The organism is Actinacidiphila glaucinigra, assembly GCF_900188405.1.
Taxonomy (GTDB): Bacteria; Actinomycetota; Actinomycetes; order Streptomycetales; family Streptomycetaceae; genus Actinacidiphila; species Actinacidiphila glaucinigra.
The window spans coordinates 1-56,420 of record NZ_FZOF01000028.1 but is presented as its reverse complement, the minus strand read 5'-3'; the positions used below and the strand labels follow the sequence as shown (position 1 = coordinate 56,420).

Annotated in this window: 48 protein-coding genes (1 of these 48 running past the window's edge); 13 read left to right on the top strand and 35 right to left on the bottom strand. The window is 73.9% G+C overall.

Features of this window, described 5'->3' with window-relative positions:
- Positions 1–157: the end of an SAM-dependent methyltransferase gene (locus CHF15_RS35675; protein WP_089228070.1), read on the top strand. The gene continues 767 nt to the left of window position 1, outside the view; only the last 157 of its 924 coding nucleotides appear in the window; its start codon lies beyond the left edge, outside the window; its stop codon occupies positions 155–157.
- A 46-nt stretch (positions 158–203) separates the two neighbouring features.
- Here the strand turns inward: CHF15_RS35675 and CHF15_RS35670 are convergent, their stop codons facing one another.
- Positions 204–1,919, bottom strand: a complete 1,716-nt coding sequence (locus CHF15_RS35670; protein ID WP_089228069.1) for a phospholipid carrier-dependent glycosyltransferase — start codon at positions 1,917–1,919, stop codon at positions 204–206.
- A gap of 156 nt (positions 1,920–2,075) precedes the next feature.
- Between CHF15_RS35670 and hemC the strand changes: the two genes are divergently transcribed.
- Together hemC and CHF15_RS35660 are read left to right on the top strand one after the other, a co-directional pair.
- On the top strand, positions 2,076–3,011 hold the full coding sequence (hemC, locus tag CHF15_RS35665) for a hydroxymethylbilane synthase (RefSeq protein ID WP_089228068.1): 936 nt from the start codon (positions 2,076–2,078) through the stop codon (positions 3,009–3,011).
- Positions 3,012–3,120: 109 nt separating this feature from the next.
- A complete protein-coding gene (locus tag CHF15_RS35660; RefSeq protein ID WP_089228067.1) occupies positions 3,121–3,795 on the top strand; it encodes a ThuA domain-containing protein in 675 nt (224 codons plus the stop codon).
- Between the two features lie 21 nt (positions 3,796–3,816).
- Here CHF15_RS35660 and lexA read toward each other — a convergent pair whose 3' ends face one another.
- Entirely contained in the window at positions 3,817–4,515 is a 699-nt protein-coding gene (gene lexA / locus CHF15_RS35655) for a transcriptional repressor LexA (protein WP_245939214.1), read from the bottom strand.
- Positions 4,516–4,951: 436 nt separating this feature from the next.
- Between lexA and CHF15_RS35650 the strand changes: the two genes are divergently transcribed.
- Positions 4,952–5,875: an RNA polymerase sigma-70 factor gene (locus tag CHF15_RS35650; protein ID WP_089228065.1), complete on the top strand. Its 924-nt coding sequence runs from the start codon at positions 4,952–4,954 to the stop codon at positions 5,873–5,875.
- A gap of 43 nt (positions 5,876–5,918) precedes the next feature.
- Here CHF15_RS35650 and CHF15_RS35645 read toward each other — a convergent pair whose 3' ends face one another.
- Complete coding sequence (locus CHF15_RS35645) at positions 5,919–6,689, bottom strand: hypothetical protein (protein WP_089228064.1); 771 nt, start codon at positions 6,687–6,689, stop codon at positions 5,919–5,921.
- A gap of 173 nt (positions 6,690–6,862) precedes the next feature.
- Between CHF15_RS35645 and CHF15_RS35640 the strand changes: the two genes are divergently transcribed.
- On the top strand, positions 6,863–7,528 hold the full coding sequence (locus CHF15_RS35640; protein ID WP_089228063.1) for a hypothetical protein: 666 nt from the start codon (positions 6,863–6,865) through the stop codon (positions 7,526–7,528).
- A 78-nt stretch (positions 7,529–7,606) separates the two neighbouring features.
- Here CHF15_RS35640 and CHF15_RS35635 read toward each other — a convergent pair whose 3' ends face one another.
- The 11 genes from CHF15_RS35635 to CHF15_RS35585 all read right to left on the bottom strand — a co-directional run bounded on the left by CHF15_RS35635 (position 7,607) and on the right by CHF15_RS35585 (position 16,933).
- On the bottom strand, positions 7,607–9,010 hold the full coding sequence (locus CHF15_RS35635) for an aldehyde dehydrogenase family protein (RefSeq protein ID WP_089228062.1): 1,404 nt from the start codon (positions 9,008–9,010) through the stop codon (positions 7,607–7,609).
- A 99-nt stretch (positions 9,011–9,109) separates the two neighbouring features.
- Positions 9,110–10,573: an aldehyde dehydrogenase gene (locus CHF15_RS35630; RefSeq protein ID WP_089228061.1), complete on the bottom strand. Its 1,464-nt coding sequence runs from the start codon at positions 10,571–10,573 to the stop codon at positions 9,110–9,112.
- A 314-nt stretch (positions 10,574–10,887) separates the two neighbouring features.
- Complete coding sequence (locus tag CHF15_RS45535; protein WP_220093369.1) at positions 10,888–11,298, bottom strand: hypothetical protein; 411 nt, start codon at positions 11,296–11,298, stop codon at positions 10,888–10,890.
- A 252-nt stretch (positions 11,299–11,550) separates the two neighbouring features.
- The gene (locus CHF15_RS35620) at positions 11,551–11,910 is read right to left on the bottom strand and encodes a hypothetical protein (protein WP_089228060.1); all 360 of its coding nucleotides are present in this window, start codon (positions 11,908–11,910) and stop codon (positions 11,551–11,553) included.
- Positions 11,911–11,937: 27 nt separating this feature from the next.
- On the bottom strand, positions 11,938–12,558 hold the full coding sequence (locus tag CHF15_RS35615; RefSeq protein WP_089228059.1) for a DUF1349 domain-containing protein: 621 nt from the start codon (positions 12,556–12,558) through the stop codon (positions 11,938–11,940).
- Positions 12,559–12,688: 130 nt separating this feature from the next.
- Positions 12,689–13,918 (bottom strand): PP2C family protein-serine/threonine phosphatase, encoded by a 1,230-nt coding sequence (locus tag CHF15_RS35610; RefSeq protein ID WP_089228058.1) that lies wholly within the window; start codon positions 13,916–13,918, stop codon positions 12,689–12,691.
- A gap of 9 nt (positions 13,919–13,927) precedes the next feature.
- Positions 13,928–14,779 carry a PP2C family protein-serine/threonine phosphatase gene (locus tag CHF15_RS35605; RefSeq protein WP_245939213.1) on the bottom strand — a complete coding sequence of 284 codons (852 nt, stop codon included), beginning with the start codon at positions 14,777–14,779 and terminating at the stop codon, positions 13,928–13,930.
- A 55-nt stretch (positions 14,780–14,834) separates the two neighbouring features.
- Positions 14,835–15,401, bottom strand: coding sequence for an NADPH-dependent FMN reductase (locus CHF15_RS35600; RefSeq protein ID WP_089228056.1), 567 nt, complete (start codon positions 15,399–15,401; stop codon positions 14,835–14,837).
- A 153-nt stretch (positions 15,402–15,554) separates the two neighbouring features.
- Complete coding sequence (locus CHF15_RS35595) at positions 15,555–16,013, bottom strand: ATP-binding protein (protein ID WP_089228055.1); 459 nt, start codon at positions 16,011–16,013, stop codon at positions 15,555–15,557.
- Between the two features lie 105 nt (positions 16,014–16,118).
- On the bottom strand, positions 16,119–16,550 hold the full coding sequence (locus tag CHF15_RS35590) for a response regulator (RefSeq protein ID WP_037731260.1): 432 nt from the start codon (positions 16,548–16,550) through the stop codon (positions 16,119–16,121).
- Positions 16,550–16,933 (bottom strand): hypothetical protein, encoded by a 384-nt coding sequence (locus tag CHF15_RS35585; RefSeq protein ID WP_089228054.1) that lies wholly within the window; start codon positions 16,931–16,933, stop codon positions 16,550–16,552. The genes CHF15_RS35590 and CHF15_RS35585 overlap by 1 nt, the downstream gene beginning before the upstream one ends.
- A gap of 137 nt (positions 16,934–17,070) precedes the next feature.
- Between CHF15_RS35585 and CHF15_RS35580 the strand changes: the two genes are divergently transcribed.
- The gene (locus CHF15_RS35580; protein WP_089228132.1) at positions 17,071–18,741 is read left to right on the top strand and encodes a sensor histidine kinase; all 1,671 of its coding nucleotides are present in this window, start codon (positions 17,071–17,073) and stop codon (positions 18,739–18,741) included.
- Positions 18,738–19,967 carry a PP2C family protein-serine/threonine phosphatase gene (locus CHF15_RS35575; protein ID WP_089228053.1) on the top strand — a complete coding sequence of 410 codons (1,230 nt, stop codon included), beginning with the start codon at positions 18,738–18,740 and terminating at the stop codon, positions 19,965–19,967. The genes CHF15_RS35580 and CHF15_RS35575 overlap by 4 nt, the downstream gene beginning before the upstream one ends.
- Here the strand turns inward: CHF15_RS35575 and CHF15_RS35570 are convergent.
- Both CHF15_RS35570 and CHF15_RS35565 read right to left on the bottom strand, forming a co-directional pair.
- The gene (locus CHF15_RS35570; protein WP_245939212.1) at positions 19,949–20,917 is read right to left on the bottom strand and encodes a Ppx/GppA phosphatase family protein; all 969 of its coding nucleotides are present in this window, start codon (positions 20,915–20,917) and stop codon (positions 19,949–19,951) included. The genes CHF15_RS35575 and CHF15_RS35570 overlap by 19 nt on opposite strands.
- Positions 20,918–21,144: 227 nt before the next feature.
- Positions 21,145–22,452, bottom strand: a complete 1,308-nt coding sequence (locus CHF15_RS35565) for an amidohydrolase (protein ID WP_089228051.1) — start codon at positions 22,450–22,452, stop codon at positions 21,145–21,147.
- 221 nt (positions 22,453–22,673) lie between these two features.
- Between CHF15_RS35565 and CHF15_RS35560 the strand changes: the two genes are divergently transcribed.
- Positions 22,674–22,847, top strand: coding sequence for a thiazolylpeptide-type bacteriocin (locus CHF15_RS35560; protein WP_089228050.1), 174 nt, complete (start codon positions 22,674–22,676; stop codon positions 22,845–22,847).
- 88 nt (positions 22,848–22,935) lie between these two features.
- Here CHF15_RS35560 and CHF15_RS35555 read toward each other — a convergent pair whose 3' ends face one another.
- From CHF15_RS35555 to CHF15_RS35515, 9 genes are all read right to left on the bottom strand, one after another.
- Positions 22,936–24,858, bottom strand: coding sequence for a TOMM precursor leader peptide-binding protein (locus CHF15_RS35555; RefSeq protein WP_089228049.1), 1,923 nt, complete (start codon positions 24,856–24,858; stop codon positions 22,936–22,938).
- Positions 24,855–25,616 (bottom strand): ABC transporter permease, encoded by a 762-nt coding sequence (locus CHF15_RS35550; RefSeq protein ID WP_089228048.1) that lies wholly within the window; start codon positions 25,614–25,616, stop codon positions 24,855–24,857. Before CHF15_RS35550 ends, CHF15_RS35555 begins: the two co-directional genes overlap by 4 nt.
- Before the next feature lie 2 nt (positions 25,617–25,618).
- Positions 25,619–26,533 carry an ABC transporter ATP-binding protein gene (locus CHF15_RS35545; RefSeq protein WP_089228131.1) on the bottom strand — a complete coding sequence of 305 codons (915 nt, stop codon included), beginning with the start codon at positions 26,531–26,533 and terminating at the stop codon, positions 25,619–25,621.
- 1,370 nt (positions 26,534–27,903) lie between these two features.
- Complete coding sequence (locus tag CHF15_RS35540) at positions 27,904–28,998, bottom strand: lantibiotic dehydratase C-terminal domain-containing protein (protein WP_089228047.1); 1,095 nt, start codon at positions 28,996–28,998, stop codon at positions 27,904–27,906.
- Complete coding sequence (locus CHF15_RS35535; protein ID WP_245939211.1) at positions 28,995–31,763, bottom strand: lantibiotic dehydratase; 2,769 nt, start codon at positions 31,761–31,763, stop codon at positions 28,995–28,997. Before CHF15_RS35535 ends, CHF15_RS35540 begins: the two co-directional genes overlap by 4 nt.
- Positions 31,760–33,412: a SagB family peptide dehydrogenase gene (locus tag CHF15_RS35530; RefSeq protein ID WP_089228046.1), complete on the bottom strand. Its 1,653-nt coding sequence runs from the start codon at positions 33,410–33,412 to the stop codon at positions 31,760–31,762. Before CHF15_RS35530 ends, CHF15_RS35535 begins: the two co-directional genes overlap by 4 nt.
- 51 nt (positions 33,413–33,463) lie before the next feature.
- Entirely contained in the window at positions 33,464–35,389 is a 1,926-nt protein-coding gene (locus CHF15_RS35525) for a TOMM precursor leader peptide-binding protein (RefSeq protein ID WP_245939210.1), read from the bottom strand.
- The gene (locus tag CHF15_RS35520) at positions 35,379–37,649 is read right to left on the bottom strand and encodes a TOMM precursor leader peptide-binding protein (RefSeq protein WP_089228044.1); all 2,271 of its coding nucleotides are present in this window, start codon (positions 37,647–37,649) and stop codon (positions 35,379–35,381) included. The genes CHF15_RS35525 and CHF15_RS35520 overlap by 11 nt, the downstream gene beginning before the upstream one ends.
- 77 nt (positions 37,650–37,726) lie before the next feature.
- The gene (locus CHF15_RS35515; protein ID WP_410169679.1) at positions 37,727–38,731 is read right to left on the bottom strand and encodes an AfsR/SARP family transcriptional regulator; all 1,005 of its coding nucleotides are present in this window, start codon (positions 38,729–38,731) and stop codon (positions 37,727–37,729) included.
- 590 nt (positions 38,732–39,321) lie between these two features.
- Here CHF15_RS35515 and CHF15_RS35510 point away from each other — a divergent pair.
- Together CHF15_RS35510 and CHF15_RS35505 are read left to right on the top strand one after the other, a co-directional pair.
- Positions 39,322–39,525, top strand: coding sequence for a cold-shock protein (locus tag CHF15_RS35510; RefSeq protein ID WP_018557881.1), 204 nt, complete (start codon positions 39,322–39,324; stop codon positions 39,523–39,525).
- 152 nt (positions 39,526–39,677) lie between these two features.
- Positions 39,678–40,439 (top strand): MBL fold metallo-hydrolase, encoded by a 762-nt coding sequence (locus tag CHF15_RS35505; RefSeq protein ID WP_089228043.1) that lies wholly within the window; start codon positions 39,678–39,680, stop codon positions 40,437–40,439.
- Between the two features lie 60 nt (positions 40,440–40,499).
- Here CHF15_RS35505 and CHF15_RS35500 read toward each other — a convergent pair whose 3' ends face one another.
- The gene (locus CHF15_RS35500) at positions 40,500–40,940 is read right to left on the bottom strand and encodes a GNAT family N-acetyltransferase (RefSeq protein ID WP_089228042.1); all 441 of its coding nucleotides are present in this window, start codon (positions 40,938–40,940) and stop codon (positions 40,500–40,502) included.
- A gap of 148 nt (positions 40,941–41,088) precedes the next feature.
- Here CHF15_RS35500 and CHF15_RS35495 point away from each other — a divergent pair, with 148 nt between their 5' ends.
- Together CHF15_RS35495 and CHF15_RS35490 are read left to right on the top strand one after the other, a co-directional pair.
- Positions 41,089–41,967, top strand: coding sequence for a DMT family transporter (locus CHF15_RS35495; RefSeq protein WP_089228041.1), 879 nt, complete (start codon positions 41,089–41,091; stop codon positions 41,965–41,967).
- An 85-nt stretch (positions 41,968–42,052) separates the two neighbouring features.
- The gene (locus CHF15_RS35490; RefSeq protein ID WP_089228040.1) at positions 42,053–43,285 is read left to right on the top strand and encodes a CehA/McbA family metallohydrolase; all 1,233 of its coding nucleotides are present in this window, start codon (positions 42,053–42,055) and stop codon (positions 43,283–43,285) included.
- A gap of 51 nt (positions 43,286–43,336) precedes the next feature.
- Here the strand turns inward: CHF15_RS35490 and poxB are convergent, their stop codons facing one another.
- The 8 genes from poxB to lepB form a co-directional block, all read right to left on the bottom strand.
- Entirely contained in the window at positions 43,337–45,076 is a 1,740-nt protein-coding gene (gene poxB, locus CHF15_RS35485; protein ID WP_089228039.1) for a ubiquinone-dependent pyruvate dehydrogenase, read from the bottom strand.
- Between the two features lie 96 nt (positions 45,077–45,172).
- Entirely contained in the window at positions 45,173–46,504 is a 1,332-nt protein-coding gene (locus tag CHF15_RS35480; RefSeq protein ID WP_245939209.1) for a DUF4419 domain-containing protein, read from the bottom strand.
- Positions 46,505–46,569: 65 nt separating this feature from the next.
- Complete coding sequence (locus CHF15_RS35475) at positions 46,570–47,565, bottom strand: helix-turn-helix transcriptional regulator (protein ID WP_089228038.1); 996 nt, start codon at positions 47,563–47,565, stop codon at positions 46,570–46,572.
- Between the two features lie 122 nt (positions 47,566–47,687).
- Positions 47,688–47,951, bottom strand: coding sequence for a hypothetical protein (locus tag CHF15_RS44555; protein ID WP_089228037.1), 264 nt, complete (start codon positions 47,949–47,951; stop codon positions 47,688–47,690).
- Positions 47,952–48,238: 287 nt separating this feature from the next.
- Positions 48,239–49,786 (bottom strand): ATP-binding SpoIIE family protein phosphatase, encoded by a 1,548-nt coding sequence (locus tag CHF15_RS35465; protein ID WP_245939208.1) that lies wholly within the window; start codon positions 49,784–49,786, stop codon positions 48,239–48,241.
- On the bottom strand, positions 49,783–50,892 hold the full coding sequence (locus CHF15_RS35460; protein WP_089228036.1) for a PP2C family protein-serine/threonine phosphatase: 1,110 nt from the start codon (positions 50,890–50,892) through the stop codon (positions 49,783–49,785). Before CHF15_RS35460 ends, CHF15_RS35465 begins: the two co-directional genes overlap by 4 nt.
- Before the next feature lie 740 nt (positions 50,893–51,632).
- Positions 51,633–52,421, bottom strand: a complete 789-nt coding sequence (locus CHF15_RS35455; RefSeq protein WP_089228035.1) for an IclR family transcriptional regulator — start codon at positions 52,419–52,421, stop codon at positions 51,633–51,635.
- Between the two features lie 133 nt (positions 52,422–52,554).
- Positions 52,555–53,301: a signal peptidase I gene (gene lepB, locus CHF15_RS35450; RefSeq protein WP_089228034.1), complete on the bottom strand. Its 747-nt coding sequence runs from the start codon at positions 53,299–53,301 to the stop codon at positions 52,555–52,557.
- A 150-nt stretch (positions 53,302–53,451) separates the two neighbouring features.
- Between lepB and CHF15_RS35445 the strand changes: the two genes are divergently transcribed.
- The gene (locus CHF15_RS35445; protein WP_089228033.1) at positions 53,452–54,378 is read left to right on the top strand and encodes a hypothetical protein; all 927 of its coding nucleotides are present in this window, start codon (positions 53,452–53,454) and stop codon (positions 54,376–54,378) included.
- Positions 54,379–54,431: 53 nt separating this feature from the next.
- On the opposite strand, the gene CHF15_RS35440 is transcribed toward CHF15_RS35445, so the two are convergent.
- On the bottom strand, positions 54,432–56,420 hold a 1,989-nt coding region (locus tag CHF15_RS35440), incomplete at its 5' end, for a M4 family metallopeptidase (RefSeq protein ID WP_089228032.1).

Genomic DNA, 56,420 nt, shown 5'->3' with positions numbered 1-56,420 from the left:
CCCGGACAACGCCGACGACACCCTCGCCGCCCACGCCGACGCCTCCCCGGAGTTCGTCGAGGGTCTCGAGGACATCGACAAGATCCGCTACCGGAGCATCACCGACGTCACCGACGCGGACATCAACGTCTACGCCGTGGTGGCGCGCAAGCCCTGACACCGCGCCGCCGGCGCCGCCCTCCCGGACGGGGGCGGCGCGGGCGTCAGTCGCGGCGGTAGATCGTGATCGAGTGCCCCACCTCGTCGATCGGCGTGCTGCCGGCGATGAGTTCCGCCAGCCGGCCCTCCGCCTTGGCGACCGCCGAGTCCGAGACCACGAGCAGCCCGTGGACCCGGTCTTCGGGGACCTTGCGCGGGTCGGCGGCGTGGATGCCGTAGTGGGCGGGGACCCCGCTGCCCTTGTAGACCAGCCACACCGGCTCCCCGGGGTGCTTCTCGTGGAGCCGGTCGGCGAGACGGCCCAGGTCCTGGCCCCAGTCGACGTTGGAGTCGTGCAGGCGCAGATGGGTCTTCGACGTTCCGCCGAAGGCCTCGTTGGAGTACTGCAGGTAGTACGGGAAGGTCCGCAGCGAACTGACGGCGACGAAGGCGACGAGCGCCGCCGCCGCCACGTCCGCCCACCGCCGTCGCAGGGCGGTGACACAGGCCGCCGCGACCGCCCCGAACATCGGCAGGAAGACCACGTAGCGGACGCCGAAGTCCCGCGAGCCGGTCATCGCGGCCGCCGTCAGCACGGCCGCGGGGACGAGCAGGTACGGGGCGGCGGGGCGCAGCCGGGGGACGGCGAGCAGCACGGCCGTGCCGGCGAGCCACAGGACGAGCATGCCGAGCGGCGCCTTCACCAGCACCGCGGCGGGCAGGTAGTACCAGAGCGCCCCGCTGTAGTGGCGGCCGAAGAGGAAGCCCTCGAAGGTCGAGTCCTCGAAACCGAACTGGACCGCCATCCCGTCCCGGTACGCCTGGGGAAGCGGGAGCGCGTCCACGGCCAGGGCCCGCAGGCCGTGCAGGTCCGGCAGGGTGTCCGGCGCCGTCCAGCGCAGCCGCGGGTCGACGGCCAGATAGGCCGCCCACACCACCGCGACGGCGACGAGCCCGACGCCGCCCGCGGCGACGGCGGCGCGCCGCAGCGACCGGGCGGTGGGGGGCCACCGCTCGCCCCGCCCGTCCGCGTGCCACACCGACAGCGCGGCCAGGAGCAGCAGGACCGGCACCGCGGGGAGCGCGCTCATCCGTGTGGCGAGCGCCGCGCCCAACGCCGCACCGGCGAGCGGCAGATGGAGCCGGGGACGCTCGCGGGCCCGCCACAGCGCCCACACCGACGTCAGCAGGAAGCCCGCAGCCGGGACGTCGAGGGTGGCGAGGGAGCCGTGCGCGATCACATCCGGCGAGAACGCGTACAGGGCGAGCGCGAGCAGCGCCCCGGCGGGCCCGGTGAGATCGCGCGCGAAGGCGAGCACCACCAGTCCGAACAGCAGCGTCAGCGCGATCATCGGCAGCCGGGCGGCCAGCATCAGGTGCCAGGGATCGTTGCCGGACTCGTAGAGCACACTGCGCCCGAGCTCCGTCTGGTCGCCCTCGAAGGCCGGGTCGAGGCGCGGGTGGGCGAAGGCCAGACCACCGGCGATGACCAGCTTGCCGAGTGGCGGGTGCTCGGGGTTGAAGCGCAGGCTGTGCTCCCGCAGATAGACCGTCGCGGCGCCCACGTACACCGGCTCGTCGATGGTGGGCGTCTGCCGGACGGCCGTCGTGACCATCGCGAACGCCATCTGCGCGAGGAGCGCCAGCACGGCCAGGGCGTACAGCGTGCGGCGGTGCCGCAGCGGCGGAGCCGGGAAGCGGCGCACCGGCGCCGTGACGACGGCGGCGGGCGTCGCCGGATCGGGGGACACCGCGGCGGGCGAGGGCCGTTCCTGCGTCATGGTGCGCTTACCCCGTCGCGTGTCCCTGTGGCGCCACGTCCCCGCGCCGGCGCCCTCCCGGTGGGCGCCGCGGGACAGACTAGCCCCGCCGTCCGCTGCGCGCGTGGGGTTGGGGCTGTTGCGCGGGACGTGTGCGGGACGCCGTACCGTGGGCTCATGGCAGTCCCCGAGCTGATCCGCATCGTCTCCCGCTCCTCCCCGATGGCACTGGCCCAGGTCGAGCGCGTCCGCGCGGAACTGGCCGCGCTCCACCCCGGCATCCGGACGGAGGTCGTGCCCGTCACCACGTCCGGTGACCGCTGGATGGGCGACCTCGCCCGCCTCGGCGGCAAGGGCGCGTTCACCAAGGAGGTCGATGCCGCACTCCTGGAGGGCCGGGCCGACCTGGCCGTCCACTGCGTGAAGGACGTCCCCGCCGACCGGCCGCTGCCCGCGGGTACGGTCTTCGCCGCGTTCCTGAAGCGGGACGACATCCGTGACGCCCTGGTGCACCCCGGCGGTCTGACCCTCGACCGGCTCCCGCCCGGCACGCGCATCGGCACGTCCTCCGTGCGCCGCATCGCACAGATCATGGCCTCGCACCCGCACCTGACCTGCGTCCCCATGCGCGGCAACGCCAACCGGCGGCTGGAGAAGCTCGCCGCGGGCGACGCGGACGCGCTGCTCCTGGCTGTCTCGGGGCTGGAGCGCATCGGCAGGACCGACGTCATCAGCGAGGTGCTGCCGGTGGAGACGATGATCCCGCCGATCGGTGCCGGCGTCCTGGCCCTGCAGTGCCGGGAGGGCGACGCCGAGACGATCGACGTCGTGAGCGACCTCGGCGACCCGGCCGCGCACCGGGAGACCACGGCCGAGCGGATGTTCCTGCACGTCCTGCAGGGCCACTGCAACAGCCCGATCGCCGGCTACGCCCACGCCGAACGCGACGGCAGGCTCTCGCTGCGGGCCCGGGTCTTCTCACCGGACGGCAAGACCGTCCTCGACGCCCACGAGTGGGCCGGCCCCCTGGACCCCGCCACCCTCGGGACGTCGGTCGCGGTGGCACTGCTGCGGCAGGGTGCCCGCGAGCTGATCGACAGCATCGGGCACTGACGGGAGCCCGGCCGCCGTCGACCCCGCGGCGGCGCCGGGGAGACTGGTGGGCGCCGCCGGCCGTCAGCCGCCGGCCGCCCGCCGTCCGTCACCGTCCTGGGAGAGCCGATTGTCCCGCCGCGACCCCCGTGTGCTCGTCTACACCCGCACCACCGCCTACCGGCACGACTCGATCCCCGACGGGGTCAGGGCCCTCACCGAACTGGGGGAGCAGCACGGCTTCCGGGTGGACGCCACCGAACGGCCCGAGGACTTCGAGGGGGCCCGTCTGCGCCCGTACGACGCCGTGGTGTTCCTCTCCACCAGCGGGGAGGTGCTCGGTGACACCGGCCGGGCCGCCCTCGCGGCGCACCACGCGGACGGCGCCGGGTTCATGGGCGTGCACGCGGCGGCCTGCACGGAGTACGACTGGCCGTACTACGGGGAGCTGCTGGGCGCGCGCTTCACCGGGCATCCGCCCCTGCAGAAGGGCACGGTCCTGGTCGAGGACACCGCCCATCCGGCCACCGCGCACCTGGGCGGGGCCTGGAAGGTCACCGACGAGTGGTATGACTTCGACCGCAGCCCCCGCCCCGGCGTGCGGGTCCTGGCCTCCGCCGACGAGTCCTCGTACACCGGAGGCTCGATGGGCGCGGACCATCCGCTGGTCTGGTGCCACGAGTACGGCGGAGGGCCCGTCTTCTACACGGCGCTGGGGCACTCCGCGGAGGCCTACCAGGACGCCGCCTTCCGGGCCCATCTGCTGGGCGGGCTCCGGTCGGTGCTGCCCGGGGCGGCGGACTGAGCGGGGCCTTCGCGCCCGCTCTCAGAGGCGCCGCAGCACGGCGACCACCTTGCCCAGGATGACCGCCTCCTCGCCGGGGATCGGGTCGTAGGCCGGGTTGTGCGGCATGAGCCAGACCCGGTCGCCCTCGTGCTTGAGCCGCTTGACGGTGGCCTCGCCGTCGATCATCGCGGCCACGATGTCGCCGTGGTCGGCCGCGTCCTGACTGCGCACCGTGACCCAGTCGCCGTCGCAGATCGCGACGCCCGTCATGGAGTCGCCGACCACCTTGAGGGCGAACAGCTCGCCGGCGCCGACGATCTGCCGGGGGAGCACGAAGACCTCGTCGACCTGCTCCTCGGCGAGGATCGGCGTGCCGGCCGCGATCCGGCCGATCACCGGCACCCGCGCGGACGGGGAGGCGCTGACGGGCTGCGCGCCCGGCTCGGAGTCGGCTTGCGAGGGCCAGGAGCAGCGCACGCGGTAGGCGCGCGGGCGGTGCGGATCCTGCTCGATGACACCCTTGCGCTGCAGCACCGCCAGTTGGTGGGCGACCGAGGACGTGCTGGCCAGCCCCACGGCCTCACCGATCTCGCGCATCGACGGCGGGAATCCGCGGTTCTCCACCGAACTCAGGATCGCCTCGACGATACGGGTCTGACGGTTGGTCAGCCCGTCGGGGCCGGGATTGTCCGAGCCCTGCGGGCGCCCACGGCGCACTGTCGTAGTGGTGGGCTCCATGCCCCGTCCCTCCCTGTACGGATCTTGCTGCGATACGCAACGTTACCCTGCTCCAGGACGCTTTTGGAACGCGTGTGCGAAATTCCGTGAAGATCTGTGCACACGCCGCACGCAACCGGCGGGGATCGCCGGCTGATTTCGCTGTCACAAACGGAGCGGCTGCCCGGTCGGATATTGGGGATCGCGTGTTCGAGGGCCGGGCGCGGAATGGGGCGGGAATCGGACCGGAATGCGGCCGGCAATTCCCCCGCCCGGCGGCGGGCCTCGCCTCTTCACACGCGTCCCCGTGTGAACACACGCCGCACGGCGGCGACACCCCTGGAATACGCGGACCGGTCCGGGGGCGCGGCGTGCCCCCTGGCTCGGAGGAAATCGCCGTCTGTGTAGGCTGGAACGGCTGGCAAGGGCGGATGCGACGGTGGAGGAAAACGCGACGATGCAGCCAGGGGACGCGGAGCGCGACGGCTCGCTCGACGAGGCCGCGGCGGTGTTCACGGCCCTGCGCCCCCGATTGTTCGGCATCGCGTACCGGATGCTCGGCAGCGCCGCGGAGGCCGAGGACGTGGTCCAGGACGTCTGGCTGAAATGGCAGGCCACGGACCGCGACGCGGTGGAGAACCCGACCGCGTTCCTGACCACCGCGACGACCCGGCTGGCCATCAACGTCACCCAGTCCGCCCGCGTCCGGCGCGAGGGCTACGTCGGGCCCTGGCTGCCCGAACCGGTCGACACCCGCTCCGACCCCGCGCTGGGCGCCGAACGCGGCGAGGCGGTGGAGATCGCGGTGCTGCTCCTGCTGGAGCGGCTCACGCCCACCGAGCGGGCCGCGTACGTGCTGCGCGAGGCCTTCGACTACCCGTACCGCGAGATCGCCGGCGTGCTCGACCTGAGCGAGGCCAACTCCCGCCAACTGGTCAGCCGCGCCCGCAAGCACATCGCCGCCGGGCGGCGCGAGCAGGTGGGCACGGCGGAGCACCGCCGGCTTCTCGAGGCGTTCGTGGCGGCCGCCCGGGCGGGCGACATGGCCGGCCTGGAGAAGCTGCTCGCCACGGACGTGGTGAACTACGGCGACGGTGGCGGCGCCGTGCGCAACGCCGCCAAGGTCCCCGTGTTGGGCAGTGCCAAGGTGGCGCGGTTCATCACCGCCTTCGCGCCGCGCTTCTGGATCGACACGGAGGTGGTGTGGGTCGAGGCGAACGGGCAGACCGCGGCACTCGTCATCCACGCCGGCACGCCGATGGCCCTGCTCAGCATCACCGCCTCCGAGCGGGGCATCGACCAGCTGATGTGGGTGCTCAACCCGGCGAAGCTGACCGGCTTCAGCTCCCTGGCGGCGGGCCCGGCCGAGCCGTCAGCATAGGCCCGGCCCGGTCCGGCCGTACGGGAAGCCGCCGCGTGTCCCGTCAGGCGTCGGGCGCGGTCCGGCCGGGGGTGACGTCACCCGCGCGCAGCAGGCGGAGGAAGGCCTTGAGGCCCGTGATGATCTCCTCGTTGTCCGTGAGCCGGTCGATCGTGGACTCGAACTCCCGGGCCAGCGCGGTGATCCGGCGGTCGGCGTCCTCGGCGCGCTCGTACACCGAGACCCCCAGCGCATCCATGCCGCGCCGCAGTTCGGCAAGGGCCCGGTACTGCTCCTCGGCCTTGCCCTCGAGGACCTTGATGCCGTTGTCCGTGCGCTCGACGCGCTGCTTGAGCGCCAGTACGTCGTCCCGCGGATGGGTGACGTCCTTCAGCAGGGTGCCCAGCCGCTTCCGCAGCTGGCCGAACCACGCGCCCGCCGGCCGGAACACCATGCTCAGCAGGAAGAACCCGGCGATCCAGTACCCCGCGCCGCGACCGGACGCCACTGTCGCCGCCACCACCCCGGCCGCCGTGAGCAGATGGCCCGCCAGGGCGACCCGCAGCATCGTCCGGGCGATCCGCGCGGCCTCGTCGTCCCGCGCCTGAGGGACCGTCAGTCCCTTCTCCCGGCTCACCGCGATCTCGGCCAGCACCGACCGCGCCCGGAAGTAGACGTTCCACGGCACCGTGAGCAGGACGAGCAGCCACAGCAGGCACAGCACCCCGGCTCCCACCCCCAGGACCGCCGGCAGCGGCGCGCCCACCGCATAGACCAGCGCCAGCGCGCCCGCGGTCACCGCCAACGCCAGCGCCGCGCCCAGGAATCTCCCCATGGCCGCCTCCAACCTCCTTCGCCCGAGGGTTCGTTGCCTTCATCATCCCGCCCGGCCGGGACGCGGGCATGAGTACGGCTACTCACTCCGCCCCCGCCCCGGTGCGGTGCCGCGGGGGCCGGTGGGATTGAATCGGCGCGGTTCCAGGCCCCTTTCCTCGACCGGAGCACCTCATGAACACCCCACGTCCTCCGGCGGCGTCCCTCGTCGCCGTCGCCGTCCTGATGACGGCCTCCTGCACCGCGGGCGCGCACGGCGGGTCGGCGGACGCGCCGCCCGCCGGCCGCTCAGGGCCCGGCGCCTCCGCGGAACGGGACTGCACCAAGGGGGAGTTCCGCTGGGGCCGGATCGAGCAGCGGGACGTCCTGGCCGCCGTCTCGGACCCGCTGCGTGTCCGCATCGCCGCGGGGAGGACCCGGCACACCCGGCTCACCCTCCTCCCGCTCCGGTCGATGCGGGCCACCGTGTCCCCGTCCGGCCGGCTCACGGCCTCGGACGCCGAGGCCGCCGTCGCGGCGCTGGAGCGCAGGACCGGGCTGCCGCTCGCGCGCACCGGCACGGCCTGGACGCTGGAGGACGGCGACAAGGTGTCGGACACCGAGGGGACCGGACCGTACGAGGGGGTCATGGTCGCCTCGGTCGGGGTCAGGCTCGTGGAGGCGCCCTTCACCCGTACCTGCTCCGGCACCGCCCGGCCCCCCGTGCGCGGCACCGTGGCCACCTGGTCCACGGTCCCCTTCGCGGATCTCCTGACCTGCGGCCTGGACGAGCCACTGCCGGCGGTAACGGCGCAGGCCGAGGCCCTCGTCTGCGGCGACGGCATCAGGGCAGGCGCGTGAACGGCCCGCCGGTACGTGACCCGGCGCCCCGTCCGGGAAGGAGACGGCGCCCGCAGGAGGCCGGCGACGGGCGCGCGCTCAGCGGGGCCGGGTGATGGTCCGGTGCACGACGTACCCGTCGAGCCCGGCCGTCCCGTCCAGGCCCGTCGCTGTCCCGTTGACGGCCACGGCGCCCGTGCGCAGCCGGCGCGCGACGGAGACGGCGCGTTCGAGGTCGGCCGACCACACGCCGCCGGACATGCGGTACTCGGAGTCGTTGGCCATCCGCACGGCGTCGTCGTCCCCGTCGTGGGCGATGACCGTCAGCACCGGGCCGGAGATCTCGTCCTGGGCGATGCGCATGCGGTGGTCGACGTCCGCGAGGACCGTCGGGGTCACGTAGTAGCCCTCCTCCAGACCGGCGGGGACCCGGGAGGAACCGCCGGTCACCGGACGGGCCCCCTCCTCTATGCCGAGGTCGATGTACGACATCAGGCGCTCCCGCCGCTCGCGGCCCGCCATCGGCCCGATCGAGGTGTCCGGATCGGCCGGGTCACCCACTTTCAGGGACCTGACGGCGTCCGCGACCGCCGCGACGACCTCCTCGTACCGGCGGCGGGGGGCGAGGACGCGGGTCCGCGCGGCGCACATCCTGCCGTTGTCGCCGAGTGAGGCGAACAGCCCCCGCACCGTCCGCGCGAGGTCGGCGTCGTCCAGGACGATCGCGGCCGCCTTGCCGCCGAGTTCCAGGCGGACCCTCTTGAGCTGCTCGCCGGCGAGCGCGGCGACGCGGCGCCCGGCGCGGGTCGAGCCGGTGAAGGCGATCGCGTCGACGTCCGGGTGCGAGACAAGGTACTCGCCGGTGTCCCGGTCGGCGGGCAGGACGCTCAGCGTGCCCTCGGGCAGCCCCGCCTCGGCGTACAGCTCGGCCAGCAGCCCCATGGACAGCGAGTTCTCCGGCGTGGCCTTCAGGATGACGGTGTTGCCCGCCAGGAGGGCGGGCGTCAACCGCGCGGTGGCGGCCGAGAACGGGCACTGCAGCGGGATGACCGCGGCGACGACGCCGACGGCCTCGCGCCGCACGATGGTGTCGAACCCCGGGGAGGGGTCACGTGAGCGGACGGTCTCCTCCCAGCCCTGCTCCTCGGCGGCCTTGAGACAGGCGTCGACCCGCCGCGTCAGGGAGGCCTGCTCCGCGTCCGCGAACCGGCGGGGCGTCCCGGTCGCGGCGGACACCCGCGCCGCGGCCTCCGCCGCGCGTTCCTCGCGCAGCCCGTCGACCCGGCGGATCACCTCCTGCCGCTCCTCCGGATCCATGTGCGGCCACGGCCCGCTGTTGAAGGCCGCGCGCGCCGTCGCGACGGCGACGTCGGCGTCGCCCGGTGCGGCCTGGGCGGCGCGCCCGAGCAGGGAGCGGTCGTGCGGGGAGCGGATGTCCAGCGGTCCCGGGTGCGCCGGGGCGGTCCAGACACCACCGATGTACAGCCTGTCGTACACGATCATCGAGTTGCTCTTTCCTGTCCGGGACGCTCCTGCCGCTCCGGGGGGCGACGGGATGCCCGATGGCGGCTCGCCGGCAGCGAGCGGGTGTGGGCGCCGATGTCACGGACCCGGCATGAAGACGGCCTTGGTCTCCAGGTAGGCCTCCAGCCCCTCGGGACCGCCTTCGCGGCCCAGGCCCGAGGACTTCCGGCCGCCGAAGGGGACCGAGGGTGCCAGTTCGAATCCGTTGACGCTCAGCTGGCCCGACGTCACCCGGCGGGCCACCCGGTAGGCGCGCTCGGGGTCGGCGCCGTGGACACTGCCGCTGAGCCCGAAGGCGGTGGCGTCGGCGAGCGCCACCGCCTCGTCGACGTCCTCGTACGCCTGGACGGTCACGACCGGGCCGAAGATCTCCTCGCGGGCGATCGTCATGGCGGGCTCGACGTCGGCGAAGACCGTGGGCAGCACGTAGTGGCCGTGCTCGTGGCCCGGGCTGCGCCCGCCGCCGGTCACCACCCTGGCCCCCTCGCGGCGGCCGCTGTCGATGTAGCCCAGCACGCGCCGGAGCTGCCGGGCGTTGAGGAGCGGGCCCACCTGTGTCGTCCGGTTCCAGGGATCGCCGACCCTCAGCAGCCGGACGCGGTCGGCGTACGCCGCGACGACCTCCGAGATCCGGGAGCGCGGCGCGAGGATACGGGTCTGGGCGAAGCAGACCTGTCCGGCGAAGGGCATGGTCAGCGGGGTGAGGGTGTCGAGGGCGTCCGGCAGGTCCACGTCGTCGAGCAGGATCGCGGCGGACTTGCCGCCCATTTCCAGGGTGACCCGGGCGAAGCGCTCCAGGGCGGTCCTGGCGACGGCGCGGCCCGTCGGCACGCTCCCGGTGAAACTGATCTTGTCCACGCCTGGGGAGGCCACCAGTGCCCGCGACTCCTCGCGATCCGCGGTGATCACGTTGACCACCCCCGGGGGCAGTCCGGCCGCCTCGGCGCACTCGGCGATCACCAGGGCGTCCAGCGGGCTCTCCGGCGGCGACTTCACGATCACGGCGCAGCCCGCCGCGAGAGCCGCGGGGATCTTGTACGCGAGGATGTTGAAGGTGGCGTTCCACGGGACGAACAGGGCGGCGACGCCGACGGGTTCACGGATCACCCGGGCGTGTCCCCGCGAGGTGGGACGGCGGTCGTGGAACGCGTACGAGCCGGCGAGCTTGGCGAAGTAGTCGAAGCGGCTCTCGCCGGCCTGGACGAGCCCCTCCGCGAACGCGACCGGTGCGCCGACCTGGGCCGTCCAGAGCCGGGCCAGCAGCGGCAGCCGCCGGCGTACCTCGTCGGCCAGCCGTCGCAGGTGGGCGGCCCGCTCGGGTGCCGGCATCCGTGGCCAGGGGCCGTGGTCGAAGGCGGTGCGCGCGGCGGCGACCGCGCGGTCGACGTCCCGGGTGTCCGCCAGGGGCACATGCAGCAACTCCTCCTCCGTGGAGGGGGAGACGACGGGTGTCCGGCGGGTGCCGCTGGGGGAGACCCATCGACCGCCGATGTGGAAGCACTGGCCGGTTTCCCCGGAGAGTGCTGAGGACAGCTCGAACATGGCGATTCCCCGAGGTCGGCCGGACCGCCGCCACTCGATCGGCCGGGTCCGGCGATAGGAGCAGAGTGTCGATATGGCACTTACGGAATGTTTCCCCTGAAACATTCCGTAAGGGATGATTCGTCGCCGGTTCGATCTGCCGGGCGCAGCGTGGGTGTCACGCGCGGAAGCCGCGCCCACCGGTCTCCCGTGGGCGCGGCTTCCGATTCCGTGAGGTGCGCCACCGAAGCGCTGGTCGCAGGCCTGCTGTGGCCGGTGGCCAGATGTCCGGCCGGCGCCGGGTACCGGTTGTGGACCGGTTCCCGTAGCGGGTCTTACCGGCCGCCGCCGCCACCGCCGCCGTGGCCGCCACCGCCGTGGCCGCCGCCACCGTAGCCGCCGCCACCGCCGCCGTGGCCACCGCCACCGCCGCCGTGGCCGCCGCCACCGCCGTCCCACCAGCCGCCACCGTAGCCGCGGTCGTAACCGCCGCCCCAGCCGCCGCCGTGGTCGCCGTAGCCGCGGTCGTAACCGCCGTAGCCGCCGCCGCCGTAGCCGCCACCACCGTGACCGCCACCGCCGCCGCCGTGGCCACCGCCACCGCCGCCGCCACCGCCGTGTTCGGCATAACTGACCGCTGCTGAGGCCGGTGAGCTCGTCGGTGCCGCGACGGCCGTTGAGGCCGCACCCCCAAGGGCGAGCGCAAGGCCTGCCACTGCGGCGAGGGGCCACTTGGAAATACGCATGAGAACTCTCCTAGCCAGGTCGGTTCCTGGGCGTGGACACGGTTCAAGGGCCACTGCGCCGGACAGTCCGGTCGGCGCCCCACCCCCGCTGCGGGTTGTGAGGTCTCGCAGTCAAGTGGTGATGTTCGAAATGTTGCCTTTGCCACTATTTGTCCACGCCCCCCACGCTGCGACCGCCAGGTCGTGACGTCAAGGAGCGAGCCTGGTAGTGCCACTACCAGGCTCAGGGGAAAGGCGCCGGAACCGGGGGCGTCAGTCGCTCGGCGAGTCGTCGTCGAAGGGCTCGTCGCTCCACCGGAACCAGGCCTGGTCGTCCTCGATGTGCAGCAGGAACTCGGCCACGGGCCCCGAGGGCGAGGACAGCGTCACCGCGCGGCGCACCTCGGCGTAGGCCGCCTCCCACGCGGCCCAGGGCTCGTCCTCCTCGGCCGGCGCAATCATCGCGGCCTGCATCAGGGCGAGTTCGCGGGCGAACAGCGGTCCGACCCGGGCGAAGGCCGGGGCGGGAGAGAACCGCCCCGACAGCCACGGGAAGTCGGCCTCCTCGACCGTGATGTCCCCGACGGGTTCCCCGTCGCTCAGCACCCGCCAGGTCTCGCCCACGAACCCCATGGTGTCCTCACCAGCCCTCCGTGGCCCTCAGTGGCTCCCGGCGCCCGCCTGCTCCGGCTCCTCGTGCAGCGCGGCGTCGGCCGCGCCCCGGGTGAAACCGGTGAACGCCACGCGCAGGCCGGCGCGTTCGGGGGAGCAGCAGAACGGTCCCGCGGTGGCGACGGCGTCCGGGGCGAGCGGCGCCAGCCGGACCAGCCGCCAGGGGCCGTCGTCGCGGCGGGCACGGATCGTGACCGCGTCGCCGGAACGGCTGGCGCGCACGGTGACGGAGTGCCCGGCCCAGTCGGGCACCGGCGCGAGAGACCAGTCAGACACCCCGCGGGTGACGACCGCGCCGAGGTGCGGCACGCCGTCGGACATCTCGATCCCGGCCTTGACCCAGGTCTCCGCGTCGACGCGGATCATGAGCCCGGCCTGGTCGTACAGCGTGTCGAAGTCCGCGCGGAACGTCACCTCCGTCGACGTGTCCGCCGGGAACGCGGTGAGCAGCGCGTGCCCGTCGTCGCGGACGAAGCCGTAACCGGTGGTGCGCCAGAAGTCGCTGCGGTCGCGGGTGGTCACCAGCATCCCCGATCCGTCCCGCTCCGCGTGCTGCGGGGCGTTGAGCCACGTGGCCTCGTCCCAGTCGATCGGGCGCTGCTCGTTCATGGACCGTCCTTCCGGTGGGGCGGGCCCCTGGGCGCGATGCCGCGGGGCCGCCGCTGGCGTGGGCGGGCCCAGCGTAGATCAGCGTTCCGGCGGCGGAACACGGGCGGGGGCGGCACGGCGCGGCGGCAGGTCATTCCCGCTCGGGGCCGGAGGGCGGCACCCTCGTGGACGGACCGGGCTCGGGGCCGCCGGACAGCGCCGACGGCGCGTCGACCGCCCGCGGTTCGTGCGACAGGCCGATGCCCGCCGGCTCCCGCCGCACGGTGATCAACGCGGCGTCGTCGCCGAGCCGTCCGCCGCAGTAGTCGAGGAGGTCCTCGCGCACGTGCCGCACCAGGTCCTCCGGAGTCTCGCGACCCGGCCAGGACGCGACGCGCTCGGCGAGGGGGTAGAAGCGGCCGGACCCGTCACGGGCCTCGGTGACGCCGTCCGTGTACAGCAGCAGGATGTCGCCGGGAGCGAAGGGGAAGGTGTCCACACCCGGGTGCGAGGGCTGCAGCACCCCCAGGCCGATGGGGGGCGCCGGCTGACTCGGGTCGAGCGTCGCGAGGCCGTCGGCGGCCAGCCGGAGCGGGGGCGGGTGGCCGCAGTTGAGGATGCGCACCTCGGGACGGTCGTCGGGGAAGTCCACCAGGATCGCGGTGATGAACGACTCGACCGCGGCGTCCTCCTGCAGTCCGTCACCGCCGGCCTGCGCCGCCTTCCAGGACACCGTGGCCTCCAGGTGCGCGTACAGCGCGGGCAGCGGTGGAGCGCGGTAGGCGACGCTGCGGAACGCTCCGAGCAGCAGGGAGGCGTCGCCGATCGCGGGCAGGCCCTTGCCCCGGACGTCCCCGATGAGCAGCCGGGTGCCGCCGGGCGTGCGCACCGCCGCGTACAGGTCGCCGCCGATCCGGGCCTGGTCCTCGGCGGCCTGGTAGTCGAAGGCGATCCGCAACGGGCCGATGCGCTCCGGAAGGGGCTGCAGGACGACCTGCTGTGCGGCCTCCGCCACCGAGCGCACCTGCTGCAACTCGGCCTGGTGCCGTTCACGCAGCCTGACGAAGACCACGGTGAAGGCGGAGACGAGCACCAGCGCGATGATCTCGCTCTGGCGGTACGAGGTGGTGATGGTGCCGTCGGCCACCGACACCACGGTCAGCGCCGCCACCGCGAGCCCCCCGATGAGGCCGGTGAGCCGGAGCCCGCCGAACGACGCGGTCAGCGCCGGCGCCACCACCAGGAGCGGGCCCAGGTGGCCCTCCGTGGGGATCAGCAGATCGCTGATGACGATCGCCACGATCAGCAGTACCGGGACCGCGATCAGGGCCGGATTCCGCTCCGCGGACCAGTACGTGCCTGCGCGTGGTGCAAGAGGCATACCTCTTGCTTACACCTCTCCCGCCGACCCCGCGCGTGGCGCAACCCCGGCGGGTACGGGCAGCAGCAGCGCCGTCACGTTGTCGTGGCCGCCCGCGTCGAGCGCGTACCCGACCAGCGAACGCGCGCCTTCCAGCGGCCCCCCGCCGCCCCCGGAGGCGGGGGCGGCGGCCAGCCGGTCCCGCAGCGCCTCCGCAGTGGGCAGGTACCGCCACAGCCCGTCGGTGCACAGCAGAAGACGGCCTGGGACGGCCGGCCGGCCGCTGCGCACCCGCGGTACCGGCTCGCCGCTCCCGGCGCCCAGCCAGCCGGTCAGGGCCTCCAGTTCACCGGTGTCGTCGTCGGTCAGCGCGATGGCCAGGCCCTCGTCCGGCAGCCAGTACGCCCGGCTGTCGCCGATCCAGGCGCACCACAGGCCGCCCGGACCGGTGACGCCCGCGACGAAGGTGCAGGCCGGTGCCTCGTCCCGGGAGACGGCGAGCGCGGCGACCGCGCGACCCGCGCGGCGGGTGGCCTCCTCGAGCGCGATCTCCGGCGCGGTGCCGGCCAGCAGCGCCGGCACCAGCGCGCCCGAGGCGACCTCGGCGGCGAGCCGGGCGGCCCGTTCGGAACGGGGCGACATGGACACCCCGTCGCACACCACGCCGATCGTCCACGCGCCGGCCGTGGTCACGGCCATCGCGTCGGCGTTCACCTCACGCCGCTTCCCCCGGTCGCTGACGCCCGCCGCACCGCCCGCGGCGGCCTCCACACGCGACCGGAACGCCGGCTGTGCGACACCGCAGTCCCAGCAGTGACCGTCCGGGGCCACCGTCCCACCGCACCGCGCGCACGCCGGCGCGTCACCCTGTCGTCCGTCCATGGGAGGACCCTACGAGGGGCCGTGCGGTACGAGGAAGGCCTGATGGGGCCGGGGATCAGGACGGTGTGCGGCGCAGCGGCGCCAGGGCCTCGCTCCAGGCCACGACCTCGTCGAGGACGATTCCCAGCTCGCCCGCCCGGCGCGGGCCGGGCTCGAAGCGGCTCATGTCGGCGAAGTCCCGGAAGAGGGAGAGCGCCACCTGCGCGCGGACGGTGGCCACCCGCAGCTCGGCCATCACCAGCCGCAGGTGCTCCACCGCGCGGGTGCCCCCGACGCTGCCGTACGCGACGAACCCGGCGGCCTTGTTGTTCCACTCGGCGAAGAGGTAGTCGATGGCGTTCTTCAGCGCCCCCGGGATCGAGTGGTTGTACTCGGCCGTCACGAAGACGTAGCCGTCGAAGGAGCCGATCTTCTCCGCCCAGGCGAAGGTGTGCGGGCGGCTGTACCGGCCCATCGACGGCGGCACCGGTTCGTCGAGCAGCGGGAGGGCGTAGTCGGCGACGTCGACCAGTTCGTACTCGGCGTCGCCGCGGAGCGCGGCGTTCTCGTACACCCACTGGGCGACGCCCTCTCCGATGCGCCCGGGGCGTGTGCTGCCGAGGATGACGGCGATCCTGGTCATGGTGCTGCTCCTGGACGGTCCTGGTTCCGGGTGGCCGGGCGGTGCGCCGGAAGCGGTGGACCGGCGCCTGAGGCACCTTCCATGCGGGCCCGCCGGTGAACCCGCCGGGGCCGGGGGTTCACCCGATCGCCGTGACGGCGGGGGTGTGCCGCCTCAGCGGACCCGGGGCTCCAGGGAGATACGCACCGTGATGCGCTTGCCCACCGGCTGGCGCTGCACGTCGTAGCCCTCGCACAGCGCGAGGATGATCTCCAGACCGTGCTGGCCGATCCGCCCGGGCTCGGCCGCACGGGCCAGGGGGAGCGTGCTGCTGGTGTCCCACACGGACACCAGCAGCGTCGCCGTGTCGACGTCCACCTCGAGGTCGAGCAGGCCGGGGCCGGGAGCGTACTTGCAGGTGTTGGTGACCAGCTCGCTGACGACGAGCTGCGCGGTCTCGACCGTTTCGACCGGTACCGGGACGCCGTGCTCGCCCTGGACGCGGGCGAGGAACCCGGCGGTGAAGCGCCGGGCGGCGGAGATCGCCTCGGAGTCCCCCTCGTGCGCGAATCCCGCGTGGATGCAGGGCCAGTCGGCCAGGTGGGCGGTGCGGCCGTCCAGCCTCGGTTCCATGGTGGTGCCTTTCGTACTGCTTCCCCGGCGGGCCGCGCTCAGATGCGGCCAGCCGTCCGTCTACCCCGTATTCCGCGTCTGACGCTCATCCGCTTCCGGCCACGTTCACCGTCGGGGCAGTTTGGTGACGGTGTCCAGGTAGAAGGCGTCGATGCTGTGCACGGCCCGCTCGAAGTCGTCCAGGTTGACGGGCTTGGTGACGTACGCGTTGGCGTGCTGCCGGTAGGCGCCGGTCACGTCGTCGGGTGCCGCGGAGGTGGTGAGGACGACCACGGGGATCGCGCGCAGTTCCTCGTCGCTCTTGAGGATCGCCAGCAGCTCGTGGCCGTTCATCCGGGGCATGTTGAGGTCGAGGACGATCAGGTCGGGGCGCCGGTTCGCCGGGTCGCGCAGATACTCCAGCGCGGCGAGGCCGTCCTCGACCTGGGTGAGGTTGCGGGCCCCGCGCTCGGCGAGGGCGTCGCCGATGAGCATGGCGTCCGCGGGGTCGTCCTCGACCAGCAGCACGTCGTGGGGGCGGGCTGGGGCGATCATCATCATTGGCTCCGGGTCCGGTCGGTGCGCCGCGGGGGACGGTGGGGGGTGTCGCTGGTCACCAGGCCGGGCCAGCGGCGGCGGGCGCCCTGGCGGCTGATGTTGCAGGCTCTGCCGATCTGGGGGTATCCGGCACCTGCGGCGGCCGCCTGCTCGGCCGCGAGGGTCTCCAGGTGCCCGATCGCCTGCTGGAGGAGGTTGAGCATGTGCAGGTACGCAAGGGCCTCCCCGCGTGCTCGGGTACCGTCGTCGGCGGCGGTCCCCGGGACGGTCAGCGGGCGGAGGGCATGACGTGCCAGGCGCCGGGCGAGGTCGTCGACCGTGCCGATCGCCAGTGCGGCGAGTTCTTCCTCCGGCAGGCGCGGAGCGAAGTGGGTGCCAGGCATGGCCCCCACCTTAGGACCTGCCGAAACGCACGACAACAAGTGTTGTCGTACGGCCGTTACAGTGGGTTCCGCCCTCGGGCATCCGACGGCGGCGAGGCAAGCGGAGGGCGTTCGGCGTGGCAACGGGCGAGACGATCGTGCAGACGGACGGCGGCCCGGAGGCGGCGTACGTCCCGGACGACGCCCCCGGCCCGGGCCGGCTGTCGGCGTGGACGACCCGCCGGTGGCTCCGCGTCGGGGTGAGCGTCGCCCTCGCGGTGCTCGCCGCGCTGGGCGCGCTCGGGATATGGGCGCTGGACCGCAGTACCTCGCTCACCGACCAGTTGGTGGACCAGCGCTCCCCGGCCCTGGTCAACGCCATCCGGCTGGAGGCCGCGCTGGTGAACCAGGAGACCGGCGTCCGCGGATACGGGCTCAGCGGGCAACGGCAGTTCCTCGATCCGTACACCCAGGGGCTGACGGACGAGCGGACCGCCCTCGACCGGCTGCGTCCCCTCGTCCAGGGCGACGCGCGGGCCCGTGCCGACCTCGACGGAGTCGTGGACGCGGCCGCCGCCTGGCAGGGGCTCATCGCCCGGCCGGTCGCCGCCGCTGCCGCCAAGCCGGGGGAGCCGGTGCCGCTCGCCATCGCACGGGCCGACGAGGGCAGGGCCGCCTTCGACCGGGTCCGCGACGCCCTGACCGGCCAGCAGGAGCACCTGCGGCAGGCACGCATCACCGCCGGCACCCAGCTCGACGCCGCGGTGCGGCTGCGCAACAGCGTGTTCACCGCCATCGCCGTGGTCATCGTGCTGCTGGCCGTGCTCGTCTTCGAAGGGCTGCGGCGCGGCATCAACGGGCCCCTGGAACGGCTGGGCACCGAGGTCCGGCAGGTGACGCGGGGCCGCTTCGACCGCCCCATCACCGCGACCGGCCCGGCCGACCTGCGGCGGCTCGGCCGGGACGTGGAGGCCATGCGGCGCAGGCTCGCGGAGGAGCTCTCCTTCGCCGAGCGGGCGCGGGAACTCCTCGACGAGCAGTCGGCCGAGCTGAAGCGCTCCAACGCCGAACTGGAGCAGTTCGCCTACGTCGCCTCGCACGACCTGCAGGAGCCGCTGCGAAAGGTGTCGAGCTTCACCCAGCTCCTGCAGCGCCGCTACGGGGACCAACTGGACGAGCGCGCCGACCAGTACATCGCGTTCGCCGTCGACGGCGCGAACCGCATGCAGACCCTCATCAACGACCTGCTGGCCTTCTCCCGGGTGGGCCGGGTCCACAACCAGCAGAGCACCGTGGACCTCGAGCGGATCGCAGACGCGACGGAGGAGGCGCTGAGCGTGGCCCTGGAGGAGTCCGGCGCCCGCGTCACCCGCGACCCGCTGCCCACGGTCGTCGGCGACACCACACAGCTGGGCATGCTCTGGCAGAACCTGATCTCCAACGCGGTGAAGTTCCGCCACCCCGAGCGGGAGCCGCGCATCCACGTGGGGGCCCGGCGCGACGGCGACCTGTGGCGGTTCTCCGTCACGGACAGCGGCATCGGCATCGACCCCGAGTTCGCCGAGAAGGTCTTCGTGATCTTCCAGCGGCTGCACACCAGGGACGCCTACCCGGGCAACGGCATCGGGCTCGCCATGTGCAAGAAGATCGTCGAGTTCCACGGCGGCGCCATCGCCATCGACCCGGAGTACGGCCCCGGTACCCGCATCGCCTTCACCCTCCCAGCACAGCAGGCCGAGGCCGAGTCCGAGACCGGTGCCGAGTCCGAGACCGAGACCGGGCCCGCCGCGGCGGACGCCGACGGGGCCACGCGGGAGCCGCGACCGTGACGACACCCCCCGCACCGCTCGCCCCCGTGGCGCACCACCGGATCCTGCTGGTCGAGGACGATGCCGGCGACGCCCTGCTGGTGACCGAACTGCTCGCCGACACCTCACTGCGCTACACGCTCGTCTGGCACAAGACCCTGGCGGACGCCTGCTTCGAGCTCTCGCAGCGGTCCGCCGACTGCGTCCTGCTCGACCTGCACCTGCCCGACGCGGCGGGCCTCGGCGCCGTCGCCGAGATCCAGCGCGCCGACGCGAACACCGCCGTCATCGTGCTGACCGGTCTGGCGGAGGGGCAGGCAGGTTCCGAGGCCCTCGCCACCGGCGCGCAGGACTACCTCGTCAAGGGCAAGGTCGAGCCGGAACTCCTGCAGCGCGCCGTCCGCTACGCCGTCCAGCGCAAGCAGGTCGAACGGGCCGGCGCCGACCTGCAGGCCGGCAGGCTGCGGGCGCAGGAGAACGCACGCCTCGAACGCGGCCTCCTGCCGCAGCCGCTGCTGACCACTTCCGCCGTCACCGCCACCAGCCGCTACCTCCCCGGGCGGGAGAGCGCCCTGCTGGGCGGCGACTTCCTCGACGTGGTGCAGACCGACGACGGGCGCGTCCACGCCGTGATCGGCGACGTCAGCGGTCACGGACCGGACGCCGCGGCACTCGGCGTCTGCCTGCGCATCGCCTGGCGGGCGCTGACCCTGGGCGGTCACCGGGGCCCGGAACTCCTGCGCCTGCTGGAGCGGATGCTCGTCGCGGAACGTTCGCACCCCGACCTGTTCACCACGTGCACCCTGCTCACCCTGGACTTCGCCGCACGGCGGGCGACGGTGCACCTGGCAGGGCACCACGAGCCCCTGCTGACCGCCGGCGGCGTCACGCGGCCGGCCGAGGCGGCCCATGGCGTCGCCCTGGGCATCGCACCGGGCCTCGACCAGTGGCCCGCCACGGTCCTGGACCTGCCGGAGCGCGGCACCCTGACCCTCTACACCGACGGCCTCATCGAAGGCCACGCGGGCCCCGGCCGTGAGCGGCTCGGCTCGGAGGGCCTGCTGCGCCTGCTGGCCAGGACCTCCGTGACGGGGCCCGACGCCCACCTCGACGCGCTGATCGGGCAGGTCCGCCGGCTCAACGAGGAACGCCACACGGACGATCTGGCGGTGCTGCGCCTGGACTGGGACGCGACGGCGCGCCCGGTGCGGCCGTGCCCGCCGGCGGTTCAGACGACGCGGCGGTGAGCGGCCGGGGCCGCTGACTCCAGGCGCTCCAGGAGGAGCCCCTCGCGCGTGGACCAGGGGCAGATCTCCACGCTCTCCACCCCGCACATCTCCATCAGGGTCTCGGCCACCAGTGCCCCCGCCAGGGACTGACCCGCGCGGTGCCGTGAGATGCCCGGGAGCTTGGCGCGCCCCGCCGGGCCGTTCGCGGCGAGAACGGGCACGATCTCCCGCACCTGCTGCAGCGACAGGCGGTCCAGGCCCTCGTCGGACGTACCGCGGGCAGCCGCGAGCCGCGCCAGCTGGGTGAACGTCTTCGAGGAGGCCAGCACCCGGCCGTCGCGCGGCGCCCGGGGCAGGGCGTCGCCCAGCTCGGCGACGGACGCGCGCAGCCGGTCGCGGACCTCGTGCAGCCGCCGCTTGGAGGTGACGGCGTCCACCAGGTCCCAACGGCGGTTGACGGCACGGGCCCCAAGGGTGAGCGAGTGCACCGCGCGCGGCTGCTCCCCGGTGCCGTCGGCGATCTCGACCGTGCCGCCCCCGATGTCCAGCACCAGCAGCGGCAGTCCGTCATCCCCCGCCCACCGGCGGGCGGCCACATAGGCCAGCCGGGCCTCCTCCTCGCCCGACAGCACCCGCAGCCGGGTGCCGGTCGTCCGGGCGACCTGCGCGATCACCTCGTCGCGGTTCGGCGCGTCCCGGATGACGGAGGTGGCGAAGGCGTACACCGAGGGCAGCGAACGCCCCCCGTCCGCCGCCAGGGTCCGGGCCACCGCGTGCTGGACGCTGCGCACACCCGAGCGGTCGAGCCGCCCCGTCGCGTCGAGCGTCTCGTGCAGCCGCAGCCGCACCTTCCGCGCCAGGACCGGTTCCAGCGGTGAGTCGTCCCGTCGCTCCACGATCGTGAGCAGGGCGCTGTGGCACCCGACGTCGAGCACTCCCGTTCTGCGGACCTTCCGTTGGGTCTTCAATCCGTACCTCCACCCCGTATCGGCACCGCACTGTCCTCATTCCCCGGATCGACGCTGTTCGCCCCGGGAACGGGCAGCGCGCCGTCCTATTCACGGTCCGTAACGGCGCCAAGTCAAGATCTTTTGACGAGATAGTTGCGGAGAGCACACAGGCGCTCACGGCTCCCGACGTGCCGTCGGAGTCGACGGAGGGGCGAATTCCGCCCGGACGGCGGCCCTTTGGGACGTCACCGGGCCGGTCCCGCCAGTTGCGTCAGGGCGGCCGCCGTCAGAGCGGTGACGCCCGCGGGGACGGACAGCCGGGGGTCGGGACGGAACGCGGGGGAGTGGTTCGGCGGCAGGGCGGCCATCTTGGCCGCGGCGCCCGCACCCGGGGTCCGCGCCCACTGCTCCGGGCCGACGCACCCCAGCATCCAGTAGGCGGTGCGTACCTCACCCACGCCGTGCAGCGCCGCCCCCGCCGGGCCGTAGAGCGGGAAGTCCTCGGTGGCCGTGGACGCGGGCCAGACGGCGACGCGCCCGGCGCCCAGGGTCTCCTCGTGCGCCCGGCGCACGGCCGCGACCGTGCCGGGGTCCGCGAGCGTGGGCTGCGACCGCGCGAGGACCCGGACGGAGGGATCGCGCGGGCAGCCGGAGGCCGCGCACTCCGCGGTCACGATGCGGTGCACGGCCGCCGTCACCCGCTCCAGCGCCTCGTCGCCGAACGCGCGTACCGAGACCTCCAGCGTCGCGGACGCGGGCACGACGTTGCCCCGGGTGCCCGCGTGCAGCGAACCGACCGTCAGCACCACCTGCTCGGCCGGACTCGTCTCCCGCGACACCACGGTCTGCAGCCGCAGCACGATCGCGGCCGCGGCCACCACCGGGTCCACCGCCAGGTGGGGGCTGGCCGCGTGGCCGCCCGAGCCGTGCACGACGACCTCGAGCAGCCGGCTGCCCGCCAGCACCGGCCCGTGCGCGTGCGCGACCATCCCGGCCGGCAGCGGCGCGGTGTGCTGGGCCAGGACGACGTCGGGGACCGGGAAGCGGGTGTACAGGCCGTCCTCCAGCATGGCGCGGGCCCCGCCGAGGGTCTCCTCCGCCGGCTGGCCCACCGTCACCAGGGTGCCCGACCAGTGTCCGGTGGCGCCCGCGAGCAGCGCCGCCGTACCGCCGAGGCACGCCAGGTGCAGATCGTGCCCGCACGCGTGCATGACGGGTACCGGGCGGCCCTCGGCGTCGGGGGCGACGGCCTCGCTGGCGTACGGCAGGCCGGTGGCCTCCCGGACCGGCAGCGCGTCCAGTTCGGCGCGCAGCAGCACCACCGGGCCGGGGCCGTTGCGGAGCACGCCGACCACGCCGTGCCCGCCGACACCGGTGGTGACCTCGAGACCCGCGTCCCGCAGGCGCTCCGCGTGCCGCGCCGCGGTGCGCTCCTCGGCACCGGACAGCTCCGGATGCCGGTGCAGCTCGAGGTAGTCGGCCACGGTGGGCCGCAGGACGCGGGGCAGGCCGTCGAGGACCGGGCCGTACGCGCCGTTCGGGGAAGGGCTCACAACTGGCTCCCGTCGATGGGGTGTCGGGGCGGAAGGGCCGCCGGACGGCTGACAGCGGGGTGACAGCGGGACGCGCACGGATCTGCCAGCGGCACCCCTTAGAAAGGAACCCGGGTACGGCGCACGGGTGTGCGGTTGTCCTCAACCGCCGCCCGGAGCCGCGCCCTTGTCGTCGCGTTCACCCATGGGCCGACCGGCCCGTTCCCTCAGGAGGAGACACGATGCCGCAGAACTCGCTGGAGTCGCTCGCCCAGGAGATCCTCGAGCTGGAGTCCGAGACCTTCGAGATCACCGACTACTCGGACGCGAGCGAGGTCATGCTGGGCTCGTCCACCAGCTGCTCGAGCACCAGCACCTGCTCCAGCACCACCAGCACCACCAGCTGCACCGCCTGATCCTCCGGATCCGGGTCATCGCCCTCCGCGCCGCGGTTCGTACCGCCGCGCGGAGGGCTTTGCCGTGCTCCCTGCGGGCGGGGCAGGCTCAGGGGAACGGGTGCGGCACGCGCCGCAGTTCGTCCTCCCCGAGATCCGTGCCCCGCAGCCCGGCCCGGCGGAACGCCGTGCGCAGGCGGAGCATGTGCAGGGCGCGCTGACGCGTCCAGCCGAAGTCGATCGGCAGCAGGCCGGGGACCAGGGTGCACACCGTGCGCAGACCCAAGCGCTCCTGCTCGGGCGTCGTCTGGTCGACGGCGATCACGTCGAAGCCCGCCCCGGTGAGGACGTCCCGGCAGAGCCGGACGTCGTCGAGGAGGTCCCCGGTGCGCGGCAGCCGCCGTTCCCAGTCCGCGTACAGCTCGCCGGGCGGACGTACGGCGGCCGGCCGCAGGTACGAGGCGGCGTGCTCCGCCATCTCGGGCAGCCCGAAGAGCGCGGCGTGGTCGGGAAGCCGCCGCACGAGCCCGAAGTCCCGTGCCATGGCCTCCAGTTCCTCGGGTCGTTCGCGCACCTGCCCCGGCAGGTGGGGGATGTAGGTGAGGATCTCGGAGACCGCCGACTCCACGGCGGTCTCCGGATCGAAGGCGGCCCCCGCGGCGAAGGCCAGGGTGCCGGGGCCGCCGTCGCGGCGCACCGCGAGCCCGGTGGCGACCGGTACCGGCAGGTCCACCCGGTTGTCGAAGACGTGCACGTCGTAGCCCTGCAGGGCGGCCCGGTCGACCATGGCGTGGATGGTCCCGCGGGTGCAGGAGCCGAGGTCGATCTCCGTGAGCGCTGCGTTGCCGTACCAGCCGAGCAGGAAGGAGTCGCGCTCGATCAGCTCCAGCAGCCCGAACAGGACCGCCTCCTCCCAGCAGCTGCCGATGGCGCAGCCGTTGGAGCACTCGAAGACGAAGTCGTCCGCCGCGAGGCCCGCGCTGTAGTGGACGAGCCGGGCCGGGACGAGGACCGGCCGTTCGTCGCGCAGAGACCAGCCCGGCACCCACGGGATGGGGCGGTCGGGCGCGAACGGGCTCAGCATCGGGTCGTCGCGGTACGTCTGCGGCGCGTACAGGCCGCACTCGCGCGGGTCGAGCGCACGGTCGCCGAGCACGTCGTAGGACTCCGTCAGGAGCGGCCCGCGGCGTCGCCGGTGGGTGCCGGCGTAGCGCTCGAGGCCCTCCAGGAAGGCCAGGTCGCGGCTGGCCCGGAAGGAGTTGGCCTGGCCGCTCCACGTGACGTCGGTCAGGCCCGCGTAGCCGCGCATGAAGACGCTCCCGGCGACCGGCGCGGTCGTCGGCGACTTCACGTCCGTCCAGGTGGTGGCGCCGAGGACCCCGCACACAGGGTTGGCCAGCGCGTCGGCGGGCAGCGCGTACGAGCGTGGGGAACGCAGCCGGTACGCCTCCGGGGACGGCTTGGGCCGGGGCATCGGGGCCGTCCTCGGAGGCACCGCCGGGGTCCCGTCCTCGGGGACGCAGTGCGGGCACAGCGGCTCGCCCAGCAGGGGCACCGAGGTGACCTGGAGGGTCGCGAGGTCCAGCCGGGTGACGCGGGGCAGCGGCCCGGAGGGGCCGGCGGTCAGGGCGCGCTCGTACAGGGACGAGACGGCGTCGACGACGTAGCCGGGAAGGGCGGGCCACTCGCCCGCCGCCCGTGTCGCCGTGCCGGTCTCCCACGCCTCGCGCTCCGAGCGGGTGCGCAGCCGTTGCCAGCGCATGGCCAGGCACTGGCCGCACGCCCGCTCCGCGGGGTCGGTGCCGCGCCAGGGGCCGATCAGCACGGCGTCCCAGGTGAGGTGGATCGTGGCGGCCGGGCGCTCGGCGCGGTGCGGATCGCGCCCGGGGACGAGGGTGTCGGCGGTGCCGAGCGGCACCACGAGCGGCGGCGCCGCGGGGTGGCGTTCGGCGAGGGCCACGCCCAACGCGCGGGCCGCGGTGTCCATCAGCGCCGCGGGCGGCGCCGTCGTGGGGGCGAGGTCGGCGGTCATCCGCGGTTGCTCCAACGGAAGGTCTTGGCTGCGACCAGCGCGAACAGCGCCGCGAAGCCGATGAGTCCGGCGCAGGACAGGGCGTAGTCGGCCGCGCTGCCGTGGTGGGTCTCGGAGAGCGTGCCGAGGACGCCGTCGTTGAAGTAGCGCAGCGGCAGCGCCAGGGACAGGTCGCGCACCCAGGGCGGCATCAGGTCGGCCGGGAAGAACGACCCGGACAGGAACGCCATCGGCACCATGATGCAGTTGGCGATGGCGGCGACCGCCTCGGGCGTGTCCGCGAGGCTGCCCACCACCAGGCCCAGCGCCATGAACGTGGTGATGCCGAGCACCAGCACCGGGAGCACCAGCGGCCAGCCGGAGGCCAGCCGCAGCCCGAAGCCCGGCAGCAGCGCCACGCCGATGAACAGCGCCGCCTGCGCCAGCCCCACGCCCACGGCGATGGCGTAGCGGGAGGCCAGCACGGACGTCAGCGAGGCGGGTGTGCGCCAGATGAGCCGCAGGATGTCGTCGCGGCGCCAGTGCATCAGGGTGAAGGCCACACCGAACATGGCCGCGTTGCCGACACCCCACGACAGCACGCCGGGGGCGATGTAGTTGATGTACGGGGGGCCGTCGTCCTTGACGGTCTGGCCCTGGAAGATCAGGCCGAAGACGATCAGGAAGAGCAGGGGGAAGGCGAAGGTGAAGAAGACGGTGGTCTTGTCCCGGACCGCGGCACGGTAGTTGGCCCGGGTCAGTGCGGTGTACGCGCTCACGGTCAGTGCTCCGATCCGGTCAGGGCGAGGTAGGCGTCCTCCAGGGTCGCGGTGCGGGTCTGCACCGCGTCGGGCCCGGCGATCTCGTTCACGGCGACGATCACCTGGCCGGCCACCCGGGTCTCCATGACGACCTCGCCGTTGTCCACCTCCGCGCGGTCCACGCCGTCGATGGCCAGGGCGCGTTCGACGGTGATGCGGTCGGCGGGCACCAGCACGCGGGTCGGCGCCTTGAGGGAACGCACCAGGTTGGCGGGCGTGTCCAGGGCGATCACCCTGCCGTGGGACATGATCGCCACCCGGTCGCAGAGGGCCTCGGCCTCGTCGAGGTGGTGCGTGGTGTGGACGATGGTGCGCCCCTGGCTCTTCAGGCCCCGCAGCAGGCTCCACAGCGAGCGCCTGGCCTCCGGGTCGAGGGCGGCCGTGGGCTCGTCCAGCATGATCAGCTCGGGCTCGTGGACGAGCGCGGTGGCGATCGCCAGACGCTGGCGCTGTCCGCCGGACAGGTCGTCGACGCGTGTGCCGCCCTGCTCGCCCAGCCCCACCTCCCGCAGCGCGCGGTCGGCGGCCTCCGGGCCGAGGCCGTACAGCGTGGCGACGGTCCGCAGGTGCTCCAGCGCGGAGAGCCGGGTGAAGAACGCCGAGGCCTGGGTCTGGACGCCTAGCCGCCGCAGCAGTTCGGTGTTGCGCGGCCACGGGGACGAACCGAGCACGGACACGCTCCCGCCGTCGGCACGCCGCAGCCCCTCGACCATCTCGATGAGCGTGGTCTTCCCGGCGCCGTTCGGCCCGAGGATGCCGAAGAACTCGCCGCGGCGCACGGTGAGCGACACCCCGTCCACGGCCTTCAGGTCGCCGTAGCTCTTGCGCACGTCGTCGATCACCACGGCCTCGGCGGCCTGTTCCACTGGCGTCATCACTTGTTCCCTTGGTTCCCTTGCTGGGTGATGGTCGTCGCCGGCCGTCCCGCGCGGCGGGCGCGCGGTCACGGCGGGCGCGGTACGGGGTGGGTGCGCGGAGTCCCGCGTGCCCTCGTCCCCGTCCGGCGGTGTGTGCTGGAGTCGCCTGGCGCGCGCGGCCAGGCCCAGCCGCCACAGCACCACGGCGGCCAGGAGGAGGAGCACCGGGGCCCAGCCGCCCGCGGTGCCGTAGCGCTCGGCCAGCGTCCTGGTGGCCCAGAGCAGGAGCAGCGCGGCGGCCCCCGTCGTCAGGGCGCCGGCCGCCAGGCCGTACGCGCGGTAGACGGCACGCGCCCGCGGCGGGTAGCCGCCGGTGCCCGGGCCGCGGCCGAAACGGCCCGCGACGGCCGCGGCCAGGTAGCCGCGGCTGCCGGCGGCGAGCCGCTCCACGCCCAGGCCGTACCCGAGCAGCTTGTAGCCGTCCAGCGGTGGCAGCGGCGCGAGGTTGGCGAGCGCGAAGACCAGGCCCACCAGCAGCGCACCGCCCAGCGCCGAGTGCGGCGCCCCGGCCGGTGCCCATGCCCACAGCGGCCAGAGCGGCAGGAGGAGGGCGAGGTTCATGGCCGGACCGGCCGCGGCGGTCGCCATCTGGTGGCGGCGCCGGGCGAAGAACGGCACGTCCTGCACCAGGCAGTACATGTACGTCACCGGCAGCCGCCAGCGCAGCCCGATCTCCGTGACGGTGCCGCCGAAGGCGCGGCCCACCAGGCCGTGCGCCAGCTCGTGCAGGGCCATGCTGACCCAGAGTCCGACGCCCGCGGCCATCAACAGCACTGGTTGGTGGGCGAGTTGGTTCATGTCGTCGACCAGTGTGCCGAACTCGGCGGCCAAATGGATCATCATCGCGCACACCAGCAGCAGCACCGTGCCCAGGAAGAACGGTGTGCGGGCGAAGGCGGTGCGCCGGTGCAGGTGCTCGATGAGCGCACCGGCGTCGGACACCATGCGCACGTGCCCGCTCAGCACCGTGGAACGGCCGGACAGGGCGCCCTTCGGTCGCGGTCCGGACGCGCCGGGCGACCCCGCCTGCGCGGCGCCCTCCGCGCCGGCCAGCAGACCGCGCCCGTACAGCAGTCCGAGCAGCTGCCGCCACTGGGCCTCGCCGAGACGCGCGCCGAAGCGTCCGGCGTACGCGTCGCCGACCTCGGCCAGCGTCCGCTCTCCGTCCAGGTGGTCCAGGACGAAGAACTCCTTGGCCCGCAGCTCGAAGCGGCGCCCGTTTACCGGGTCCTTGACCGGGTGCAGCTCCGCGGCCCCGCGCAGCACCGCGGGGCCGACGAGCAGGTCGGGCCGCCGCCTCGGCCGCGACTCCGGCATGCCGGGTGCTCTCATCCGGTCCCTCCCGGCGCCGCCCCGGCCGCGTCCGCGTCCCCGCGCAGGGTGCGGGCGAGCACATAGGCGAGGAAGGCCTCGTCCCGGATGGTCACCGAGAGCCGGTTGTTGGTCATGTGCATGTACGGGGACATCAGCATCGCCAGTGCGTGCCGCTCGTCGGCGATGCCGAACTCCTCGCCCCCGCTCCAGCGCCGGAACACCAGCTCGCCGTCGGCCGCCAGCCGACGCACCCGCCCCGCCAGCTCTCGGCAGTGCAGCGCCCAGCCCCGCAGGAACGCCGGCAGTTCCTCCTCCGCTCCGCGCGCGATCGCCGCCCTGACGGCGGTGAAGCGGCGGCCGAGCTCCGCGCCCATGTCCTCGTAGGCGCGGTCGTAGCCCTTGCGGGCCGTGAAGTCGGTCCCGGAGAAGGCGCCGTCCCAGAAGGCGTGGTAGCGCTCCAGGAAGTGCGCCAGTTCCTCGTCGTCGTCCAGGAAGGACGCCGACATCACCATCATCAGCTGCGCGGCCGTCCCCAGCAGCACCGTGCGGACGTGCAGGTTCATGGTGCGCAGTGCCTCGACGACCAGGTCGCTGGAGCGCTGGAAGTGCCACTCCGCCAGGGCGACGCCCGCCGGGCCGCCGTACTTGCCGTACTCCGGCTCGTACGGCTCCAGGCTCACCGAGTTGTTGTCCCGCAGCAGCATCCGGCCGTCCGGACCGAGCAGCTTCTCGCGCTGCTCCTGCGGGTACTCCAGCTCGAACAGCGTGTTGTAGAGGTCGGCGAGGAAACCGGCCTTCACCTCGTACAGCGCCGGGCGCGTGGTGAGGAAGCGCTGCACCGCGGCCAGCGCGCGGTCGCGCACCTCGCCGTTCGCCGCCGCGGAGGAGGGCTTCAGGCGCAGCCGTACGTGCGGGCCCTGCAGCCAGTAGTTGATGAAGAAGTACCCCGAGAGCAGCCCGTCCCGGGTCAGTTCGTCCACCAGCGGCCTGACGCAGTCCAGGAGCAGCGGCCGCGGGCTCGCCGCGTAGAAGACGTGCAGGGACTGCCAGTCGCCGGGCGCGCCGGGGCCGCCGGGCGCTGCGGGGCCGGTCAGGGCGGGTGAGGTCATGCCCGCTCACCATGTCCTTCCTCGTCGGGTACGGGGTGTTCCGGGCCGGTGGGGAAGAGCTCCACCGCGAGCTCCGCGACGTGCCGGCCGCGGTCCGAGGCGACGTGCAGTTCGTCCTCGGCCGGCAGCATCTCCTCCAGCACGACACGTCCCGCGGGGTCCTTCACCAGGCCCTCCAGCGCCTGCAGCGACAACGGGCCGTCGAAGTCGACGTAGTGCGGCTTGGAGCCGCCCGCCCAGCCCGCGGGCGCCCCGGCGCCGGGCAGCACCGTCGCGAAGGCCCGGGCGGGGACGCCGTGCCGGCGCCGCCATCGCTGCCAGCGCAGGAACCAGTCGGCGTCGTCCTCCCCGGCGGCGCGCCGCGGCAGCGCCGTCGCGTCGGCGGTCCAGCGCCGCCGGCCGAGCACCACGGAGCCGTGCCGGACCCGCGGCCGGGTCGTCACGCCATCCACGGCGGGCGCCTCGGGCACGCCCGTCCACACGTCGAGGGCCGTCTTGGAGGTGGGGGAGAGCAGCAGCAGGGTGCGGGGGATCTCGGGCAGCACCATCGGCACCAGGTAGCCCAGGTAGAGCGGGATCACCTCCTTGCCGAGCCGGCGCGAGCGCACGACCAGCCGGTCCTCGTCCGCGTCGTGCTCCACGAAGAGGTCGTCGAGGTGGATACGGGCCTCCGGCGGCGCGGAGCCGGTCTCCCCGGGGCACAGGATCTGGTGGTCCGTCAGGCGGCCATGCAGGTTGAGGTTGGTGGTCGCCGAACCCGCGGTGATCTCGGCGAACACCGCGCCCTTCGGCTGCGCGGCGCGCAGCGTGGTGAGCAGGCGCTCCGACAGGCCGGGGGAGTCCGCGGCGGTGTCGAAGCAGTGGGTGAAACGGGTGAACGGGAAGCACAGTCCGCCGTAGGAACCGTTGAGGACGACCAGGGGGTCCTCGGCCCGGTCGGCGAGCTGCACGAAGTGGCTCTGCGGAGCGAACCCCTGGGGCAACGGGGCGAGTTCACCGGCGACCGCGTCCACGAGTTCGTCGTCGATCCACAGCTCCTCGGCCTCCCGGTCCGCCTCCCGCCTCCGCCACGCCTCCCGCATGCCCGCGACGAAGGCGGCGCGGGCCCGGTCCAGCGCGGTGATCTGGGGCAGGCCCAGCCAGTTCTCCTCCGGCTGGTGGCCCTCCCGGCGCTCGTGCGGGGGGCGCTGGGACGTGAAGAGCAGATACTGCTCGAACAGGTCCTCGTGGAAGTCGTGGACGAGCCTCAGCAGGTCGTCGCAGCGGCCGCCCCGGCCGTACCGGGCGAGGAAGAAGCCCTTGAAGGTCAGCCGCTGCGCCAGGGAGACGTCGAAGGCCGGCAGTACACGGGCGAGCGAGCGCAGCGGTCCCTCGGCCAGCTCCGTCCACCGGCGCAGGTCGGCGGTGACCGGACCGTCGGCCGCCCGCGCGTCCTCGTACAGCAGGGTCTGCGGCAGCGTGGTCCCGGAGACGCCCAGCGACTCCACGGCGGCGGGCAGTTCACGGCGCAGCCCGCTCAGCAGCTCACGCCGCCGGTCCAACGGCGCGCCCGCGTAAGCGGCGACACCGGCCGCGGTCCCCTCCAGCCGCTCGGCGAGCGCGGTGGCCCACGGCCGGCCGACCTCGCGCAGCGCTTCCTGGAAGTCCCGCAGCGGGTCGCGGCTGTGCACGTCCGGATGGAGGGAGTTGAGCTGCACCATGCCCAGCTGCAGCAGCGCCGACAGATAGCGCTCGGCCTCCTCGGCGGTCGCGCCGCGTTCACGGCGCAGCCAGGCGGCCAGGTCCCGGTGGCGCAGCCGCGGCCGCTCGCGCAGCAGGCCGAGCAGCCCCTCCAGCGCGCCGCTGCGGCGCAGGAAGAACAGCCGGTCGCGTGCCGCGTCGAAGCTGACGGCGGCGGAGTCGTCGCCCGCGGTCACCGAGCGCCGTACGAAGCGCACCCGCTCGTCGTCCAGTTCCCAGCCCGAGGCCAGGGAGACCAGCAGGTCGCCGCGGCGTCCGGGGTCGGCGGCGACGGCGTCGGCGAGCCGCCGCAGCACCACCACGTTCAGCCGGGCGTGGCCGGTCCACCGCTCGGCGACGCGGACGCTTCCGCCGGGTTCGCCGTCCGCCCGGAACTCCCCGACCGCGACACCGGTGAAGGTGCTGAACGGACTGGTCTTGCAGGCGGTGCGGTACAGGTACGCGAGCAGCGACCGCTCGATCTTCCGGCCCCGCTTGCCGGACGCGGCCGCGTCGCCCCGGACGTAGGCGTCGAGCTGTCCGTCCAGGGTCGGCGAGGCCAGCAGCAGACCCGTCCGCAACTGCTCCCCGGCGGCGAGTTCGCGCAGCGCCGCGCGCCCCTCGCCGAACGCGCCCTCCAGCACCGTCCGGCCGCGGGCACGCTCCCCCTCCCACGCCTCCCGGTCGCGGAGCCAGGCCAGCAGCTCCCCGCCGGTCGGGCCGTCCAGCCGTGCGGCGAGCGCGAGAGCGCCCGGCACGTCCTGCGGGAGCCGGTTGTTGAACACGGCCCGGCGCAGCCGCAGCACCTCGCGGCGCATCGCGTCGTCGTCGTTGTCCGCCACGAGCGCGGCCAGCGGGTCGCTCAGCCCGGCGCCGGCCTCGGCGAGCCGGTGCTCCTCGTCCAGGACGCGGTCCGCCCACCGGCGGGCGTCCGCGCTGCGCAGCCGCTGCGCGGCCCCGACCGGCAGACCGGCCAGCCTCAGCATGAAGCGCGGGGACAGGGCCGCCGCCGTCGGGGCGGTGCGCCGTTCGAGTGAGGTGCTCATCGGACCCCGCCCTCCCGGACGGCCCGGGCCGCCCCGTCGCCGCGCGCGTCACGGCCGTCCGCGGACGGCACGAGTTCGTAGCGGAAGTCGGCGGGCCGCGGTCGCTCGTTCCCGACGAGCATCAGCAGCAGCGGGAGTTCCCCGGTGCCGGTGAGCCCGAGCTCCTCGGCGAAGGCGACGCTGTCGAAGCCGAGCGCCACGCCGCAGGCGGTTCCCGAGGCCGCGGTGGCCGTGTAGACCGCCTGCGCGGCGGCGCCGATCGCCGCGCTGACGAGCCGGTAGCCCCGGTCCCCGGCGGCGTCGAGCACGGCGTGGGTGCGGACCGCCGGCACGATCACCGCGGCGGCCTGCTCCAGGTTGTAGTTGTTGAGGAAGTAGTGGGCCTGCAGGAAGGCGCCCGGCGGGCCCTGCTTCAGCAGCCGCAGTTCCGCCGCCCGCGCGTCGTACGCGTACACGCCCTGCGCGACACCCTCGACGTGGTTGACGAAGACGTACAGCGACGCCAGGCGCGGGCTCCCGGCCGGGGTGACGTCGGTGGCCAGCGACGCGCCCGCCTCGGCCGCCTTCAGCGCGGCGGCCAGGTGCCCGCCCGACAGCGGGCGGATCCCGGTGAACCGGCCGAAGCTGCTGCGCCGTTCACGCAGCGCCCGGCGCACGCTCAGCTCCATGGGCGCGGCGGGCGGCAGCGGCTGCCGCCGCCCGCCGGGAGCCACGGCGGGGGCGGCCGCACCCTCCAGCGCCTCCGGCGCCGGACGGGCCGACGCGCCGTCGAGCGTGGCGCGGTGCACCTGCCGTACGGTCTCGAAGGCCAGCACGCGGCGCGACCGCTCCCGCTCGGTGCGCCGGACCCCGGAGGTGGCCGTCCCGTCGGCGGCGGGCCCGGCCGTACCGTCCCAGCGCAGCGGCACGACGGCGAACACGCCCTCCTCGTCCGCCTCCGCCCCCAGCAGCCGGCTCAGGCGCGGCTCGTCGAACCACAGCACCGGGTCGATCCGCAGCCCGCGGGCCTGCGCCCACATCCGCCAGGTCTGCAGCAGCGCCCCGGTGTCCATGGTCACCACGTGGTAGCTGAAGCTGTTGTACTTGAAGGCGTTCTGCCAGAACTTCACGCCGAGCACGAGGAACTGGTCGGTGTCCCGGTGCAGCCGGGCGTCGCCGACCGCGGCGCGGACCTCGCCGGACACGTCACCCGTCAGCAGCCGCCGTACGGCGTGGTGCGAGGGCGCGTAGTGGTACACCCCGGGTGCCATCGGGCCGGAGGCACCGCTGACCCAGTGCACGCCCACCGGGTAGAGACCTCCGCCGGAAGCCGTGCCGCGCGACCAGTTGGCCTGGGTGTACATCGGCAGTGTGCCGAGGTCTGTGTTGGCCTGGACGGCCAGGCGGCGGCCGACCAGCCCGTACGAGTCGCGCAGCATGCCGCCCAGCAGGGGCAGGCTGAACGGGGCGTCGCCCTGCGGCCCGGCGAGGCCCCGGCCCACGCCGGCGTCGTCGGGGAAGTCGCCGTCGGGCAGCGGGAAGCGCTCGGCGCCCGGGTAGTACTTCTCCTTCCTGGGCCGGTCCACCCAGTCGGGTACGAAGTCGGCGGGCTCCATCGCGACCCTGCCGCGCCGCATCACCGCGGTCGCGTACTCATGGGTGTGACCCATGTCCGGTCCTCTCTGTCTGCGGCTGTCCTGCCGTCGTGCGCGGGCGGCGGTTCACGGGAAGGGGTGCGGGGCGAGGTTCAGTTCGCCGGTCCGCAGGTCGTGGTCGGTGAACCCGGCCTCGCGCGGGGCGCTGCGCAGCCGGGGCATGTGCAGGGCGCGCTGGCGGTGCCAGCCGAAGTCGATGGGGACGAGACCGGGCACGAGGACGGACGCCGTGTGCAGGCCGGCGTCCCGCTGCTCGGGCATGGTCTGGTCCACCACGACGACGTCGAACCCGCGCGCGGTGACCGCGTCCACGGCCGCCTCCAGGTCCTCGCGCAGGTCCGCGGCCGGCGGGCGGCCGGTCCGCAGGTCGGCCACGGCGAGCGGGGGCTCCGGGGGCGCGTCCTCCCGTTCCAGCAGGAAGGCGGCGTGCCGGGCCATCTCCGGGAGCCCGTACATCAGCGGATGGTCGTGGAGCACGTGGACGGTGCCGAAGTCCGCCGCCATCGCCGCCAGCCGGTCGTGGTCCCGCTCGGTGCGGCGGCGCAGCTTGACGGCGTCGGTGGCGATCTCCGACAGCCCCGCGGCGAGGGCCGCCTCGGGGTCCCACGCCGCACCGGCGCCGAAGCACAGCGCGCCCGTGCCGCCGTCCACGCGCTGCGCGACGGCGGTGACGACGGGGACGGGGAAGGTGATCCGCGTGTCGAAGAACCGGGCGCGGTAGCCGTACATCGCCAGCCGCTCGACCATGTGCCGGGTCCCGGCGCGGCCGCTGCCGGCCGGGTCGATCTCCCGCAGCGGCAGCCCGGCGTACCAGGCGATGAGGAAGGCGTCCCGCTCGACCGCCTCCATCAGGCCGAAGAGCACGGCCTCCTCCAGACTGCCGCCGGAGGCACAGCCGTTGGAGCTCTCCTGCACGAAGCGGTTCTCCAGGCCGCCGGGGGCGTGGTAGTACGCCAGCACCTCGGGCACCAGCAGCGGGCGCCGGTCGCGCAGCGAGTACCCCCACACCCACGGGATCGGCCGGTCGGGCGCGAACGGCCGCACGACGTCCTGGGCGCGGTAGAAGGCGTCCGAGTAGACCCCGCAGGTCCGCGGGTCGAGCGCGTCGTCGCCGAGTCCGGTCAGCGGGGCCACCACGGTGGTGCGCTTCCCGCGGGCCCGCATCCCGGCCAGCCGTTCCATGCCCTCCAGCACCCCGACCCGCACGCTGCGGGCGTAACTGCCGGTGTGGCCGCCCCAGTACGACTCCCTCAGGTACGCGCCCGAGCGCAGGGTGAAGGCGCCGACGGTGGACGCGGTCGACGCCGAGGTCAGGTCCGGGGCCACCGAAGGCCCCAGCATCCCGGTCACCGGGTTGACGAAGGCCTCCAGCGGGAGGTCGTACGCCTCGATCGGCTGGCCGCGGAAGCCGGCGGGATCCGCCTTGGGCACGCTGCGGGGCGTGAAGGTCGCGCCCTCGGCGGAGTCGGGGACGCGGCGGTCGCAGTCCGGGCACTCGGCGTCGGGGACGACCACGGCCCGGTTCACCTCCAGGGTCTCCAGGTCCAGGAGGTGGACGACGGGGTGACGGCCCGTCGTCCCCGTCCGCCGGGAGGGATCCGCGGCGGCGAGGAGCGCGGCGACGGCGTCCATCGCGAAGGCGGTGGTGAACGGCCACGGTCCCGCCGGCCGTGTGGCGGAGCCGAGTTCCAGGGCGTCGCGAAGGATCCCGGGCCGTACGGCCTGCCACCGCCGCGCCAGGCAGCGCGTGCACGCCGCCGTCCCGTCCGCGCCGGTCACCGGACCCACCAGGGCGTGGTGACCGTACAGGTGCACCGGCGCGGCGGGGGAGCGGGGCGTCTGTCCGGCGGGGACCCGCTGCTCGTCCCGGAAGCCGAGCAGCGTGACCCGCGGCGGCGATCCGCCGCCCGGGTGCCGGCGCAGGCCGTCGCCCAGCAGGCGCTCCACGACGACGTCGGCTGCGGGCGCCCGCACGCCCATGTCAGAGGGCATCCACGGCCCCGTGCGTCAGCAGGACCCGGGCGACATGGACACCGGCCGACCGCAGGTCGGCGGAACCGGTGGCGACGACAAGGGCGTCGAGGCCGCGCTCCCTCACCCGGCGCAGCACGTCGGCGCCGCCGGCGGCCGGAGTCCCGCTCCCGGCCTCCCCGGTGACGGTGACGGCATCGGTGACGGCATCGGTGACGGCGACGGTCATCGGGTCGAGGTCGCCCAGGAGGGGGTCGCCGGTGTCGAGGGGCCCGCTCGGCGCGTCGTCCCGGCCGAGCTGCACCTGACCGAGGAGGTCGCGCAGCGCGCCGACCGCGGCCGCGCGCGGGGTGCGGGCGGCGTCGACCGCCCACAGCGCGTGCCCGGTGCCCGGGTCCAGCGCGCGGGCGAACATCACCGGGGCGAGCCCTTCGGGGCCGCCCAGTTCCAGCAGTTCGGCCTGAAGCCCGAGGTTCACCGCCGAACGGCGAAGGAAGAGCACCTCCGGGTCGTCGGCGGCCCACTCCGCGGCCGTCGCCGCCACGGGGCAGCGCGAGCGCAGCGCCGCGGTCAGCGTGTGGAAGGCCACCGCCGAGTACAGGGCGCGCGCCGCGGCCCGCGACGGGGACGGACCCGCGGCCGACCCGGCCGAGGTCGCCACGAAGAGCCGGTCGTGATTGTGGCCGCCGAACGTCCGCACGGCGGCCGCCGGCACCAGGGCGGTACGGGCCTCGCCCAGGGAGACGGCCGGGATCCAGGCACGCACCGAGTCCGCGTCCGCGCCGGTGCCCGAGGCGATGTCCAGGGCGGCCGGGGCCAGCAGGGGCCACTTCTCGCGCGCCGCCTCCAACGCGGCACCCGCCACGACCCCCCGCTGCGGGACGACGTGCTCGGCGTACACCTCGGCCGCGCGGTACAGCGCCCGCAGCCGGGCCCCGGCGACGTGGTGGACGTCGAACGCGGTGATCTCGCGGGGGCCGCCGTGCCCCACGGCCAGCCTGACGGTCCCGGCCTTGAGCGGGGTCTGCTCCCACGCGTCGTCGGCGAACGCGCCGAACACCCCGGCCCGCGTGTGGGTCAGCACCGAGCGGGCGTCGAGCGCGGCGAGGGCCTCGTCGGCGTCCGCCTCGGGCGTTACCTCCCGGGACCCGGACTCCGGCAGGTCCGGTCCGTCCGTCAGGTCGGCGGCGGTGAGGGCGGTCTCGGCGGCCGGCGCCTCGTCCTCCCGGCAGTGGGGACAGCGCGGGTGCGGCAGCAGGGGTTCGGTGACCACGTCGAGGGAGTCGAGGTCCTGCAGCACCAGGCGCCCCTCGGTCTCCGGCGCGAGCACACCGGTGACCAGCCGGAACACCTCGTACGCCAGCAGGTTGCCGAGCATGGCCGCGGGCGGTCCGGAGATCCGCCCCTGCTCCGCCTGTCCCGGGCCGTCCAGGCGCACCGCGCTCCACAGGTCGGCGGCGGCGCCGGGCTCGCCGTTGGCGCCCAGGCGCAGCGCGGCGCAGGACCAGCAGCCCGTCGTCCCGGCCGTCATGACCGGGCCCACCACCGCCTGGTCGCCGAAGGTCCAGGCGGGCAGCAGCCGTACGCCCTCGGGGATGCCGGCCTCGAGCAGCCGCAGGGCGGCCCCGGGGGCCCCGGTGGTCAGGACCACGTCGTAGCCGGCGAGGCCGTCCCAGCCGTCGTCGCCGGTCACGTCCCACCGGACGACCTCCACGGGACAGCCGTCGTCCTCCAGCCCCGCCACCTCGCGCAGCGCCTCGGCGAAGGGGTCGGTCCCGGGACCCGTGGCGGCCGGGAGCGCGAGCGCGGCGCAGCCGTTGCGGACCAGGCTCAGCGCGCACCACCGGGCCACCGGGTCGTCGCCCAGCACCGCCACGCGGGTGTCGCGGAAGCGCCGGAAGCGGCCACCCGCCTCCCCCACGTAGTGGTCGATGTAGTCGACCTGCGCCGCGAAGCGCTCGGCGACCTCGGGGGCCAGTTCGTCGAGTCCGTCGCTGCCGGGGACGACGTCGCGGGCGAAGTTCCTGCCGTAGAGCGCGCCCACCAGTTCACCGACCATGGCCCGCTGGTGCTCGCCCAGGCCCGCGCAGATCTGCTCGACCTGGTTCGTCCCGTTCAGATGGGGAACGACCAGTGTCGCGAACCGGTAGGCCGATCTGCCCCGCAGATTGAATCCGCCGTGAGCGTTATGGAATACGACGCCGTCCGGGGTCTCCGTGAAAAGGACGTCACGGCGGATACGGGGATACGAATGCGCGACTTCCTCGTACGCAGCGGTCATGCCGTCATTACTCCCATTCGGGCGAGGTCAGCGGACAATGGATACCGGCGGTAACGCACCCGAACCGCCGGGGGCTTTCAGGTGCCGGACGGCATATCGGGACCGGATGCCTCCGTCCGTAATTCCATCGCCCCGCGGGCGAGAATCCGGAGGGAGTCGTGCATTCGGTAGTGGCCGTCCGGGCCCTCCTCCAGGAGGCCCGCCCCGACGAGCGTTTCCAGGACCTGCGCGGCACCCCTGGACAGCAAAGGCTTTCCGGTCGGGGGTGCCGTGCGGGATAAGTCGGAACGGCCACCGGAATGGTCTCGACCATTGGCGCCGGAATGCGGGCCATGACGTCCGGGAGGGCCGGCCGAGAGGTCTTCGCCGCGCAGCACCGCCAGCTCCAGGCGCTGCAGGGCGGGCCCCGGGTCGACTCCGAGCTCGGTGCGCAGGTACTCCTTCACCACGCGGTACTCGCACAGCGCCTCGGCGCGCCGCCCGGTGCGGTGCAGCGCCTCGACGAGCTGCGCCCAGAAGGGTTCGTGCGCGGGGTGGGAGCGGGCCACCGGCCAGAGCTCGGACAGCACCTGGCGGCAGCGGCCCAGCGCCAGTTCCAGGTCGAAGACCCGCTCCATGGCGCGCAGCCGCTCCTCGGTCAGCCGGGGCACGACCTCGCGCCGGAGGATGTCGGAGTGGATGTTGGCCAGCAGCGGGCCCTGCCACAGGGCCAGCGCGGTCCGCAGGATGCGCAGTTCCCGCTCCGGGGAGGACGCCTGGTCGGCGGCGCGCAGCAGGTCGCGGAAGGCGATCAGGTCGAGCGAGCCGGCGTCGGCGCCGATCCGGTAGCCCCCGGGGACGGCCTCGATGAGGGTGCCGGCGATCCCGTACTTGGCGAACAGCTGCCGTAATCGCTGGACGCAGGTGTGAAGTGCCGATCTCGCGCTGACGGGGCGCTCCTCGCCCCAGACCACCCGCTGCAGGAATTCGGCGGACACCGTGGAATTGGGATGCAAGAGCAACGCCGCGAGAAGGTTGGCGGGTTTCGACGGCTGAAGCGCAATGACATTGCCGTCGTCCGCTATCCTCACCGGTCCGAGCATGAGGAACTTCGGACTGAATTCGTCCGAATCTAATAACGTGTTCGGTCCGAGGTCACCGGACGCTTCTTGGACACGGTCGACAGATTGCCTTTTATGCATTTCCGCCCACTCCCCGCTGACGCCGGGAACGTATCACGCGCACGAACTCGTCACAAGGGGTCCGCAAGGCCTTCCCGAGGGATTGCCGCGGCAGCGTATGCACCATTTAACCTAAAACATCTACGCGTGTCGACCCGTGGTCGCGAAAAACTTTGCGGCGTCTCTATGGCCGACTTCGGGCATTGCTCCACGAATGCGCGGAAGTCGGTGCGGAGCGGCACAGGGAGCAGGGCCCTTTCGCGTCGCCGCCCCGCCGCTTTCCAGTCGAGGGCCGTCCGCGCCCCGCCGTCCGCCGTCGACGGCCCGCCGGTGGCGCCCGGAGCGGCCGTCCGGGCGCGGTCCGTTGCGGCAGGGGACGTACAGATGCGAGGACCCGGCGTAAAAACGCCCTGCATCGGGTAAAGAGGGCTCCGTGGCCGTCTCCGGCAGGAGGCGACCGCGGGTCACGCAGTCGGCGTGGCTCTTCAGCTGGCACGTGAAGGATGGACGCGGTGGCGACAGGCGTCGTGAAGTGGTTCAACTCGGAAAAGGGCTTCGGCTTCATCGCACAGGACGGAGGTGGCCCCGATGTGTTCGCGCACTACTCGAACATCGCCGGCAACGGCTACCGCGAACTGGTCGAGGGTGAGGCCGTGACGTTCGACGTCACCCAGGGGCAGAAGGGGCCGCAGGCGGAGAACATCATCCGCAACTGACGGTCCTCGACCGGGGTGGCCGGGTCGTCACCGGCGGCGTCCCCATCGCCGCCGGGGAGACCCGGCCACCCCGTCCTCGTCTCCGGCCTCAGCCCCACACCCGCGGGACCCCGCCGTCGGGCCCGCGCCCGGGGCGAGGACACTGGGCCGGTATGACGCACTGGTACGAGCAACGCGACGTCGAGGACGGCCTCGTCCGCATCAGTGAGCCGCACGCCCACGAGATCGTGAGGGCCAACGTGTGGTGGCTGCGCGGCTCCGAGCGCGATCTCGTCGTCGACGCGGGACTCGGGGTGGTGCCCCTGCGCCGCGAGGTCCCGGAGATCCTGGCGCGGGACCCGCTGCTGCTCCTCACCCACGCGCATCTCGACCATGTGGGCGGGGCCCACGAGTTCGCCGAGCGAGCCGCCCACGGCGCGGACGCCGCGGCCCTCGCGCGGGGTGTGCCGGCCAGCCTCGACGGGCCCGAACTCGCCGAACGGCTCGGCACCGAGGACGTGGGCGCGTCCTTCCCGGACCTTCTCCTGGACGCCCTGCCCGACCCCGGATACGACCCCGGCGGCTACGGAATCGGCCCGGTGACCCTCACCCGCACCCTGAGCGGCGACGAGCGGATCGACCTCGGCGGCCGCGTCCTCACCGTCCTCCATGTGCCCGGCCACACGCCCGGCTCCGTCGCCCTCCTCGAAGAGCGCACGGGGGTGCTGTACTCCGGCGACGCCGTCTACGACGGCTATCTCATCGATGACCTGCCCGAGTCCGACGTGGCCGCCTACCGGCGCACCGCGGCCTTCCTCGCCGACCTCGACGTCCGTGTCGTCCACCCCGGTCACGGGCGGAGCTTCGGCCGTGACCGGCTGCGCGAGGTGACGGAGCGCTACCTGCGCCGCAGCGCGCCCGCGGACCGCGCCTGAGCGGTGCGCCGGTGTGCCGGTGCCGGTGTCCTCCCGGCGGTCGGCCCGGGGGACCGGGGTTCACGGCAGGCGCAGGGTGACGTACGCGATGGTGTCCCCGGGCAGCACATAGCGTTCGACCTCGACGAAGCCCCGCGCCCCGGCGAAGCGCAACCCCTCGGTGTTGGACGCGAGGACCACCGTCTCGACCGCCGCCGCGCCCATCTCGCGCGCCCGGTCCATCCCCCGGGTGTAGAGCGCCGTGCCGAAGCCCTGATCCCGGTGGCCGGGCAGCACCCGAGCGATGACCGTGGCCGTGGCGTCCTCGCCGGTGGGCGGCCGCACGGTCGTGCAGCCCACGACGGCGTCACCCAGGTACGCGACCTCCAGGTGGTTGCGCCGCGAGCGCTCGCGCACGTCGTCGAGGGAGAGCGGGCCGGTGGGGATGATGGTGTTGTGGACGAACCGCCAGTCCTCGAGCATGGCGTCGCCATGGGGCTGTTCGATGCGAAGGGTCGACATATCGCAGCAGGAAACCGGTGCACGGCGGACCTCGTCAACCGCATTTGCCGGCGCCCGGAGCACGTCGGCCGCCGCGCTCCGACGCGTCGTTCGGCCCGGCGGGGGAGCACAGCGGTTAGCGTGGTCCGGGATCTTGAGGAGAGTCCTGGTGCAGACCACCCTTGCCGTGCTGTTCGCGCTGCTCGCGGCGGTCAGCAACGCCTTGGCCACCGTGCTGCAGCGCTACGCGGCCCGCACGGTTCCGCTCTCGGTGGGGCTGCGTCCGGCCCTCATCGGCGAACTGCTGCGCAAGCCCGTGTGGCTGGCCGGGTTCGGCGCGGTGGTCGCGGCGGCGGCGTTCCAGGCCCTGGCGCTGCTCAACGGCGCGCTCTCGCTCGTCCAGCCGCTGTTCGTCCTGGAGTTGCCCTTCGCCCTGTTCATCGGCGGTTTCGTGCTGCACCGCCGGCTCCCGCCGCGCGGCTGGGCCGCCGTCGCCGCCATGGTGGTCGGGCTGGGTGTGGGGCTGTGGGCCGCCTCGCCCGGGGGCGGGGTGGACCGGCCGGGCACCGGTACGTGGGCGATGGCGCTGCCCGGTTGCGTCGCCGCCGTCCTGCTGCTCGTCCTCATCGCCGTCCGGCGCCCGGCGGGCCGGGTGCGCGCCGCCTGCTTCGGCCTCTCGGCGGCCGTCTGCTACGCGCTCACCGCCGGGCTGCTCAAGGACGCCACTCAGGTGTGGGACAGCGACGGGGCGGCCGCCTTCTTCACCGCGTGGCAGACGTACGGATTCGCCCTCGTCGGGGTCGCGGCCGTCTTCCTGCTGGAGAACGCCATGCAGTCCGGCCCCCTGGTGGCCTCCCAGCCCGCGCTGACGCTCGGGGACGCGAGCGTGAGCCTCGTGCTGGGTGTGACGGTGTTCGAGGAGCACCTGCGGGGAGGCTGGTGGCTGCTGCCCATGCTGCTGGGGGCGCTGCTCGTGGTGACGGGTGCGTTCGTCCTGGTCCGCGTCCCGTTGGTGCGCACGCTGGTGGCGCCCGACGCGCCCCGCTGAGCGGCACCGGGCGGGCGTGAGGCGTTCACCCGCCGGGAACCCGCGATTTCGACCATGCTCCTGTCAATCGGCTGTACTGGCCGCCATGAGCGGACACCATGCCGACACGGCGCACACGCACGCGCACGGACCCAGCCGACGTTCCCTCCTCGCCGGTGCGGGTGGCCTGCTGATCGCGGCCTCACTCCCCGGAACCGCCCTGGCCGCGGGCACCCGCACCGCCGCGGACACCCCCGCCACGAACCGGGCCGGGGCCTCCCGCGCCTCACTCGTCACCCAGGGCACCAGACTCGTCCACGCCGACCTGCACAACCACACCCTGATGTCGGACGGCGACGGGGACCCCGCCCTCGCGTTCGCCTCCATGCGCGACGCGGGGCTCGACGTGGCGGCGCTCACCGACCACACCACCCTGCTCTCGATCAACGGCCTCTCCAAGGGCGAGTGGGACCGCACCCGCCAGCTCGCGGACGCCGCGAACGACCCCGGCAACTACACCGCGATCCGCGGCTTCGAGTGGTCGCACCCGCTCCTCGGCCACGCCAACGTGTGGTTCACCGACCAGTTCGTCGACCTGGGCGGCGCCAGTTCGATGGGCTCCCTCTACAACTGGATCGCCGGCCGTGACGCGGTGGCGGGCTTCAACCACCCGGGCCGCGAGATCGGGCGCTTCAACGACTTCGCCTACTCCGCCGCGGTGCGCGACAAGATGGTCAGCGTCGAGATGTTCAACCGCGGCGACGACTACCTCTTCGACGGCTGGTCGGACCGCAAGTCCTCGCACCTCAACGCCGTCCTCAACGCCGGCTGGCGTACCGGGATCACCGGGGTCAGCGACCACCACGGCGCGGAGTGGGGCAAGGTCGAGGGCGTGGGCCGCGCCGGGCTCTGGGTCACCGAGAACACCCGGGCCGGTGTGCTGGAGGCCATGCGCGCCCGCCGCTTCTTCGCCACCCGCTTCTCCGGGCTGCGGCTGGACGCCACCGCGGGCGGCGTCCAGATGGGCGGTGTCCTGCCGCTCGCCTCCGGCGACGTCCGCTTCGCCGTGGACCTCGACCGCGGCCCCGACTGGCTGGGCAAGCCCCTGGACATCCAGGTGCTGCGGCCCGGTTCGGGCGCGCCGACCGTGGCCGAGGTCGTCCCGACCACGTCCGGCGGCCTGGCCGAGTTCACCGTCCCGCTCGACGTCGAGGACGGCGCCTGGGTGGTGCTGCGCATCTCCGACCCCTCGCAGCCCAACGGGCAACCCGGGCCGTCCGGACACCCCTGCAACGACCTGGGTGTCGCCTACTCCAGCCCCTGGTGGCTGCAGCCCTGACGGCGCGTCGCGCCCGCCGTGCCCCGCGGCGCGGCGGGCGTCCGCGCAGTCCTAGTCGAAACCGAGGTCGCGCAGGTTGGTCCTCGCCAGCTCCACGATCTCGTCCGCCCGCCCGGACAGGATCGTGCGGGTCGCGAACAGCGTGAACCCTTTGAGCTGGCCGTAGGTGATCTTCGGGGGCAGCGACAGCTCCTGGCGCGCGGTACGCGCGTCGACCAGGGCGGGGCCGTCGTGTTCGAGCGCGGTCGTGAGCGCCTCCTCCAGCTGACCCGGCCGTTCGGCCCTGGCGCCGAACAGCCCGGCTGCCCGGGCGACCTCGGCGTAGTCCGTCTCGCCGAGGTCGGTGCCGAAGTTGACGATGCCCGCGGCCTTCATCTCCAGCTCCACGAAGGAGAGCGCGGTGTTGTTGAAGACCACGATCTTGACCGGCAGCTCCAGCCGGCGCAGCGTCAGCAGCTCCCCCATCAGCATGCTCAGGCCGCCGTCGCCGCACAGGGCCACGACCTGGCGCCCCGGGTGGGAGGCCTGGACGCCGATGGCGTGCGGCAGCGCGTTGGCCATCGTGCCGTGGTTGAAGGACCCGATCAGCCGCCTGTGGCCGTTCATCGTCAGATAGCGTGCCGCCCACACGGTGGGGGTGCCGACGTCGGCCGTGAAGACGGCGTCCCGGGTCGCGAGCTTGTCGACGGTGGCGGCCACGTGCTGGGGGTGCATGGGGTTGTCCGACTGCCCGGCCGCGGCGAGGTGGTCCAGCCGGCCGCGGACCTTCCGGTAGTGGCCGGTCATCCGGTCGGCGAAGGAGCGGTCGGTCCGGGGCCGCAGCAGCGGGAGCAGCGCGGCGGCGGTGTCCTTGACGGTGCCGACCAGCGGGACGTCGACCTCGGTGCGCCGACCGATGTGCTCACCGCGTACGTCGACCTGGACGACCGGCACGTCGGGACCCGGGTAGAACTGGCGGTAGGGGAAGTCGGTGCCGAGCATCAGCAGGGCGTCGCAGTGCTCCATCGCCCGGTAGCCGGAGCTGTAGCCGATCAGGCCGGTGAGCCCCACGTCGTACGGGTTGTCGTGCTCCAGGAACTCCTTGCCGCGCAGCGCGTGCACCATGGGCGCCTTCAGCGCGTCGGCCAGGGCCACCGCCTCGTCGTGCGCGTCGTGGCAGCCCGCGCCACCGAGGATGGTCACCCGCTCCGCCCTGTTGAGGACCTCCGCTGCGCGCGCCAGCCCGGCGTCGTCGGGGCGCACACGGGAGGAGGTCCCGACCACGGGGCGGGGCGGCACGGGCAGGTCGATGTCGGCCAGGAACAGCTCGCCCGGGACGACCAGCACCGCGACGCCCCTGCGCTCCAGCGCCGAGCGCATCGCGATGCGCAGCATCCTGGGGACCTGCTCGGGCAGGCTCGCCATCTCGCGGTAGACGCTGCACTCGCGGAACAGCTCCTGCGGGTGCGTCTCCTGGAAGTACTCGCCGCCGATCTCGGCCCGCGGGATGTGCGCGGCGACCGCCAGCACCGGCACGCGGCTGCGCTGCGCGTCGAACAGCCCGTTGATGAGGTGGAGGTTGCCCGGACCGCAGCTGCCCGCGGTCACCGCGAGCCGCCCGGTGACGGCCGCCTCGCCGGCCGCGGCGAACGCGGCGGTCTCCTCGTGCCGCACGTGGGCCCACGAGACGGCCCCGTTGCGGCGGAGGGCGTCGGTGAACCCGTTCAGCGAATCCCCCGGCAGGCCGTACACCCGACGTACGCCGGAGGCCGCGAGGGCCGCGACCATGACATCTGCGACGGTGGTACCCAAGAGGACTCCCTGGCGGCTCGTCGGAACGGCGCGGTGCCCGTGGCACCCCGGACATTTTGTGACATCTCACACGGCCCGGGGGAAGCGACACGGCGCTCAGAGGATCCGCAGGGCCTCACCCAGGTCGGGGCCGGCGTTCTGCCAGCACTGGATCTCGCCGTCGTCGCTGATCAGGTCGCCGAGGTGCCAGTCGCCGTCGGCGCCGCGGACGACACAGATCCCGCCGAGGTCGATCGCGAGGTCGGCCCGGAGGACCGCGCCCTGGTGGGTGACCGTGCCGATGGTGTCGAGGAGCCGGGCTTCCGGGCAGCCGGTGAGGCGCTGCACGTCGGCCAGGCTCCAGGGCTCCGGCAGGCGTTCGTCGTGCCTCTCGGTCTGGGGAAGCAGCTCCACGACGGCGTTTCCCAGCCGGGGCCGAAGCCAGGCGCCGTCCCGCTCCAGGCCGAGCGCACCTCCCAGGAAGGCCATGTCGAAGGTGCCCGCGAGTGTCTCCCAGCGGAACGGTACCCGGGAGACGTGCGAGGGGAAGTGCAGCTCGTCCGAGGGGCCCGGTCCGAAGGCGTCCTTGGGCACGGGCCCGTCGTCGGTGTAGCGGTGGGCGAAGAAGGCGTTGATCCAGCCTGTGACCCAGGAACCACCCGACTCCGAGCGGTACTTGTAGAGCGATCGCCAGAACTCCTCGTCGACGCCCCGGCCCGAGGGTGTCGCCGCGATCGCGTCCAGGACGGGCTGCAGGCCCCGGAAGTACGGCCGCAGCCCCTCGAACCGCCCGGCGAGCTCCCGGGCCCGTGCGGCCAGCAGGCGCCAGTCCTCCTCCGTCCCTTCCAGCCGGATCCGGGGAATGCCGCACAGGGTCCGCCAGCGGAAGCGGTAGTACGGGCTGACGACGTCCATGAGGGCCACCAGGGCGGCGGTGGCGTCGGCCGGGGTGGTGGTGGAGAAGACGGGCAGGAAGAGCTCGGCCGTATCGTCGCCGATCAGGGCGCGCAGTGGATCCCGCACCAGGTTGACGGAGCGCTCCCAGTCCTCCGGGGCGCGGTCGTCCCGTACGAGGATCGACTGTCGGTGGCCGGGCGTCCGCGTGAACAGCCCGGCGTACGCGGATGAGTTGAGGCGCACATGGACCGCCACCTCGTGCACGACGGTGTACCACAGCACGTCCGGCGAGAGGCTGAGCGGGAGGTGCGCGGTGAAGGCCGTGTGGAGAGCGCGGAGCAGCAGGCTCGACGTCGGTTCGGTCACCTCGGGGGCGTCGGTCGGCCTGCCGCACAGGCTCTCCGTGCTGCGGTGGTGGATACGCGCCGGATCCCTGAGGACGGCGCGGAGGAAGCGTTCGTTGCCGACCTCGGTGAGCGCGCCGGCCAGCCGGGCCGCCTCCGCGTCCCGCCGCGGGTCCGCGTCGAGCGGCAGATCGATCTCGAAAGTCATGGGCACCCCCGGGTTGACCAGCGGCACGATCCTAGGACCGCCCGCCGGGTCGCCCCGAAGGGGGCTCAGATCCAGCCGCGGCGGGTGGCCTCCATGGCGATCTGGAAACGCGTCTGGGCGCCGAAGCGCTGCATGAGGCGGGTGACATGGCGCTGGACGGTGCGTTCGCTCCAGCCCAGGGCGCGGCCGGCGGACTTGTCGGTGGCGCCCGCGGCGAGCAGCGTCAGCAGTTTCGCCTCCTCGGCGGTCAGTTCGTCCGGCGCCTGTTCCAGCCTCCCGGGGGCGCCGCCGTTCGACGGCAGGCGCACCTGCACGCTGCGCTCCCACAACGCCTCGAAGAGGGCGATGAGCGCGTCGAGCAGAGGGGAGGGGTGGATCAGGTACGACGCCGTCACCGTGTGGTCGCCGGGCCGCAGCAGGGGGATGATGGCGAGCCGGTCGTCGGAGATCGCCAGCTTCATCGGCAGGTCGGCCGCGACCCTGGCCTGTTCGCCGTGCCGGACGCCGACGGTGACGTCCGCGAGCCAGCCGGGCAGGGAGAGGACGGTGCTGTCGTAGATCACGCGGTAGGCGACGCCGCGCTTGAGCAGTTCGAGTTCGACGGGGTTGGGCTCGGTGTGCTCCTCGTGCGAGGCGTACGGCGGCCGGTCGAAGCCCCGGACCTGCGTGCGCGTGCTCTGCTGCAACTGCGCCCAGCGGCGGTTGACGTCGTCCCGCCCCGAGACGACCTCGACCAACTCGCCGGGGTTCACGAAGCGCGTGCCCGCGCGGTACAGGTCCATCAGGCCGGAGACGTGGGAGCGTACGTCGTTCAACGCCCGTTCCCGGTCGCGCAGTACGGCCTCCAGCGCGCTGTCCGGGGAGACCGCCGCGTAGGTCACGGGGCGCCCGGTGGAGCGCACGGCGAGGCCGAGGGCGACCAGCGACCGTACGCTGCGGCGCGTCGCGGGGGCGGGCAGCCGGCAGTCGTGTGCCAGTTCCGCGACCGTGGCGTGCACCCGGCGCACAAGGGCCTCGTACACCGATTCGTCCTGCCGGCTCAGGCCGATGGATTCGAGCATGGTCCGTGGTCCGCCTTCGTGCTCTCTTCACGTGTCGTACTTCCGTCACCTGACGGGAAGTCGCCCTGCGATCATCTTGTCAGTCCGGTGAAGGGGCTGTCAGCGTTCCCCGCGGTACGCCGTCATTCCGGTTCGAGGACCGAGGACGTGGAACCCACGTCCTCGGTGGAGTGCCCGTGCCGCCGCGGGGTGATCACCGGCCGCGTCCGTCGCGAGGGCGTAGGCCACGGCGCCCTTGGTGGGCTTGTCCGGGAAGCGCATCGCGGCTCGCGGCGGAGCGGCAGACCGCTGACGGCCGAGTCGACGACGATCACCACGAGCTGCAGCAGCAGCGAGATGTTCTGCAGCGCCGGGTTGCGGAGCACGCTGAGCACGAGGATGACCACGCCACACGGAAGCGCGAGTCCACGTAGTCGCGGGCGAACTTGCGCACCGGGCCCTTGCCGAGCGCACCCCGGGCGAGGACCTGGCCATCGCGGGGTGGCGATGCCGCGCGGCGCGGCTGTGGTGGTCGCCTCCGCCGTCGCCGACCGCGACCCGGACCGCCTGGACGCACCACGGCGCGGCCGCGGACCGGCCGGCACGGTTCCCGGGACCGGGTCCGACCGCGGGCAGCCGTCACGCCGCCGGCGCGCGCCGCGAGGGGCCCCGGGTCCCCGCCGGCGGAGCCGGCTCAGCAGGGCTGCTCGGCCCAGATGGTCTTGCCCTCCTCGGTGTGGCGGCAGCCCCAGCGCTGGGTGAGCTGGGCGACGATGAACAGCCCCCGGCCGTTCTCGTCGAGGCTGCGGGCCCGCCGCAGATGCGGGGTGGTGCTGCTGCTGTCGGAGACCTCGCAGGTCAGCCCGTCGTCGTGGCGGATGAGCCGCAGCCGGAACGGCGGAAGGGCGTGGCGGATGGCGTTGGTGACGAGTTCGCTGACGATCAGCTCGGTCGTCTGCGTCGCGTCCGGAAGCCCCCAGGCGGCGAGCTTTCCCGCCACGTGCTTGCGCGCGTGGGAGACGGCGGCGGGATCGGGCATCAGGTCCCAGGTGGCGACGGCACCGCTGTCGAAGGTGCGGGTACGGGCGGCGAGGATCGCGGCGCAGGGCCGCTCCGCCTCGGGCAGGGCCCGCAGGACGGTGCGGCACACGGTGTCGAGGGAGGGGCGGTCCTCCCGGGTGCGGGCGAGGGTGCGCAGGACCTTCTCGGCGGCCGGCCCGCCGAGGCAGGTGCCGGTGTGCACCAGCAGCAGGCTGCCCGCGGGGAGGTTCACCACGGTGGCCTCCGAGGACGGCCGTGCCTGGCCCAGCGGTTGGGACGGCGGGAGCACGATGGTCGTGACCGCGCCCTCCGGGCTGACGACGACGGGCGCGGGGTGCCCGGTGGCGGCGAGCGAACAGCGGCCGGACACCGGGTCGTAGACCGCGTAGAGGCAGGCGGCGCTGACCCCCGTGCCCGCGGGCCGCAGCCGGCCGAGCACGTCGTCGAGGTGCGTGAGCAGCTCGTCCGGCTGGAGGTCGATGTCGGCCAGCGTGCGTACCGCCGCCCGGAGTTCGGCGGCCGCCGCGCCCGCCGCCGTACCGGTCTCCGCGGAGACCGAGCCCGCCACGAGGGCGACCCGGGCACCGGGCAGCGGGATGGCGTCGAGCCAGTGTGCGCTGGGCCCGGAGTGCTCGCGCGCGGGCATGCAGCGGCCGACGACCTCCACCGCCGCCGACCCCGGCAGGGCTGTGACCAGCAGGCCGTCGGGAGCCGCCGGGGCGGTGCCGCTCCCGTGGTCCGAGGGGTGCACCGCGGCGGTGACGGCGGGTTCCGCGGGGAAGCACGCGCCGGCGGCCGCGCACTGCCGGCGCTGCAGCCACAGCCGGGCCCGGCACAGGACGACGCTGAGGACGAAGGACAGCGCGGCCGCCAGGATGACGACCGTCCGGCCGCCCACCGACACCCCGTGGATCGCGAAGCCGTAGATCGCCACGCTGGCACCGAGCGTGGCGGCGCCGATGACGAAGGTGCGCCTGACGGGCAGCAGGGCGGCGGCCACGAGGGGAGCGAACGCCGAGTACGGCGACCATCGGACCAGGCCGCCCTCGGACGCCTCCAGCTGGACCGCGCAGACGGCGCCGAGGTAGCACAGGAGCAGCACCGGGCCGATGCCCCACGGCAGCCGGGGCACGATCATGCCCGCCAGCGCCCTGCCGTGACCGGTGCGCCCCTGGGGCGGCACCGTACGCCCGCCGCTCACGGCGCGGCCTCCGCGGGATGCGGCGACCGCGGCGGGGGCGGACCCTGGCCGGCGCCCGGCACCGGCGGGCGCTGCACCGCCACCATCGCGAGGTCGTCGTCGAGCCGCTGTCCGGTGTGGGCGTCCAGGTCGTCGCCGACGTGCCGCAGCAGCTCGTCCGGTCCCTCCCAGTCCCAGGTGCCCGCCCGTTCCTGGAGTGGATAGAAGTCGCCGGAGGCGTTCCGGGCCTCGATGGCGCCGTCGGTGTAGAGCAGGAGCGTGTCCCCGGCGCCGAAGACGAAGACGTCGAGGTGGAAGTCGTCCGGGGTGTCGCCGGCCAGCCCGAAGGGGGGTGCGGGCCGGCGCGCCTCCAGGGCCATGACCCGGCCGCGGTGCCGGAGCAGCGGCGGTGGGTGCCCGCAGCTGACGACCCGTACGATGCCGGCGTCGTCGGGCACCTCCACCAGGAGGGCGGTGATGAAGCGTTCACCGGCCTCGGGGTCGGCCTCGGTGAGCTGGGCCAGGTGCCGCTCGACACTGCGCTCCAGGGAGGCGGCCAGCGCGGGCAGGGTGGCGTGGTGGTGCGCGGCCTCGCGGAACGCGCCGAGGAGCGCGGAGGCGTCCTCCACGGCCGGCAGCCCCTTGCCGCGGACGTCGCCGATCAGGAATCTGGTCGCGTGGTCGGTGCGGGTGGCGCCGAACAGGTCACCGCCCACCAGGGCGTGCGCGGCGGCAGCGCGGTAGACGGAGGCGACCCGCAGCGGGCCCATGTGCGCCGGGATCGGCCGCAGCAGCACCCGTTGGGCCGCCTCGGACACCGCCCGCACCTCGTGGAGTTCTCTCAGGTCGCGGTCGTGCAGTGTGCGCGCGGCGATGACGAAGCCGGAGACCGCCAGCAGCGCGCCGATGTGGATGGGCAGGACGGACGAGTGCAGCAGCCCGTCGTGGCGGTCGACGACCAGCATCGCGGCGCTGGCGACGAGGGCGACGCACGCGGTGAACCGGGCGCGCGCGAACGCGGCCGTGGAGGTCGGGGCGGCCACCAGCAGCGGTGACAGGTGGATGGCCACAGGGGCGAACGATCCGGCCAGGGTGATCGCTGCGATCAGTCCGGCCGGCAGGGACACCTGGATGCGGCTGCCCGCCCTCGGGACGTGTTCCCCGGCCCGGCCGGCGAGCCGTGGATGCCTCCCCCGTCCGCCGGCGAGGCGCGCTCCGGATGGGCGGAGGCGATGCCCTGCCTGCGCCGCTGCCGGGACGGGGGAAGAGAAGAGGTTCATGTGGGGTCCTGCGGGTGGTTCGTGCGCCGGGCACGGACGGTGCGCGTGCGGTGCGCGTGCGCCCTCCGGCACGGTGGGAACGCTCGACCGCTCGCCTGCGGACGGGCGGGACGTCACCCGGCCCGGTGGTGATCCGGCTGCTCGGCCGGAACGTCAGGGGCGGCCTGCGCTGGGGGCCCGGGACACGGCCGCCGTGGCGTGACCGTGCGGGGCGGGCGGTAACACCGGCAGCCGCCGGTACCTGACGGGGCATCCGTCATGGCCGGGTGCCGGGAGCGCCGAAGCGGAGCCGGCACCGTGTGCGTCCGGGCACCGGCCGGCGCGCGGACTCGTCTGGATCATGGCCCCACCGTCCTCACCTTGCCGCATCGTGGAAGCCATTGCCGCAATGCGGTATCCACTGTGCGACCCGCATGGGGCATCGTCAAGGCGATCCGTTCGACGCGCGCGGGACGGGCCCCGTCGTCGAAGTTCCTCCCCCGGTTCCCACGCGGCTCCCCGGCGAGGGCGGCGGCGTGCCCGGAGGTATCCGGCAGTTCCTCGCGGGGCCCCGCCGAAGGCCGTGGGAGGGGCGGCGACGACGGGCTCTACGCTCCGTCGCCCCGCCACATCCGCCCCTCGGCGATGGCCGAGGCGCAGTCGATCGCCTGGGCCGCGAGGTCCTTGGCGCGGGCAGGGGTGAGGCGGTGGGACGGCCCCCCGAGGCTCACCGCGGCGATCACGCGTCCGTCGCCGGAGCGCACGGGCGCGGCCAGCGAGTTCAGTCCCGGTTCGAGTTCCTCCTCGCAGAACGCCCAGCCCTGCTCCCTGACCTCCACGAGCTGCCCCAGCAGCACGGCCGGATCCACCACGGTCCGCGCGGTACGGGCCGTCAGGCCCTCGTCCAGGACGAGGGCGAGCGCGTCCGGGTCGAAGGCCATGAAGACCTTGCCCGCGGCGCTGGGCTGCAGGGGCATGACCTGGCCGACGTGGCCCCGGTAGACGATCGAGTGCGTCGACTGCGCCCAGATCACGGTGACCCGCCTGGCGCCCTGCCGTACCTGCAGGCCGCAGCATTCGCCGCAGTGGTCCCGCAGCCCGGTCACCAGCGGTCTGGCCGCGGCGATCAGGTCCGAGGCGGCGGTGGCCGCCGCCGACCAGCCGATCACCCGCAGACCGATGCTGTAGGCGGTGCCCTCGCGCTGGAGGAGGTTCTCCCGGACGAGTGTGCGCAGGATGCGCGCGACGGTGGAGGACGGCAGGCCGGTCCTGCGGACGATCTCCGAGGCCTGGAGGCGGGGGGTGGTCACGGAGAAGCAGTCCAGGATCTGGGCGGACTTCCGGACCACCTGGACGGAACCGTCCGCCGCCCCGTTGCGATCGCGATCAGCGGTCATGGCCGCATCGCCTTCTCTCGTCCTCGCATGGCGGGAAACAGTCCCGCATCGTGGCACCTCCCCACTGTCGGTGCCGTGCTGCAAGGGGTCAAGCAAGGCGGCCCTTGCCGTGCGGGGCAGGGGCCGCCGCAGGTCACGAACGGTCGAAGGTGGCGGGCACCGGCAGCGTGGACCACCGAGGCACCGGCCACGCGACGACGAAGGCGCGGCCGACCACGTCGTCCAGCGGCACGAAGCCGCCGCCCGGTTCGTCGACGTGGGCGCGCGAGTCCTGTGAGGCGTTGCGGTGGTCGCCCATCACCCACAGGTGGTCCTCGGGGACGGTGACCTTCCCGACCGGGATGTCGTCGCACGGCGTGGCGCCGGGGTAGATGTACGGCTCGTCCAGGGCCTTCCCGTTCACCGTGACCGGCTTGCCGCGCTCGCACTCGACGGTGTCGCCGCCGACCGCGATGACGCGCTTGATGAGGTCCTGCTCGTCGGAGGAGGGCGCAAGTCCGACGAACGCCAGCGCCTTCGTGAGCACGTTGCCGCCGGCCGGCGGCGGCTGGTCGCCCAGCCAGCGGCCGGGATCGCGGAAGACGACCACCTCTCCGCGCTGCGGCGTCGCCCCGAACCACGGGGTGAGCTTGTCCACCAGGACCCGGTCGCCCACCTGCAGGGTGTCCTGCATCGAACCCGAGGGGATGGAGAAGGCCTGCACGAAGAAGGTCTTGATCCCCAGGGCCATGACCAGGGCCACGACGACGAGGATCGGCAGCTCCTGCCACCAGGGACGCTGCGTGCGGGCCTTTCGCGGCCGTCTCCGGCGGGCCGGTGCCTCCGGCTCGTCCTCGCCGGTGCCGCGGACACCCGTCCGGCCGTCCTCCCCAGTGGTCATGCCTGCTCCTTCTCGGTGTCGGTACGACGGGCGCGGTGCGTGCCCGTACACCTGAACGATCAGGAGTTCCCGGCTCGCCTCGCCGCGGCCCGAAGTCCCGGATTCCGAGGGTGTGGAACCGGAACACCGGCCCGCGCGTGGTCACAGGGCATGATCGGGAAGAACGGCGCCACGGCCGTGGGCGCGCATCTGGCGGCGGTCTGGTTCGCGGGCAGTGCTCTGACCGCCGTCCAGTTCCAGGCGGTGTTGGTCGCGCTGTTCCTCGGCAGGCCGGTGGTCCTGGCCGTCGTGCTCGTCTGTTCGGTCGCCCTCGCGGCGGCGCTGCTCGCGCCGTTGGGCAGGGCCGCCCGCTCCGTCGTACCGCTCACTCGCCGGAGGGCGGGCCTGTGGGGCTGGACGGCCGGGGTGTACGCCTTCGGCACCGCCGGGGCGCTCGCCGTGGCGGTGGCGCTCGAGCACGTCGGAGAGTTCGCGAACTGGGGTGTGCTGTGGCCCGCCGGAGGGACCTGTCACGCCCTCGCCGCCGCGTTCCTCCTGCCCGGAGCCAGGGCGCGGCTCATCGCGCTGGCCGCGGCCGTCGTCCTCGCGGCGGGCGGGGCGTACGCCGCCTGGGACGCCGCCCGCCCGCCCACCCTCGACGAGTGGATGAGCGCCAACCGGGTGGACCACGCGCTGCTGCGCGTCGGCGACCCGCCGCCCGGCTACACGCTGTACGTCGGGGGCGCGTCCGCCGACGGCTTCGGCGCCCGCTACGAGAGCACGGACTCCCCGGAGCTGAGCATCCGGGTCGAACGCGCCGGAGCCGACACGCGGCGTGTCGACGCGCGAGGCTGCCCCGTCCCGTTCGGCCAGGAGATCCACTGCCGCGACGACGGGGGAGGCCGCCTGCTGATCGCCCGCGGCGGCGCCTACCCGACGCGTGAACTGCGGCTGCCTCAGGGCGGCCTGGTCTGCACCGTGACCCTGCGGGGTTCCGGCGAGAGCGGGCTCCCGGCCGCCCGCCACGTCCTGGCCACGCTGCGTCCGGCGACCCGGGCCGAACTCGCCGCGCTGGTGGAGCTGCCGATGCCGCGCTGACGGCTCCCGCTCCGGGTGGGCCGGGGCCGGGCCCCGGCCCACCCGGCGTACGGTCAGCCGCAGTCGCCCGCGGGGCGGGAGCGGGTCACCAGGTCGAAGGACGTGGTGGTCGTGTCCAGCCAGAGCACACGGCTGTCGCCAGCGGCCACCGCGTACGTCTGCCGGCCCGGCGCGCACGAGACGCGGCCCAGGGGGGCACCCTTCGACGAGTACTGCCGGAGCTGGGTGGCCAGGTACGGCAGGCCCGTCGGGGCCTGCGGGTCGACGGTGAGGGTGACGGCCGTGTCCGACGCGGTCAGCGCCCACGCCCCGAGGGTCGCGGAGGAGGTCGCGGGGATGACGTCCGTGGTGCCCGAGGCGTCGAGGCCGCTCCTGCGTACGGCCGACTGCCCCTCGTCGTAGGGGTCCTCGTCGGCGAGCCAGTACACCCCGGAGGAGGTCGCCACGGGCCGGCTGGTCCATACCGCGCGGCTCGGGGTGCCGAGCGCGGTCCTGCCCGTCCGCGTGTCGAAGACGTCGACGGCGGCGCGCCGGTGGCCGGGGTCGTCGCCCCACCAGCCGCTCACCGTGTACGCGATGCGCCCGTCGTGGACGGAGGGCGACTCGGCGCGGACGTCGGCGTCTGCGGCGGTGGCGTCGGGGCGGTTCAGCGGGACGGTGCGCGGGGTGGGGTCGGAGCCCTTGATGTAGCGCAGGCCGGCGTGGCCCTGGCTGTCGTTCTCGGACCAGGCGACGGTGTCGCCGTCCATGCTCAGGCTGCCGATCGAGGCGGTGGAGGTGCTGTAGAGCCGCTTCGCCGGGCCGCCGGTCACGGGGGCGGACATCAGGTCGTAGGTGTCGCCGACGGCGAGCCAGACCACGCGCCTGCCGTCGGTGACGGGGCTGAGGTGGTAGCGCCCGTCCTCCGGCGAGACCTGACGGGCCTTGCCCTTGCCGTCGGTCCGGCCGGTCCACACCGAGTACGGGGCCGCGCTGTCGGCGCTGGAGCGGGGGACCGCCCACCAGCCGCCGCCCGCGGCGGGACCGATGTCGTTGGCGAGACCGGTCTCGAGGGTGCCGAGCCGGCCGAGGAGGACGTCGCTGTCCAGGCCGAGGTTCCGCTCCCAGCCGGGGACGATGCCGTGGGCGTCGAAGGCCTTCTTCACCTTGGCCATGCGGTCGCCCTTGACGTGCAGCGACTTTGCGGCGGCGAGGACCGCGTCGCGGCCCTCGGTGAAGCCGTTGAGGGGGGTGATGTAGGAGGTGAGCGCCTTGTACACGATTCTGTCGGCGAGTTCACCGCCCAGGCTCTCGCGGATGTCCCAGAGCGCGCCGCCGAAGATGTGCGAGTTGAGGTGGACACCGCCCTGGTCGTTGCGAGACCCCAGCGGCATGCTGATGAAGTCCCGGGTGCCCGCGCCGTCGTTGAGGTCGCGGAAGGCGCACTCCTTCGGCGTCAGCGTGCGGCAGAGGTCGCCGCCGATCAGGCCGGCGTCCGGGTCGGTCATGGAGGTGCGGCCGACGGTGACGTCGATGGCGTTGCCGAGGTAGTCGGCGATGGCCTCGTTCATGGCGCCGGACTGGCCGGCGTAGACGAGGTCGGCGGTGTGCTCGACGACGCCGTGGGTCATCTCGTGTCCGACGACGTCCAGGTCGGAGGCGAGGGAGCGGTACTCGTCGTCACCGGTGCCGTAGACCATCTTGCTGCCGTCCCAGAAGGCGTTCACCCAGGGGTAGCCGAGATCGGCGGTGACGCCGACGAGGGAGTTGATGGCCATGCCCTTGCCGTCGAGGCTGTCGCGCTGGAAGGTGCCGCGGTAGAACTCGTAGACCTTTCCGGCCGCCCAGTGGGCGTCGACCGCGCCGTTGTCGGTCAGTTCCTGCGGCGCCTTCGTGGTCGGCATCGCGAAGGGCACGACGCTCTCGGGCCACTGGCCGTCGAGGTCCTTGTACCAGAGGCTGGAGGCGTCCCAGGTCTGGATGACGTTGCGGCTCTTGCTGTCGGCCATGTGCGCGGAGTCGCGCAGCAGGTACTGGCCGGTGGCGGCGTCCTTGGTGAGGTT

What these genes read in the sequence shown, in the direction of transcription:
- CHF15_RS35670 (WP_089228069.1), bottom strand. Translation starts at nt 1,919, where the DNA reads ATGACGCAGGAACGGCCCTCGCCCGCCGCGGTGTCCCCCGATCCGGCG.
- hemC (WP_089228068.1), top strand. Translation starts at nt 2,076, where the DNA reads ATGGCAGTCCCCGAGCTGATCCGCATCGTCTCCCGCTCCTCCCCGATG.
- lexA (WP_245939214.1), bottom strand. Translation starts at nt 4,515, where the DNA reads ATGGAGCCCACCACTACGACAGTGCGCCGTGGGCGCCCGCAGGGCTCG.
- CHF15_RS35650 (WP_089228065.1), top strand. Translation starts at nt 4,952, where the DNA reads ATGCAGCCAGGGGACGCGGAGCGCGACGGCTCGCTCGACGAGGCCGCG.
- CHF15_RS35645 (WP_089228064.1), bottom strand. Translation starts at nt 6,689, where the DNA reads ATGGGGAGATTCCTGGGCGCGGCGCTGGCGTTGGCGGTGACCGCGGGC.
- CHF15_RS35640 (WP_089228063.1), top strand. Translation starts at nt 6,863, where the DNA reads ATGAACACCCCACGTCCTCCGGCGGCGTCCCTCGTCGCCGTCGCCGTC.
- CHF15_RS35635 (WP_089228062.1), bottom strand. Translation starts at nt 9,010, where the DNA reads ATGATCGTGTACGACAGGCTGTACATCGGTGGTGTCTGGACCGCCCCG.
- CHF15_RS35630 (WP_089228061.1), bottom strand. Translation starts at nt 10,573, where the DNA reads ATGTTCGAGCTGTCCTCAGCACTCTCCGGGGAAACCGGCCAGTGCTTC.
- CHF15_RS45535 (WP_220093369.1), bottom strand. Translation starts at nt 11,298, where the DNA reads ATGCGTATTTCCAAGTGGCCCCTCGCCGCAGTGGCAGGCCTTGCGCTC.
- CHF15_RS35620 (WP_089228060.1), bottom strand. Translation starts at nt 11,910, where the DNA reads ATGGGGTTCGTGGGCGAGACCTGGCGGGTGCTGAGCGACGGGGAACCC.
- CHF15_RS35615 (WP_089228059.1), bottom strand. Translation starts at nt 12,558, where the DNA reads ATGAACGAGCAGCGCCCGATCGACTGGGACGAGGCCACGTGGCTCAAC.
- CHF15_RS35610 (WP_089228058.1), bottom strand. Translation starts at nt 13,918, where the DNA reads ATGCCTCTTGCACCACGCGCAGGCACGTACTGGTCCGCGGAGCGGAAT.
- CHF15_RS35605 (WP_245939213.1), bottom strand. Translation starts at nt 14,779, where the DNA reads ATGGACGGACGACAGGGTGACGCGCCGGCGTGCGCGCGGTGCGGTGGG.
- CHF15_RS35600 (WP_089228056.1), bottom strand. Translation starts at nt 15,401, where the DNA reads ATGACCAGGATCGCCGTCATCCTCGGCAGCACACGCCCCGGGCGCATC.
- CHF15_RS35595 (WP_089228055.1), bottom strand. Translation starts at nt 16,013, where the DNA reads ATGGAACCGAGGCTGGACGGCCGCACCGCCCACCTGGCCGACTGGCCC.
- CHF15_RS35590 (WP_037731260.1), bottom strand. Translation starts at nt 16,550, where the DNA reads ATGATGATCGCCCCAGCCCGCCCCCACGACGTGCTGCTGGTCGAGGAC.
- CHF15_RS35585 (WP_089228054.1), bottom strand. Translation starts at nt 16,933, where the DNA reads ATGCCTGGCACCCACTTCGCTCCGCGCCTGCCGGAGGAAGAACTCGCC.
- CHF15_RS35560 (WP_089228050.1), top strand. Translation starts at nt 22,674, where the DNA reads ATGCCGCAGAACTCGCTGGAGTCGCTCGCCCAGGAGATCCTCGAGCTG.
- CHF15_RS35555 (WP_089228049.1), bottom strand. Translation starts at nt 24,858, where the DNA reads ATGACCGCCGACCTCGCCCCCACGACGGCGCCGCCCGCGGCGCTGATG.
- CHF15_RS35545 (WP_089228131.1), bottom strand. Translation starts at nt 26,533, where the DNA reads ATGACGCCAGTGGAACAGGCCGCCGAGGCCGTGGTGATCGACGACGTG.
- CHF15_RS35540 (WP_089228047.1), bottom strand. Translation starts at nt 28,998, where the DNA reads ATGACCTCACCCGCCCTGACCGGCCCCGCAGCGCCCGGCGGCCCCGGC.
- CHF15_RS35535 (WP_245939211.1), bottom strand. Translation starts at nt 31,763, where the DNA reads ATGAGCACCTCACTCGAACGGCGCACCGCCCCGACGGCGGCGGCCCTG.
- CHF15_RS35530 (WP_089228046.1), bottom strand. Translation starts at nt 33,412, where the DNA reads ATGGGTCACACCCATGAGTACGCGACCGCGGTGATGCGGCGCGGCAGG.
- CHF15_RS35525 (WP_245939210.1), bottom strand. Translation starts at nt 35,389, where the DNA reads ATGCCCTCTGACATGGGCGTGCGGGCGCCCGCAGCCGACGTCGTCGTG.
- CHF15_RS35520 (WP_089228044.1), bottom strand. Translation starts at nt 37,649, where the DNA reads ATGACCGCTGCGTACGAGGAAGTCGCGCATTCGTATCCCCGTATCCGC.
- CHF15_RS35515 (WP_410169679.1), bottom strand. Translation starts at nt 38,731, where the DNA reads ATGCTCGGACCGGTGAGGATAGCGGACGACGGCAATGTCATTGCGCTT.
- CHF15_RS35505 (WP_089228043.1), top strand. Translation starts at nt 39,678, where the DNA reads ATGACGCACTGGTACGAGCAACGCGACGTCGAGGACGGCCTCGTCCGC.
- CHF15_RS35500 (WP_089228042.1), bottom strand. Translation starts at nt 40,940, where the DNA reads ATGTCGACCCTTCGCATCGAACAGCCCCATGGCGACGCCATGCTCGAG.
- CHF15_RS35490 (WP_089228040.1), top strand. Translation starts at nt 42,053, where the DNA reads ATGAGCGGACACCATGCCGACACGGCGCACACGCACGCGCACGGACCC.
- CHF15_RS35480 (WP_245939209.1), bottom strand. Translation starts at nt 46,504, where the DNA reads ATGACTTTCGAGATCGATCTGCCGCTCGACGCGGACCCGCGGCGGGAC.
- CHF15_RS35475 (WP_089228038.1), bottom strand. Translation starts at nt 47,565, where the DNA reads ATGCTCGAATCCATCGGCCTGAGCCGGCAGGACGAATCGGTGTACGAG.
- CHF15_RS35455 (WP_089228035.1), bottom strand. Translation starts at nt 52,421, where the DNA reads ATGACCGCTGATCGCGATCGCAACGGGGCGGCGGACGGTTCCGTCCAG.
- lepB (WP_089228034.1), bottom strand. Translation starts at nt 53,301, where the DNA reads ATGACCACTGGGGAGGACGGCCGGACGGGTGTCCGCGGCACCGGCGAG.
- CHF15_RS35445 (WP_089228033.1), top strand. Translation starts at nt 53,452, where the DNA reads ATGATCGGGAAGAACGGCGCCACGGCCGTGGGCGCGCATCTGGCGGCG.